Origin of the sequence: Tissierella sp., assembly GCF_031460495.1 — a bacterium.
Classification (GTDB): domain Bacteria; phylum Bacillota; class Clostridia; order Tissierellales; family Tissierellaceae; genus JAVKTS01.
This window is the reverse complement of record NZ_JAVKTS010000001.1, coordinates 57,672-115,342: the sequence shown is the minus strand read 5'-3', so window position 1 is coordinate 115,342 and position 57,671 is coordinate 57,672. Positions and strand designations below refer to the sequence as shown.

The window sequence follows — 57,671 nt, the reverse complement described above, 5'->3', positions numbered from 1 at the left end:
TGGTGTATATACCTTAAAAACCCTTCAAGATGCATGGGATATAATGGATATGCTCAAAAATCATAATGATATATTAATTATAGGTGGAGGAATACAGGGTCTAGAAACTGCTTGGGTATTATCTCAAATGGATAAGAATGTTACTCTCCTACATCATTCTCCTAGGCTAATGCGTAAACAATTAGATGAGAAATCTTCTAAGATATTAGAAAATGCTATTAATAAATCTGGAGTGAAAATTCTTCTTGATACTGAAGTGTATGAAGTATTAGGCGAAGATAAAGTTGAAGGATTCAAGACAAAAAATGGCGAAAAATACGAATTTGATGCTATAGTTTATTCCATTGGAACAAGACCGAATATAGATTTCTTGAAGGATACTCCAATAAATACTAACAGAGGTATTATAGTAAATGAAAGAATGGAAACAAATATTGAAGGGATATTTGCAGCTGGTGATGTTGCAGAATACAATAATACAATCTTTGGACTATGGAACATCGCCATAGGTCAAGGAAAGGTCGCAGGGTATAATATTACAGGTAAGGATGTTAAATATACTTATATTACCCCTGTTACAACATTGAATGCATTTGGACTTTCTCTATTTTCAATGGGTATAGTTGATGAAAGTAATGCAACGGATATTATATTAGAAGATAAATCTGATGAAAATATATATAATAAAATATTTATTGATAATAATAGAATCATAGGTGCCATAGTTGTTGGAAATGTTAGATCGTCCCCTGCCTTAAAATCTGCCATTGAAAAAGGAACTAGTCTTGAAGGTGTAGATTATAAAAATATATCTGTAGATGATTTAATACCAATAATAAAAAATATATAATTATAAAACAAGGAGTGATAGGTATGACGAAAATTCAATTTTGCGAAAATAATTTTTCATACGGAACAGAGGAAATAGTTAATAAATTAAGAGATGAAGATTTTGATGTGGAAGTGGAATCTTGCTTAGGATATTGTGGTGATTGTGCAGTTGGTCCCTTTGCATTAGTAGATGATGAACTGATTCAGGCTGATACGGCTGATGAGCTATATGAGATGATCAAAGAGGAAATATAACAAAGTTAGAGGCAGAGGCTCTGGTTTAAACAGAGCCTTTCCTATTAAAACATAGTAAAGCAAATAGGCTTTTCATCTGAAGCAAATATATTGTTCACTGTTTTTAGATAAGATTCATCTGAAATAAATGCTTTTCCATATTTGTACAAGCTATTAAAACTAACTGCACAAGTGATTAGAGACGAAAAATCAGCTATGTCCAATCTTATTTCAACATCATATTCCTTATCACTTTCAATCGTTGCAAATCCATTATTAAAATGAACTACTATACTACCATTATTATCATCTACAAAATTATCCTTTATTGTAATCTTCACTCTACAGCTCTCATTGTTAAAATTGTGATTCTTTAGCTCACTTAAAACTAATTTTGTATTAATTACTCTATACATTATTCCTGTTCCTTGTGTGCTACATTCATGATAAACTGGTGTTAAAATATTATTTGAATCATTCCTAGGGTCTTCCAAAGCATATCTAAAATCTTCATCCTGTATATTGAAAATAATCTGTCGTATCTGGTCACTTTGACTGTTTAGAAATGTCATTAGCTCCATAAATGATTCTTGGTCTTCAAATAATAATTGATTAACCACTATATCATTTGTAAAAATATTATTTTCATCACTGGATTTAAATTCATAAACCGTATATCCCTTGATTTCATTATCTTTCTCATATACAGCTACTTTAGACTTAGGATTATTAAATATTAGTTGGAATTCTCTTTCATATTTTTCAATAAGACCATTAGTCTTTTCATAAATCCTAGCATAACAATCCACTAACTTACTAGCATCTTCCTTATTTATATGACTTATATTTGATTTGGAGTTACCCTTTGGGAGATTATTTGGTTTTACTTTGTATTGGCTCATACTTGTTCCAAATCCAAAACCCATTTTCTTATAAAATTCAGGGTTAAATGGATAAAGCATAACCATGGATACTCCTAAGTTTCTGTAATGTTCTATAAAATTAGTTAATATGGTTTTTGCAACCTTTTCCTTTTTATGCAATAAATCTACTGCAATTAGTCCTATACCTGCAACCTTTATTTTTGTTGATAATAAATTCATATTAAAATCATGATATCTCATGCCAGCAAGGATTTTATCTTCATCAAATACCCCATATAAGGTAACAAAAGGATTTTCTTTGTGAGCCTTCATAAAATTCTCTACGGATCTTTTCTTTTGTTCCTCTGTCTCAATGTTAAACCCTGGATAAGCATTGCTTACTATCTCTACAAAAGTAGTGAAATCTAATTCACTTGATAATTCTCTAATTGATCTCATCTCATCCCTCTCCCATATTTAAATCTACTAAATAGTCAAATACATTTCATATTGAGATATTTTATCTCTTTGAAACTTCATACTTTTTACAAAACCTTCTATTCTAGCATTATTTGGAAAACTTATACTTAAATTATTTAATTTAAGATCATCAACAGCCTTGGTTATAAGACTTCGTGCAATTCCTCTATGGCGAAATTGTGACTCAGTCCAGAGGAAGAAGATCTTACCATTTGAAGTTATACTTAAAGCTCCTATTAATCTGGAGCCTTCATAGACTCCATAATGTACCAGCCCTTCAAGCTTTTTTAAATAATCAAAATCATTTTGCCAATTTACATGAATATCCTTAATTTCTACTGATAAATTCACAACCCTGTCGAAAGCTATTTCTTCAATATCTATAGAGTTATCTATCTCCTCATGTAGGCTATGTGGGTCTTTATGAGAATAATATTTTATGTCATAAATCTTTTCATACCCTAAGTTTCTATAAAAGTTTATTGCCCTATCATTGCCCACAATAACTTCTAAAAACATTTGCTTACATTCATTGTCTAGCGCAACTTTTTTATGTAGATCAAAGAGATTTTTGCTTATCCCTTTCCCCCGATAATCAGGATGTATACAAAGAGTTCCACAACGAATTGTTTTCACCCCTTCATACTCCTTTATGCCTCCTAATATTACACCAACAGGTTTTCCTTCATCTAGTGCTATAAATGAATGCTCTAATCTATTGCCTTCTGGTCCAAAAAAACGTTTTAAGAAATCCTCCTTAGATAGCTCTAATTTTATCATGTAGTCTGAAAATCCTATCTGAAATGCTTCATGCACCTTCTCAAACTCAACATTATTACAGTAATCATATATAATCATTTTAATCCCCTTTATCAATCTTTCTTAATATCATATCTATATAGTTTTCAACTATATCATGAGTCAAACCAATGCCCATGACAGAATTAACAAATCCAATACCATCCATTGTAGATAAAATAATATAAACCATTGATGCTATATCAATATCTTCTTTAAATTCTCCACTCTCAACTCCTTGCTGCAAAATCTCAGCTAAATCATCATAAAATAATTTATATCTTTCTTTTGCTTTATCTGACATGCTGGGATTTCTAGCAAGTACAGACCAGAATTCAAATGTAAAACGAGACATCTTTTGAATTTTCTCTTCAAAAAAACCTGTCAGGGTCCAATTAATGTAATTGATTATCTTTTCCCTATTTGACATTGTATTATTTGATTCTTTAGTTAGACTATTTCTTTGCCTTAATCGCTCCCTTGCAATTTCTAAAAATATTTCTTCTTTGCTATGGAAATAATAATAGATTCCTCCTTTACTTATGCGTGATGCCTTTACGATATCATCTATAGATGTATCTGAATATCCCTTCTCAGCAAATAGGTCAAAGGCATGTTGAATGATTATTTCTTTTTTAGTAATAGATTTTTCACTATCTTTATTAGACATAGTACACCCCTACAAACCGACTAGTCGGTTTTTTTATTTTTATTATATATTAATTAGATTTGAAATGCAATAGGAATATAGAATTTCTATTATTAATTTATTACAATACCCACTTCCATAATCTTATCATTGCACTTATAACTTTTATGTTATATAATTCTTTTTTGTGTAGTATTTTTTTAATTATTAATTACAATAGTATATTTTTAATATAGAAAGGAAGTATTTAATGAAACTTGGAATCGTAGGTTTACCAAATGTAGGAAAAAGTACACTTTTTAACGCAATAACTCAAGCTGGGGCAGAATCTGCTAACTATCCATTTTGCACTATAGAGCCAAATGTAGGAGTAGTTGCAGTACCAGATGATAGATTAGAAAAATTGGCAGAAATTTATACTTCAAAGAGAATTCTACCAACAGCTATTGAATTTTATGATATAGCTGGGCTTGTAAGAGGAGCTAGTAATGGAGAAGGTCTCGGAAATAAGTTTTTATCTCATATTCGTGAAGTAGAGGCTATTGTTCATGTGGTTAGATGCTTTGAAGATGTGGATGTTGTCCATGTAGATGGAAGTATTGATCCATTAAGGGATATTGAGACCATTAATCTTGAACTAATGTTTTCAGATATGGAGCAACTAGAAAAGAGATTACAAAAATCACAAAAAATGGCTAAATCTGATAAATCAATGGCAACAGAAGTGGAAATAATTCAAAGAATTATTAAGTCATTAGAAGAAGGGAAATCCATTAGAACTTTAGATTTAAATCAAGAAGAAATGGAATTAGTAAAGACATTTAATTTATTAAGCTCTAAACCAGTTATATATGCTACAAATGTTTCTGAAGAAGATTTAGCTAATGGCGGAGCTGATAACCCTTATGTGGCTAAAGTTAAAGAACATGCAGCTTCTGAAAATGCAGAAGTTGTAGTGGTAAGTGCTCAAATAGAAGCAGAAATCTCTCTTTTAGATAATGAAGAAAAAATAGAATTTTTAAATGAATTAGGAGTTGAAAAATCTGGCTTAGACAAGCTAATTCAAGCTTGTTATAAGCTACTTGGATTAATTAGCTTCTTAACTGCTGGACCAATGGAATCTAGGGCTTGGACTATAAAAAAAGATACCTTAGCCCCTCAAGCTGCTGGTAAAATTCACTCTGATATGGAAAGAGGATTTATTAGAGCAGAAGTAATTGCCTTTAATGATTTAATGGCTCATGGAGGAAATATGACCTCTGCTAAAGAAAAAGGCCTTGTAAGGGTTGAAGGAAAAGAATATGTAATGAAAGATGGAGATGTAGTATTATTTAGATTTAATGTGTAAATGATCCACTAAAAAATATGCGACATGGAATCCCATGTCGCATATTCTTATTTATAGTTATTCTTTTTAGCTATTGCTTCATCTCTGATTTCTTCTCTCATTCCGCTTAAGGCATCTTCTCTTCTTTCATTTTTCTCCTGTAGCTCTTTCTTCATTTTTTCATCATCTGTTTTTGCAATCATTTCTTCTGCTAAGTTATAATTTTTAATAGTATTGTCAATATTAAATTGGATCTTATCTACATTATCTCTTCTATCATCTGGCTTTGGCTTGTTTTTCATATGTTCTATCTCCTTATTTTAATATAATTTATACTTTAATAAGTATATAACCACATTTTTATTATGTCTTCATATGAATTTATTATTCCATTACCATAAGATAAAATTATTATTATATTTCCTTCTTGTATATTCTATAAGTCTTGTATCTTACACCGCCATATTTTTCTATATCTATTATCATAGGATCATTGTATTCCCAAATTGTGGAACCCTCTACAAATTTATATCCTTTATCCAAAGCTGCTATATATGATTTTAAGTAAATAGCAGATGATACACCTTTTAATCTATATTCCGGTACTACAAATAAAACAAAAAATCTAATTGCATCTATTTTTCTTTTATAATATAAAAACTTAAAAATTCCAAATGGCAATAATTTGCCCTTCAATTTACTTAGGACTTGGTTGTAATCAGGGATAGATATATTAAATCCTATTGGCTCTCCTTCTTCTGTCCTAGCTATATAGATAAGATCTGGATCAGCCAAGGGCACAATTTGCTTTTTTATCAACTCTAACTCTTCATCATTTGGAGGAATAAAATCATCCCATTCTGCAGGCATAGCTCTTTCTATTATAGACTTTACATCTTTTATTTCCTTATCAATATTCTTCAAGTCAATTCTGTCTACTCTATATTTATGTTTTTTCATTGCATAAGGAACTAGTTTCTCATATCTAGATATATTATCATTATGTATATCACTTTTATATGCATAACAATCAAGATATTTTTCAAATCCATATTCTTCGAAATAATCATTATAATACTTCTTATTATATGTATTCATGACAGATGTGGCATCTGTAAAATTGTCTATAATAAAACCCCTGCAATCGTCTCCACCTGGTAGAGAAAGTGGTCCTTTTATCAAAGTCATTCCTCTCTCAGATAGCCAAGACTCAGCAAAATCCAACATTAAAAACGCTACTTCCTTGTCTTTTATACATTCAAACAACGATATATATCCTTCTTTGAAGCCCTTTGCATGATTTATATGCTCATTTATACCAACTAAAAGTCTTCCAACCACCTTATCATTATCATAAGCTAAAATCCTAGTGTTAGGGCCAGATTGATTCAAATAATTTCCTACACCAATAATATACTTCTTAAAATCACTAGTTATAGGTGGTACCCAAGGCTCATCTTTGCTATACAATCTAAATGGAAGATTAACAAACTCCTTGATATCAATGTCATTAGCCACTTCTTTAACTATTATTTTTGATACTGATATTGCTCCCATGCATCTTCCCCCCTATTTCATCGTGAATCCTCGATATATTTAATACAATTATAACATTATTATTAGAATTATTACATAATTTTGTAATCATTTTATTGGTCAAGATAGAGACTATATTTGTGGTCCAGAATAGAACAAGGTAGAGTAATCTTTACTCTACCTTGTTCTGTGCATGACTATATCCCCAATTTATATATAAATATTTAATCCTCTAATCCTACAGTATGCTCATCATGTAATCCCATGAGTTTACAAATAATTGTAAAGGTTTCTCCTCTAGTAATATTATTTTTAGGTTTGTAAGTATTATCTGGATATCCTACTATTACTTCTTTTTCATATCCTGCTTTTACATTTTCCTCTGCCCATTTACTAATTTCATTTTTATCTTTGAAAGGAAGTTCTAAATTAGTATTTTCTAATTTAATTTTATAAGCCCTTGTTAAAACAGCTATCATTTCTTCCCTGGTAATATTGTTGTTTGCCTTGAATAGTCTAAAAGGATAGCCTTTGAATACATTAGCCTCTGTTGTAGCTATTATATATCCTCTAGCCCATTTTGGAATATGGTCTATATAGCCTGTTATTAATGCTTTCCCTTCTTGCAGTCCTAATGCACGGCCTATTAATACGGCAGCCTCTGCTCTAGTAACATATTCATCAGGCCTTACCGCCTCATTAACATATCTAACAGGACTTACAATACCATTCCTATAGTTTTCTATTGTCATGTCTTCATGTGGATATCCGTAAATAATGCCATGATTTAACAGTGTTATGATGCAATCATGAGCCCAGTGAGGTGGATCTGTTTGTATTGGCTCATCAACTAAAACTACTTCATCATCATTATGATAATCATTGCCACCACCATTATTATCGTCCCCACCATCTATGATATGATTTTCATAAAGATTTATGTAAATTGGCATATTTGCAGTTACTGACTGAAGTTCATTTCCTGTTTCCTTATCCATCATCAAAGTATATTTTAAATCTACTGTACTACCCCTAGCTATACTAAATCTATTTTCAGGTTCGAGTACAAATCCTTTATATTCATCATTCCCAGCATACAAAACATCCTTAAGACTAGTATAGTTAATTATAGTTTTATCAAAAGAAAACAGAACTCCCTTTTGTATTTTTACCTTTACATTGTTTAAAAAAGAGTTAAGGACTATATCCTTTGGATAACTATTTCCAATTTGTAGCTCACCTATTAATCCCAGACCTAAATTGTTAACATCTATTTTCTTATATTGATTGTTAATTCGGATTACTCCACTAATGCTACCTATTCCTTTCTCTCCATCTTCTATGGTGCTTGGATATAATAATTCCTCTCCAAATAGACTCCCACTTTGAGATATGCTCCCATTTTCATTGATACTTATTAAGACATTAGGATTTTTATCTGTATTAGTTGCAAAGGTAGATTGAACTATTCCTGTAGCAAAATAACCCACTATTACAAGAACTAATATTTGCAATACAATCTTAAATAATTTATTCTTCCATATCAATTTATTCACCCCATTATCCTCAAATACTTATTCTTTACATTATATCTATTTACTAATATTTTCACACCATCACTAGGATTACTTTTATTTGCTACTTTTTAATGGTTTAAATAATACTAAAGAAGTATCCATATATGTAAGTATAAATTAAATCAAAAAGTAGAGTTACTTAACTCTACTTTTGATTATTAAGATTCTATTTTAATTTCTTCTTTGCCAATGTAGTCATCTATTAATAAAATATATACTTCATCCTCATTAATTACATAAAATCTGTCTATATCCCTATAATCTATACTATACTTATACATAATAGGCTTACATAGTTCATCTGCAATTCTGACTAGATCATCTATGGATTTAACTTGATTTATATAATTACTATTGATGAATGGTTCTTTGCTTAATGCAACAAATCTATCACCATGCTTTTTAAAAATTAGTTTTAATTTCTTTTGTAATGGGTCTTTGATGATTAGTACAGATTTTGTGAAGAATATTAGATAAGTCAATGCTATAAGAAAAAATCCTAGAATTATTATAAAAAATATTACTTGGTTTTTATTAATTGGTAATTGGACTTTGTTTGTTTCTTCTATGGCTCCAGGCTTTACAACATTAGTATTTCCACCTATTTGGAACATTGATGTATTTAGAGGTATGATCATTGTAGGAGTAATTACTTCCTCTATAGTACCGTTATTGGTTTTAGCCTGAAGATTAATTGTCATAACTACATTTAGATTAACGCTTGTATTTATTTTTGAAGCCTCTATGACTGCCTTAGCGAACTCATTGTACTCATCTAGTTTCAATGATATGTTTTCTTGTATTTTTGCTGTATTGCCTTTGTTTGAGAAGGATTTTTTTGGTAATATTCGAAAGTCCTTTTCCCATATGATAATATCACTTTTATCTTCTCCTTTAATAAACCCTGTAGCACTAGCAATAATATTATAATCGCCCTGGATATCAGCTACATTATTTCCGCTAAATTCATAGCCAAATGTGGTATTTATAAAGTCTACAAATTCAGTTATGTAAATTTCACCTTCTCCTAGGCTTTTACTGGGATATAGGATATTTGGCTTTAAAAACACTTCATAGTTAGCAGTAGCTTTATTATCGTAGTTGAATAAAGAAATTTTTTGTTCCTCACAGCTAGGATACTTGAATTCTCTATACAGTAAAAAAGAACTTATTGATATTAAAATTACTAAAATTGCTATTAATACCCTCTTTAGTTTTTTGTTTATATTTTTCTTCATGATAAACACCCCTCTTACTGTATATATTCTGTATAAAATTCATATTTCCTTTATTTTTATTTCGACAAATTGAGTCATAGTAACACTGACTTAAGATTAGAAATTGAACCTGTTGAATTTAAATAAGCAGAGATGAACTCTGCTTATTAGTATATAGATTAGTTAATCTTATTGATTGAATTGTTTGAAGTTAAATTTTATACTAAATTCTTGACCTGATAAATCTTGTATTTCATTTCCTGCGGATAGTGGCATATGGAAGAATAGACAGTTAGTTGTATCAGCAGTATATCCTGGAATAACCTTAGCAATTTCATCTCTAATGTTTATAGTATCATCTTCGCCTTGTGGAAGGTCAAACACTATATAGTCACCTATTTTTATTTCCCATCCTGCCATTCCATTATTTAAAGTTGTTTGTAATTCATTTAAAGGTACATCAACTAAAAATAATCTATTTATTGATAATATTCTACCTTCTCTTCTATGAAGTATTGATCCACTAACTCTTATTGTTTCATCAAACAAGTCATCTGTATTACTTAAATCTACAACTACATTATCTACAGTTGCTGGTATTGTACCTATATTGTTTGCTCTTAACTCATAGTTAAATGTAGATCCAGGATACATATCATTTATTGTAACTGTAACTAAATCATTTGCTTCATCTTGTTCAAGACTACACTGGCCAAAATAATCACGTTGCAAAATCTTATTATCGAAGGTCATTCCAAAAGGATAAAAATAGTTATCTACAAACTCCATATTTAATTCACCAGTTGTTATATTGCCATTGATAGTTAATGTTTCTTGCCATGCTGCATAGCCAACTCCCATTAGCACAACTACTATAATTAAAGTCAACCCTATTAATCTTGGTTTTTTCATTTTATCCACTCCCATTTATGAAATAATTATTTATAATTAAAGTATTTGTATCAAATTAATTATTCCATTGCTCATAAACTGGAGTTAATATGAATGTAGCAGTGCTATCTTCTTCAACACCATCACCTACTACCATTGTAACTACTATATTTCCAGTTCCATTAACATCTAATTGTGATGGACATACATCAGTCACTGTTAACCATAGTGGAACACCACTTGGAGTCGTTGATAAGTATTTTACAGGAATAGTACTATTGTTTATTACAGGAATATTAGCTACTACTTTTGCACCTGGATAAAGGTTAGTTAATGTTATAGTTGCTTCTTGCTCACTACCAACTACTGTTGCAATACGATTTAATCCATCTACTGCAGTTGCATTTTCCTTAGGATATACAGCTACATTACCATTTGCTAAATCTACATCTACATTACCTGTTGATACATTGTGATTAATAGTTAATGTTTCTTGCCATGCAGCATAACCTGCACCCATCATCATTATTGCCACTACAAGTGTTAATGCTAGTAATTTTGTTTTTTTCATTTAAATCTCTCCTTTTCCCGTTTAAATTTTATTTGAACTATTGCTTAGTTCTTATATATAAGATTATAGGCTGTTGTATGTTATATTACTTCATGCCATAGTATACTTTTAGTTTGTAATTTAGTAGTAATAACATTAGCACAAACTTACTACTCACCTAGTACTTTAGTACCAATTTGTTCCTTTTCACATATAATTCTCTACAAAAAAACAGGGTCTTAGCCCTGTATATATCAATATCAATAAACTATATCATCTAAATCTATATCTTTATCACTCTTTATGAGTAGTGTTAACCATCCTATTTTAGGGACTGTACTTACTATTACCCCTTTTATATTCTCTGGTCTTACTAGTTCCATATCAGGACTTGAATTATTATCTCCCTTGGTTCTAAATCTAATGCCTTCTTTCTCATCATTATTTATATCTATGATCCTATGTGATACTAGAATACTATCTTTCCTAAACTGTATTACATCATCAACTTTCAAACTGTTTAACCCTTTTATGTCTACTATCTTCTTTACCAATATAACATCTCCTGGTTTAATGCTAGGTTCCATGCTACCAGTTGCTATAACAGATGGATACACCGGAAATACCCCTACAGCAAACCATATTATTCCTATGGATATTATGCTTGTTATTATCCAGGATATAGGACTATCTTCATCCTTATCTTTATCTCTTAACTTAATTTCCTTTGATGATTCTAGATAAATTGTTTGCATAGATATCATGAAAAACATTGGACACAGTACTCCAATAAATCCTGTAGTTATCCATTTTAAATCTGGCAATATTGGTGATAACCAATGGAATCCTTGTATTAATCCAAGGTATATAATAGAAATCAATGGTCCTCCTAAGAATACCAAGTAACAAGCAAACAAGTTTTGTGCAAATTCTGGAGCAATATATTGAGCTATAAGTTTGACGATTTCTTGAAAGCTCTGTACATCTATAAATCTTTTAGATGAGATGCTAGTAATGGCCATAAGCATTGCTATTAGCAGGAATACTAAGTAGTTCTCTTCCTTAGTATAGTTATTTACAAGGTAGGACCTAACAAATTCTCTTCCGACCAATGTTGAACCTACAAAAATAATATTCATCAATATTCCTTTTAATGAATGATTATATGGGCTTCTACCTAATGCATCCACAACCCCTGCTAAAATAGAAATAATTATATACATAATAGCAAAATTCAATGCCCAAAAGTATAGAAATCGTCTTTGTTTTAACTTCCCTTTAGCCTTAATATGTGGAAATTTCCATACGATATAGGTTAAGCCAATCCATAGGATTGGCATTATTACAAAGTTTAGTTTAAAACTATCTATATATTTAGTAATAGGAGAATTTCCCAATAGGTAAATGGATAAGATTAAAACAATAAGTATAAAGCATCTCATTCTTGTATTTCTTGTAGGCAGTAATTCCCCTCTGATATGCATACTTCTCCCCCATTTAATAAAATTAATCAAGTTGATATAATTATTATTGATGCTCCCCTAGATCTTCAGGTTCTTCAATAATTATGGAATCCAGCTCCACTATTGGCATTGGCTCAGGATCTATAATTATGATTTCTTTTTTACTCTCATCAGATGTATCAATTTCTATTTCAATATCTTCCTTATCATTACTATTATCTTTTTCTTTTTCTTCTACACTTTCTTCTAAATCTTTCGTATTATCTTCTTGTTCTTCTAATAACTTTTGCTCTTCTAACAATCTCTGTTCTTCCAATAATCTTTGCTCTTCCAATAACCTTTGTTCTTCTAATAATCTCTGTTCTTCTAATAATCTCTGTTCTTCTAATAACCTTTGTTCTTCTAATAACCTTTGTTCTTCTAATAACCTTTGTTCTTCCAACAATTTTTGCTGTTCAGATAGTCTTTCCACCTGTTTTTGCCTTTCTTCTATGGCTAATTCTAGTTCTCGTACAACTAAGGGGTCTGGTATAACATTAATATCTCCTTTAATCATCAATTCTTTTTGCCATTTTCCATATCCGTTGGTTAGGATAATTGATGCTGACATAATACTTAATGAGATTATGATTATCTTCTTTCTCATATTGATACCTCCAAATAATTAGCAAATTTATATTCCTTGTTCAAATTGGAGCTCATAGGTAAAATTATGATGTTCAACTCTATTGATTCTGTCTAGCTCTTCTTGAAGACTACTAATCTCTTCTTCTACTCTATTAACTTCTGATTCTATGGTATTAATTTTCATCTCTATATCAGAAAGTCCATCTTCAATGTCATATACTATATCAATACTTGCTGAACTGTCTGTGGGTATTCCCTTATAATCGTTTTTCGGCTCTAAGTTTAAAAGAAATGAATTTATTATAGTATCTGCATCCTTATAAAATCCATCAAATCTATTTACTATACCAATTTCCTCTAATTCAGCAATTGAATTATAACTTGTTATATCAACATTATATAAAGCAACAGGTACACTTCCTCTATCTATGATGTCCAATGGAATATTATCCCTAAAGCTTGGATATATATCCCCATATACATAAAGTGTTTTATTATCTTGGGATAATTCTATACTTATTTGATCATTGCTATAATTACCTAGGATATTAGGATCTATATTCCCTGTAGCAACTGACATATCCATATTCAAATTATCGCTCCACACTCCATATCCAATACCAATAAAACTCAAGATCATTATCATGCCTATATAGATAATGGATTTTTTGCTACTCCCTCTTTGCTTCCTCCTTCTACTCAAATAAATCGCCCTCCAAATTAAAAATTAGCTGTATTATTTACTAGCAATGCTACTTGTGTTCTATGGCTCAATTCTAGTTTTGATAAGATATTGCTAACATGTTTTTTTACTGTATTTTCAGATATGAAAAGCTCTTTTGCTATCTCATAGTTACTTAATCCCCTGCCCAATTCTATAAGTACATCACTTTCTCTAGGTGTTAGTTCATTAAAACCATTGGTTTCAATCGAGGCTTTAGATTGATAATTAATTACTTCTGGAGCAATAAACTGTTTACCCCTTAGTACTACATGAATTGCATATAGGATATCCTCTGCAAAAGCATCCTTTAGTATATATCCATCTACTCCTACTTCCATTGCTCTATTAAAATCTTCTTTTCTTATAGAAGAAGTAAGAATAATAAACTTTGTTGCTACTCCTTTGTTTCTAGACTTAGCAATTATTTCTAGCCCATTTCTGTTACCAAGATTTAGGTCTACTATAGCTAATGTAGGTATTTCTCTCATTATTACATTTAGGGCTTCTTCAATATTGGACGCCTCAAGAATTACATCAATGTCCTTTTCAAAGGATAAGGTAGATACTATCCCTTTTCTGACTAAGGGATGGTCATCAACTATAAGAATTTTCATAGGCTAATTCCTCCTTTTTCATTACCATTACATTATTAGGTATTCTAATGTCTATTTTAGTGCCACTCTCTATGCTACTATCAATCCTTATCTCTCCATGGAGTGATTCCGTTAATTGATATAGATTTTGCATACCTAGACCATTTTTATTAGGCTCCATAGCTTTAACTAAGTCAAATCCTGTTCCATCATCTACTATAAGTAGTAATGTATCCGATGACTTTATATTTAAATTTACTTCAATATTTTTTGCTTCCCCATGACGAACTGCATTTCCAATTCCTTCACATATGATTCTATATAATGCTTTTTTCTGCTTACATGATAATAATTCCTCACTTCCTATAATAGAAAATGGGATATTTATATTATTATATTTCTTTATATCATCTATATATTTCTTAATATCAGTAGTAAAACTATTACTTCCAGATTTTTTCCAGCTAAGACCATATATCTTGGCTCTCAACTCCTTCATTACAGTATCTGTTGTATTTCTAATTATATTTAGTTCCTCTTCCATATCTGCTGTTGTATACTTCTCAAGGTTTTTCATTAATGCAAATATTCCACATGACATGCTAAAAAGTCTTTGTAGTACGCTATCATGTAAGTCGTTTGCTATTCTATTTTGCTCTTCAGTGATTAATAATCTCTCATTTATTTCCTCTAGATACAATCTCTCAAAGGCTATAGATACCAGTTCCGATAGAAATTGAAGTTGATATATATTATTTTTATATGTAATGCTTTCTTTTTGGTTCATAGTTTCTAATCCAAATATACCAAACTTACCATAAATGGACTTCACTGTTAATAACACAAATCTAGTATCTGAAATGCAGATTTCCATTGGCTTATTACATTTCAGCATATTATCTAAATCTTTAGTAATGTTATCTTTTAAATCTTCTAATAGATCATTATCCCCTTCCCATATGATTTTATTTGAATCTTCTAATATATCATAATAGAATAGGGTCTTAGTTTTTGTGATTTTCTTTATGTGCTCAAATAATAACTTTATTAATCCTTCCTTATTTCCTTGATTGCTCAATATATTAACGGATTGATATAGTGCTGTTATATGATTCATTGAATCTATAATCCTTTCATTTGCAGATTCCAATTGCTTGTTTAGTTCTTCAAGTCTAATACTTTTTTCTTTTGTCTTTTTCACAAATATAGACCATACCTGAACAGCTACAATTATCATTATAAAGCTTAGTATAAGATTAGACTCTTCCTTTATGAACTTTAATACATTTAAGTCATAATTAACTCCAAATGAAGCCAATATACTAATAATTAATATATATGAGAAAAGATTAATCCAAAAATATCTGGCTTTTAAAAATATTGAGCTTATTAATATAGTGTTGAGAGTGTACCAAATAAATGGACTATTAATTCCACCTGATGGGATCAATAATATAGAATTTCCTACGGTCTCTATTAGTAGCAAAATCATAATATTTTTCTTTGAATCCTCATAGATTAGATAGAGATAAGATAGTATTATAGCTGATATAGTTAGACAGATTAGTATGAATATCGTCTTACCGATTAAGTGTTCAGAGTGATTCATAAAATAAAATATGGAAGTTATAAACAATGATATATATCTATAAATAAATAAAATTCGCGACTCTTCTAGCCTTTCTCCTAAGAAGGAAACCTCATTTGTTACAATATCAGATAACAATTCCATCCCTCCCCATATTATATGCATTTATCATTTATCTAATCCAATATATTCCACATTTGTAGTATATTGATAAAATATAACTAATTTCCAATAATTATTTCCATATTACAAAAATAAAAACCTAATCTATAAATATCTTATACAGATTAGGTCGGTTGCGCCAATAACTCATCATATGTCAGGCGCCCAGAATTAACATATGAATCTCAGTTTCCCTTTAGATTAATATTATATTATTTTGATTTGTTAACAATTATAACAGTTCTCCCTGTCACTATTTGTTTAATTCAGTTGTCGATATAAATTTATTTAATACTTTTATTTCCAAGTTCATTAAAGTATAGACAAATAATTGTATAATAAAACATTTAACACCATGCAAAATATGTAATTTGTTAAAATGTTTTTCAAAAAAACAAAAACCCCTAATCTCATTTTTCTTGAGATTAGGGGGTAATAGACTAAATCCCTACTCTATCGAGTTCTAGTAAATTATATCGATTAATTATATTCATAAGTTTACTAGAATATAGCGGATCTGTTGCATATCCAGCTCTTTTTACTGCCCATGTAGCTTGAGCAGGATCATGCATTACTTGCTTCACCGGTTCGTATCTTTCTCTAGTTAGGAGGAATTCCTTATGGTCTGCCCAGCTTTCACTTGGACTTTTATAGGCTCTAAAGTCTGCATCCACCCTATATGTCACTCCATTATATACTTCCCATGTATTAGATGTAACAGATCCAGCAGTTCCACTTCCCTTTATGCCAAATAGATTGTAAGATAAAACTCCTGTATATTTATCTACTGGTACACTTTGTCCCCAACCTGTCTCTAAAATAGCTTGGGCTGTTTGAAATGCTGCAGACATTCCAGTTTTCTCCCTAGCTGTCTTAGCTAGACCAGAAGCTAATCCTAAAAACTTATCCTTCTCAATAATTGGTTTAGGACCATAGGTTTCACCTAAAAATACTCTAAATGAAATTGATTCACTTAATATTTTCTTTCCTTGGTATATCCCTTCAGCTTGAATAGCTACATTCCCTATTTCATCCTTAGTAGGAGTATATTTAAATTCAATTAATGGGTCAATATTAGCTCCCAATACCTTTTTTACTCCAGTTTTAGAATTTAATAAAGTGTAATTTACGCCTTCTAATTTTACATTGCTGATTATATTTATCTTAGTTTGACCTGTGACTACTTGCTTTGGTCCAACTCCCTTTAACAATACCTTAGGAGTACCATCTATTGTAACTTGGACTGGGTTACTCTCTAAAACCTTTCCACTAGTATCCTTTACTCGAACAATTAATTCCTTTTGTCCTGAATATTCTACTCCTGGAAACCATTCATAGCTTCCATATGGTCTTTTATCAAGAGTAGTCATCACTCCTGTAACTGAATCTCTCATTAAATACTCTGTTTCATTTGCATTGAAATTCCTTGAAGCTATTAATGAAACAGGCTTGTCTATTTTATTTCCAGAAGGTATCCCTGCTAAAGATAATTTCTGATTTAAAGCTACTTGAACATTTACAGCTTCACTTGGATATGGATTAGAATTCTTATCATAGGCAATAGCCTTTATAGAATAACTACCGTTATCCTCATATTTTAAATCCCATTTATATGGTCCAAATGGATCTTGTTCTTCTGTTATAGTAGTTGTTCCTTTGCTTAAATTTGTAATCTCATACTTTACATGAGCTGCTACAAAATTTACATCAGGATTGATTTCAATATTATTGTTGATTATTTGACCTTCTGATATACCGTTTATAGCAATCTTTGGAAGCACATTAACATTAACTCCTATAGTATCTCCTGCTATGAACTTTCCATTTTTATCATAAATAGCTGCTACTAATACTTTTTTTCCATTCTCTTCTATCTTTGGTAGCCATGTATAACTTCCATTGATTTGTTCTCCTCTAGCTATTACAAAACCCTTTGCTGTACTAGGGTCCAATAAAAGAAATCTTATTTCATTTCCATCTTTTTCATATTGGCTAGATGCTAATATCCGAAGTGTTGTCTTTCCATTTACTGTTTGTCCTTCATTGTGAGATATTATATTTACATCAAAAAATGGAGTAACCTCTGATTTGAAGCTTGAGTCAACATATGCATATTTTTTTACAGGATCCCAATCAATACCCACTTCAAGGGCATTACCTACTAATCTCAAAGGAACAAAAGTAATTCCATTGATAATCTTTGGTGCCACATCAGATAATTCATAGGATTCTCCATTATTATATTCTACTAAATGACTGTCGATCCTCAAGAAAATTGATTTATTTCCTTTTGTTACCAAAACAGTTCGATTATCATTATCCCATTCTACAGTAGCCCCTAGTTCTTCTGAGATTAATCGAATCGGTACTAAAGTCCTACTATTCTCTATAACTGGACTAACCGAAGATGTCATATCTTTTCCATCTACTACAAGCCTAATGGAACTGGCAGCATATGACCTATCAACAAAGTTTCCACTGAATATAAAAACTACAGCCATTGCCAATGCAATAATCTTATAATTATTATTTGATTTTCCCATATAATTTCTCCTTTAATTGCAATTAGTATAAGTATCTATATTGTACCATAGATTACTAGGCCTTAAAATTACAATTTGTTTACAAAAATATAAAGACTAAGTTCTTTTAGTCTTTATTCTGAAAATGAAATAATAATATTTAAAGATTACCACTGATATTATAAATACTTTAATATAAATACTATCTAAAATTATTAAAGGAAATGCTAACATAAAATCTGAAAGCATCATTAAGCCTACCTTTCTCTTTAAAGTCATGGATCTGTCTTTGATAAAATCCTCTGCATAAGCTTTATATAGTTTTGTGCTCTTAAGCCATATATCAAATTTCTCAGAACCCTTTACGAAAAACATGGATGCTAATATTAGAAATGGTGTAGTTGGTAATACGGGTATGACAACTCCAATAGCGCCAATTCCAGTAAAAACTACTCCTAATGAGATAAATAATAATTTATATAGTTTCATCTGATCTCTCCTTGTGTATTTATGCTATGGTATGATTATACCCAATAATAATCATACAAAATATCAAATTAACTTTTAACCTTCTTAATTTTTCAGTATAATTATCTACTTTTGTTGACAATTCTTGACATTGACAGCTAATAAGATTAGAATTATTATAGGAGTCTTATATTATAATATGAATTCTATATTATTGTACGGTTTGTAATTTATCCATATATAGTTGACTTATTAATTAATATTATACTATTCATATAGGGGGATGAGTTTGTGAACAAGGAAAAAACAAAAAAAATGGGAGTTGGCTGGTTTAAATCTGCAAACAATGATCAGAGTCAGCAGGATAGTGCAGATCAACAGTTTGAAATTGGCAACACAATGAACGGAGAACAACCACCAAATCCAAATGAAATGGAGCAAGCTGACGCACAAAACAATAATCCATTATTTTCAAAAGAAAACCAAGACAAGGTAGTATTAGATGCTATTGTTTCTCTTGAAAACATGCTAAAAGATCGCCAACTAATACTCTATAAAAACAATGGACTTGTAGATAAGCTAGAGGTTGCTAATGAAACAATTAATCGTATTAAGCAAGATTTAATGAAAAAAGAGCAACTTTTGCAGGAGAAAATCAAAGAAATTCATGGGTTAGAAAGTAGTTTAACAAGTAAACAAATGAGCTATGATCAGCTACTTGAAGATTATAAAGAGTACCAAAATAACTCAAATGTAGAGTATGAAACAATTTCCAACCAACTAGATACGGAGATTAACAAATACAATAAACTTAATGAAGAGTCTATGAATGCTCAATACCAGAGCATGATAAAGATAAGTAATCTTGAAGAAGTCATTAGAAGTCTAGAAACAGAGAATCAACAATATGTGCAACAGTATCAAAAAATCCTTGATGAAAAATCTGAATTAATGAAAACTATCAATGATTTTACAGAAAGAATGTCTTTTTCTTTCTCAACAAGGACAAGCTCTTCTAGTTCATCTGATTCAAAATAAAGAACTACTTCAGTTAATATACAATTAAGGAAGGAGGCTTCCTATGTTAGCCTACCACGGAAAGCTACTTGAATTAAAAGGGATTGAGATTAAATCTGACAAATACTATCTCCATACTATGTTCTCTTTCGAAGAAGATATTGAATTGTTTTGCGAAATTGACGAATATACTGCAAATCAACTAACTTCTATTATTCAATTAGATAATAAATATAAATATAGATTATCATTTAATCATTCTTTCGATAAACTACAGGAGCAAAATATTGCTACATTAACTCAGACATATCTTGAATATAGTGACAAGATATCTTTTTCATGCTCGGAAAATTTTGTAGATATGCTAACTACTATAAAAAACATCCAAGATATTCATGAGTTGGACAATCTAAATTTTATATCTAGAACCTTAGAAGAAATCAATGAAGAACCTGTTGCGAAAGAAATACATACAATATCTGAAATACTTGAGAAAAGCAAAATCAAATTTACTCCTATGCTTATTATTGCCTCTAGTATAGTATTGATAATATTATTTAGTTATTTCAACCAAGGTTATATAAATAAAGCTAGAACTAATGAAGGGGTCCTTGCTCAATCTATAAATTCCGGTATTACTGTGGACTTACACGAAGAAAAGTCTATTACCGAGATTGATTTATCGGATAAAGAAGATTTATCAACTGAGGGTCCATTAATTGAGGAAATAAACAAACCTACTCCGCATTCTGTTACTCTTGATAATGATGAGATGATATACAAGGTTCCACATGGAAAGGTCGCCCTTACCTTTGATGATGGTCCTTCACAATACTCAATTGATATCATGAATGTATTAAATGAATATGAGGTAGGAGGTACATTCTTCTTTACTGGAATTAGTGCAAAGAAATATCCTGATTATATTAAGTCTATTCAATCTAAAGGCTATTCAATTGGAAGTCATTCGATGAATCATGTTGATATGAAAACCCTTTCTTATGAAAATCAGAAAAATGAAATTATACAGTCTATAGAATTACTTGAAGAAATAATAGATGATGAAGTAGTTCTTTTTAGACCTCCCTATGGATCTATAAATAAACAGGTTAAAGATTTAGTATATGGTCATGAATACAAATTAGTCCTTTGGAATAATGACCCTGAAGATTGGAAAACTCGTGATGCAGATAAGATCTTTAATTCTATTAAAAACTCAGATATATCTGGTTCTATTATCCTCCTCCATGAATCTCAAGCTGTCATTGATGCCCTACCAAGGATAATAGAATACTTGCAAGAATTGGATTTGAAAATCGTAAATTTAGAATAACGCTAATTTCATTTTTTCATAGATCTCCTTATCCTTATAAAAGGTCTTATTATAATTCAAATATTATAATAAGACCTTTTATGTTGGAGCAAATTTTCTATATTCTAGTTCTACTGCTCCAGTATTCAAAAAGAAGCATTCATGGTAAATGCTATTATAAGAGCCAATATCATCATCTTCATTAAAACCAATGAATAGAAATGTTTGCTTTGATTCTATCACCTCTTACTTTAAATTACATAATATATATTGAAGGAGGTGCATGATATGGAAGATTTTCAATTGGAAGGAATTAAAGAAGAAGATTTTATTGTAGTTAATTCACTAATACCTGTAGGCCCAGCTGAACAGCTTTTTATAGCAGGGGTTTCTGTATTTGAGATAACTGAGTTTACTCCGCCTATTCAACGAGTTACAATCTTAGGTATCAACCTGCCTAGACCAAGTATTTTTGGCCCATATGATATATATGTGGCTGTTCTTACAGCAACAGGTTCATCAGATCCTTTAGCAACATTAACTTTAATACCGACTGAAGATGAAAGAAACTGGGTTGCTACAACTTTCTTAGACTTCGGTGGCACATTGCCCAATATAAATGTCTCCGTTAGACCTGAATCATTCTCTAATCATATAGGGAATCCAATACTTGAAGGACCAGTATTTGATTAATAAAATTATGCCACCTTATTGAGGTGGTATTTTTCTGATATTATAGATAATGTGAAATTTTTTAAACATTCTATTAACATTTTACAGAATATAGTTGAAAAATCTCATGTTTTAATATACTATTAACTTTAAGTATCTATAATTATGTACAGGGGCATAGATACATCTATAAAGAAAAGGAGTGGGGACTTTGAGAAAAAAAATAGTTAGAAGGAATATCAAGATTGCAGCATCAGTAATACTATCAATAATTGTCATAGAAAGAGCTTATAACAGTAGAGCTGTATTTCAGACAAAGGCAGAAAATACATCTAATTATGGGATAATAGATGCGAGATTTTCAAACAAGGAAAAGCTGAAGGATTTCGAGTACATATATCAAACTTTAGAGGAGCAATATGCTTTCTTTGAAGTGAATAAAAGACAAGACAAGATGGATTGGTTAGATAATAAAGCTAGATATAAAAGAATTATTAGAAATACAGATAATGATACAGAATTTATTGCAGCCATAAACAACATATTAAAAGAATTAAATGATGATAATACATATATTTTAACAGGGGATATGTACAGACGATATTATAAGCATTATTATCCTGAAAGACGGGAAATTTTCCATTATGAAAGATCATTGGCTAGATATGATTTTGACTGGACTTTTGACTTGGATCCCAGTAATGACTTCATATTCCACAATGGGCCTGTTTTAGATACAGAAGTGCTAGTTGAGAATGAACTAGCATATATGAAACTTAAAGCAATGTCCCATTACCATGTAGAGGAAGACTACCCTAAGATTAAAAGCTTTTTAGAGGAAGTAAAGGACTTTGATAAGCTCATTATCGACATTAGGGGAAATAGTGGTGGCTTTGATGACTACTGGATGAATATTGTAAAATTGCTCATAAATGATGTACATAGTGCAGAGTATTATTCTTTCTTTAAAAATACTGCTAGAACAATACATGATCCTTTCAAAGTTCCAGGTATTGCTTCTGTCAGGGATTTAGATGAGAAAATCCTTGAACAATTTCCACCAGAGGTAAAAGCTGATTTCAAATATTATAAGGCTAACTCAATTGAAATAATTCCTGAGGAAAGTGTAGGTTTTAAGGGTAAGGTATATTTATTAGTAGATGAAGAGGTATCATCTGCTGCTGAGAAGTTTGCAGCCTTTGCCAAAGATACAGGCTTCGCTACATTAATTGGAGAGACCACAGGTGGAGGAATGAACTTTGCAGATATCCCAATGGATAATGCTCCCTATGGTGGATACATATTTACCTATAGTAGAGAGCTGGTCTTTAACTCTGATGCTACAATAAACAAAGAAACAAAGACTACTCCACATATTGCAGTAGAGCACCCTAGCCCTAATGAAGACCATCTAAAAGACAGTTGCATTCAAGCTGTTATGGAAGATAATTAATTCTAGTAATCTAGCCTTAGTAAAGGGAACAGTATTAAAGCTGTTCCCTTTTTATTCATTGTCTAATTATCCATTCTAATGGTTACCTTCTTTGTTGTTCCATCCCAGTCTACCTTACAGTCAAGATTTTCCGTGATGAATCTTAGAGGCAACATTGTTCTACCGCTATCTGAAATATACGGTGCCACATCACTTTCCATATATGAGCCATTAACTACTACGGTTTTCTCACCAATCCATAGTTGAATGTTTTTATTCCTTAAATATATACTAACCTTTTTTGCTGATTGATCCCATTCTACTGTTCCACCCATAGATTCAATAACTGCTCTTATAGGAAGGAAGGTTCTACCATTTTTTATGACCATTTTAGTTCCGTTGCCAGGATCTATCTCTTTCCTTTGTCCATTGACAACCATATACTTGCTTCCTACTTCCAGTACAATATTCCTATTATATAAATTAGATTTAATAGCAACCTCATTGGATAACTCTCCAAGAGTATTATCCCTATAAACAGCCCTTAAAGTATAATAATAAGTGATATTATTATCAATATTCCTATCAATATAAGATGTTCCTTCTATAGGAAAATCTGTAATAGGTATATTCGATTGCTTTCCTGAAGCAGTTCCTCTATAAAGATTATATCCTATAATGTTTTTTGTATTAGTTGGTTTCGTCCAGTATAGGCCAATACCATCTTCTTCTATTCTTGCGCTTAATGTTGTTGCTGATTTCAACAATACTGATACTTCATTAGAAGCAACTCCTAATGTTTTATCTTTATATACTACCTTTAATACATAATAATATGTTACTCCACTATTTAAGTTATTATCAGTATAAGATGTGCTCTCTATAGGGAAATCTGTCACAGGTGTAGATGATTGCTTCCCTGGAGAAGTTCCTCTATAAAGATTATATCCTATAATGTTTTTTGTATTAGCTGGTTTGGTCCATGTAAATGTAACATTCTTGTCGTTAGATACTGCTGTTAAATTACATTTATCAGAGTTAATGTCTTGAATTTTTATCAATTCAAAGGTTTCCCATTCCCCTATAGTCTCTCTATCTCCGACTACTTTTCCTCCACCACCATCTTCTGCGCAGAGATATGTCTTGTTTTGGATTCTAAAAGCTACTTTACTATCCACTTTTAATAATTGAAATATTTGTCTCTTATCTATTCTGCTACTATCTACATAAACATCTTTGCCATCATTGGAGACACTTACATATTTACCATTATTCCCCTTCAATGCGATATATCCTTTTCCAAGATCAATCATTTCAAAGGTTTCCCATTCACCTATGTTCTCCCTATCAGCTACTAATTGCCCATCGCCTCCATTTTCAGCACATAGATATAATCCATTAAATGTTTTGATGGCAACCATGTTTTTCGCATTATTTCGCCCATAAGCTGAATCTGGAAAAACAACTAGTGATGATAACAAGATTAATGCCAATACATAAGACATAACTATTCTATACTTCTCTCTTTTTTTCATTCTAACACTCTCCTTTTTTTCTAAAGATAGATAAACACTGAATCAAATACATTAAAACATAACATGTTTTTCCATTCCTGTAATATTATTAGTACTTCAATACTCATAATATTCACATTCCATAAAACTGTAACGAAATTGTGATATTTGTAATCATACTGTAACCAAAATAGCTATTGAGTTGCTTGGAATAAAATTAAAGGATATCACTTTATAAAAAGTGATATCCTTTTTTTATATTATTTATCAAATCACAATATTTTCCTCGAGAAAAGGTGTTTTCTTTCCTGAATAGTATATAGATAAAACATGAAGAGCTCTAGTGCAGGCAGTATAGAATAGCAACCTTTCCTCTTCACAGCAATAATTCTCATTTCCTGCATTATAAATAAGCACAGCATCAAATTCTAAACCTTTAGCAAGATATGCTGGTATTAACAAGGTATCATTAACATATTCATCATCATCCTTCATTATGGCCTTAATTTGAACTTTATCTTTTAGAAAACTATACACCTCATCTGCTTCCCTCATAGTTCTTGTTATTATTCCAATAGATTTATATCCTCTCTCTTTGTATATGTTTATATCCTGAAGAAGTCTTTCTTTTATAGCTGCTTCATTTGGGAGTTCAATGACCAAAGGCTTATCTCCACTTCTCTGTATACCTTCATCAATGAATTCATCATTAAGTAGCTTTCTAGAAAACTCGGTAATTTCTTTTGTAGATCTGTAGCTCTTGCTTAGATTTATTACACAAGTATTATTTTGAGAGAATATATTAATGATATTTTTATAATCACCTACATTCATAAATGGATTAATGGATTGGTTTAAATCCCCTAGTATAGTCATATTTGCAGATTCAAATAGTTGATAAAATATTTCATACTGAAGTGGTGTATAGTCCTGAGCCTCATCAATAATTACATATTTAATTTCAGAGGTTTTTGAAATATCTCCTAGCACAATTTTTAAATATAAAATTATAATTTGATCCTCATAATTAAGATTTTGAGCCTCTAGGTTTTCTAAAGAATGACTTTTTATTTTCTTTATTATCTCCTCATTGTATGGAATGTTTAAGCGTCTATGAAAAAGCTCTAATTTCTCAAAAAGCTCTTTATAAATATTCACTAGATTAAATTCTGTCATTATATTGATTTCATGGTATAACGCCTTCATTTCTTCCTTTACAATAACCATACTATCCTGAAATATTTCTATTTTATCTATATAAGAGCCTTTCTTCTCCAATTCAGCAACAACTTCATCTATCCTCTCTTTTTTATATGGATCTAAAAGAAACAATACTCTTTCCTTTATCTTTCTCAACCTCTTTCTTAGAGGAAGTCTAATATACTCTTTAAAAAACAGTTCTTGCAAATCTTTAGATGTAACTATTAGCTGGTCTCTAAAAAAGACATCCTTGAAATCTCTATCCTTTTCTTCAACAAAGGTGACATAATATTTTAAAATATTTACAAATTCCATAGTAGATTTATATCTTATATTATTAATTCTATTTTCATAGCCTGCTTGATTTTTTGAAGTGAGAATATACTCCATCATTTCACAGTAATCTTCCTTTAAAAAATCTCTACCTAAGGCCTTATGCATATACTCCTTAAATGTTGTCTGATACATATTATCTTCTCCAAGTTCTGGTAGTACATTAGAGATATACTCATTGAAAATTTCATTAGGTGAAAATATTACTATATTCTCAGGTGTTATTTTTTCTCTATGTTTATATAGGAGATATGCTATTCTATGCAGGGCAACAGAGGTTTTTCCACTTCCTGCAGGGCCTTGGACAATCAGAGTCTTATATTCTTCATTACGGATTACTTTATTCTGTTCTCTTTGAATTGTTGTTACTATGGCTTTCATCTTACTATCGGTACTTTTACTCAAAATATCTTGAAGCATTTCATCATCTATCTTAAGATTACTATCAAACATGTATTGAATTTCCCCATTATTAATCTTATACTGTCTTTTTAGCAAAAGTTTCCCTTCTATAACTCCTTCAGGACATTCGTAATTAGCATCCCCCATTTCACAATCATAAAACATGCTAGAAATCGGTGCTCTCCAATCATATATTAGGAAATCAAGCTTATCATTAATGAGGTTTGAAACACCAATATAACATTTCTCGGCTTCTAGCTCTCCATTTTCAAGAAAATCCATCCTTGCAAAATAAGGTGATACAAGCATTTTCTCATATTTGTCTTGAAGTTTTCTTGTTGACTCATGGCTTATTTTTTGCATTTTCATAAAACTGATATATTGCATAAAGTCTGCAACCTGATCTAGTCCATTTGCTATAGAGACTGATCCTATTTCATCCCACAGCTCCTTTTGTGTTCTAATAGCTTCATCTTTAATTTTTTCTTTAAAATTTATGTTTTTATCAAGCTGTTTCCTAGTCTCTTTAAGCACTTCTTGCAACCATTCATCTTCAAGTTTCCAGATAAAATCATCTTTCTTCACGATATTCCTCCTTAAAATAGATAATTTTTTAAGATATATTAAAAATATTTACAAAACCTATTGACATTGCCTTTTTAAAGTTATATAATATAATTGGAGATATATATTGTTCTGTAATGAAAATGGCAATATAGATTTATATTACCACTTTAACTTTGTCATGTCAATAAAAAAGACATTTGTCGTAAACAAATGTCTTTTTCTTATTTAAGTGATTATTAATTAAACATATAAAAATTATCTATTATCTATATTTTCTGGATTCATATCATGAAAGAACATTCTCTTTTCAGCTACATCCTTCCACTTCGTTCCTTCTTTTCCATAATTACAATATGGGTCAATGGAAATCCCACCCCTTGGAGTGAACTTTCCCCAAACTTCAATATACTTTGGATCTAAAATCTTTATTAAATCCTTCATTATAATATTCATACAGTCTTCATGGAAATCACCATGATTTCTAAAACTAAATAAATAAAGCTTTAAAGACTTGCTCTCTACCATAAGTCTTTCTGGAACATAAGATATATATATTGTTGCAAAATCAGGTTGTCCTGTCATTGGGCAAAGACTTGTAAACTCTGGACAATTAAATTTTACAAAATAATCATTCCCTTTATGTTTGTTCTCAAATGTTTCCAAAACAGATGGATCATAATCATAATTATACTTTGTTCCCTGATTTCCCAATAATGTTACTCCTTCTAATTCCTTTTCATTTCTCCCAAACATATTAAATTCTCCATTTCTAATAAATTTATATTCTATTTCTTAATTGTTTAACAAGAATAACTCCTACTATTCCTGGAATAATTTGTCCAATACATAAGCTAGTTGCCAATACTTTATAAGGTATGTTCAATATTACTGAAAGCCATATAGGAACTATTAATCCAGGTCCGAAAATTATTGGAATAGCTACAAGCCAATCATTCAACTTAAATTTTTTCACCAAACAAATTGCTCCAGCTGTAACAATGCCTACTATGAATCCTCCTAATATATCAAAAATCCCTAATCCTCCCATAAGTATATTGCTTAGCATATTTCCTACAGCCAGAGGGATAGTTAAAAAGGGGTAGATAGCACTTAATGCATAGAATGATGTTGCTATTCTTATCTGATATTGTCCAAAAGCAAATCCTTGAGTTATATACATTAATATAACATAGAGCCCTACTGTGACTCCTGATATTGCAAGCTTCCTTGTGGTTGACATAGTTTCTTCACCTAATGCTGTCCTTCTAATATTCATTTTCTCTCTCCTTAATTTAGGTAAATTCTAAATAAGAAAAGTTCTTTTATCCCATAAACAATAGGCTAAGAAATGCTATAATGTTTTACACAACAAAAAAAGGCACAAGGTGCCTTATAAAAAACAAAATATTTTTTATCTATAGACCCTTAGTTTTGTTTATAGACAGGATGGTTACGAACTGTCTTATTTAGTTATAGTTTCTTAATATAGTATAATGCTTGTCAGTGGGCATGTCAAATACAGCACCATATATTTAGTCCATATATTATTACCTAAAATTTTGATTTATCATAATTGTATGGAATGCTTGTACCAACTACAACATCATCAATTTTTTCGATAATCAGCCAATCATCCATATTTCCTTGGTGGTCAAAATCCAAAGCGGGAACTTCCTGAACATTTTCAAACTCAACTAGACACAAGCATTTTTTATGCCAACGATCTTTTTGCTTGTCAGATAAATTTAACTTAGATTGATTTTCTCCTAAAACTTTTAAAATTTCTTCTTCTGATAATTTAACATGGTTTTCTACATTCTTTACAATCCCTTTAGCAGTAATCTTAGCAGTTCCTTTTTCCATAAAATAAAGAGTTTCTCCCACAAATACTCTGCTATGGGGTATTTTTCTACCTGCTGCTCCTCGGACAATCATCGTTTTTGTTCCTGCCAAAATCTTTTCAAGAACTTTCTCACCCTTTTTCCCTATGTTATCGCAATAAACTAAATGTACCATTCCTTATTCCTCCTCAGTAATTGGTATCCATATTTGACTTAAATAGTCTTTATCATAAGAATTGCCTACACTATACCATTCCAACTCTGGACAAGAGGCGTGTTTAAATGGATATTTTATTAGCCATTCTTCATTAAGATATTTCCATCCATTTTGAATTGACTGAGGAACAGCACCTTTGCAATGAAAAACAGCCCATGTAGTTTCTGGAATAATGATTTCCTGAAATTCTTCTGATATCTCAAGGTTTGAATTTACCATAATTGAATATTCAATTTCATTAGCTATTTCATCATAGTTTCCAAACAAACCAAACATTCCATTAGGAGTACTTGTATCCATAGAAATCAATTTAGAAAAAACACCATTTCTTTGACATTCATTCCAAAATTCAGGTATCTTTATGTAATGTAGTCCATCTTCACATGAAACTTTAATGCTCTTCCCAATTAAACGCAATGATGATTTGTATTCGATCTTCCATGAATATCTCTGCTTTTTTGAAACTTGCATTTTAGGAAAAACTTGTAATTCAACTGTTTTATTTCGTGCTTCTTTTGGAGGAACACCATGAAATTGTTGAAATGCCTTCGTAAATGATGTAGGAGAATCATACCCATATTTATAGCTTAGATCAACTACTTTAATATCAGTACTCTTTAGATCATATCCTGCTAAAGTCAATTTCCTAAATCGGATATATTCAGCAAAGCTTATTCCGTTCATATATGAAAATACTTTTTGGAAAAAATTATAGGAACAACCTGCAATTTCAATGATTTCCTCAATGACAATCGGTTCTTCTTTTCTTTGTAAATGATTCTCCACATAATCAATAATTTTTTGTAGTTTTTCATTCCACTCCATATTACTATTCCTTTCCCTAGAGATATTTATATCTTATCATTTACCAAATTTAATTTCATCTCATTTTATGTACTAGGTGGATAGTAGCTTTAATTTATCAATTCAATATAACTTCATATGCAAAATATATACTTAGATCTATTAATATCCCTCTTAATTGCTTATTTAGATTAGGTTTTATTGTGACCTATAAATTATAACTTCTTAACAAATTCAGATTTTAGTTTCATAGCTCCGAAACCGTCAATTTTACAATCAATATCATGACCATCACTGGATCCATGTATGAGTTTTATATTCTTCACCTTTGTACCCAATTTTATTGCTGATGAGCTTCCTTTTACTTTTAGATCTTTAATAACGGTTACAGAGTCTCCATCATTTAAAATGTTTCCATTTGCATCTTTTATAATATTTTCTTCACCACTATTTTCATCTTCCATTTTAGAAGTCCATTCGTGGGCACATTCTGGGCAAATAAAAAGACTTCCATCTTCATAAGTATACTCTGAGTTACATTTTGGACAATTTGGTAGATTAGACATAATCTTTTCCTCCCCTTCTTATTATCAATTTTGATATATTTATTTTATCTTGCTTCATTATTTTAAAGCATGTACGCCTATAGTATCATAATCCGACTAGAATCACAAATTTAGCTCCTTGCAAAAAAATAGGATGCTAAAATACTATAGCATCCCCTTTTTATAATTTTATTATTTTTATTCAAGTACTATATCATTATCTATACTTTCATTATCCGTATCATCGTTTCCAGATAAAGTATTATATAACCTTGCCCATGTAGCCTCTTTATAGGGATTTGCAAATATGCCTCCTATTCCAAATAAAAGCGAACCTAACATATACCAACCTATGAAGGATAGGTCTAGTACAAACATATCCATTTTATGCCCTTCTGTCATATTTCTACTTCTAGTTATTGCTTCATTTGATGGTAGATTAGGTTCTTCTGATAAGATATATGGAACCATACTATATTCATAGTATTTTATTATTCCTGGTATTATTAATAATAAAAACCATAGTAAATTATAAAGACCTCTTAAAAACTGTGTTCTAACGATTCCAAAGTATTCCCTTGAATTAAAAGTTGAAAATAAATTTCCTATACTAACATCATCTTTAAATCCTCTAAGAAAAAACCTAGTTTTGCCTACCTCTATTGCATAACCTACGGTTATTAAAAGGACTACAAAAATCAAAACCATAATTGGGATCACTCCCCTAGCTAAAAAGAATAGTGGTAATTGATGAATGCCAACATTATTATCCTATTCATTTTGAGATATTAAAGCCATTATTTTCAAAAGCCAGATATACCATATTGGGAGATATCAATCAAACTATTGAAAAAAGGGAAGATATTTCTTTTTATAGAGATATACAAAACATCTTGCAAAAAGAGAAATCTATCATAATATCTATGAATAAAAGCTTTCGATGTACAAATGAGATTATATCCTTTAGTTCACAATTTATTGATGAGGATTATATAATAGAAAACTTTAATAGGAAGGGAGAAGTTCCTAAGGTTCTTGGGGTTGAAAATGAAGATATCCTTGAAAACACCATTGCTGACGAAGTAATGGAATACAAAAATCAAGGCTATAACTCAATAGGAATCCTATGTAAAAGTGGAAAAAAAGCAAAATTTTTGTATGAAAGACTAAATAACAAGATAGAACTTAAATTAATTGATGAAAATAGCCAAGACGGAATAGATGGAGTATTTATTATTCCAATTTACATGGCTAAAGGCATGGAGTTCGATGGTGTAGATGATGAATATGTATCTAGCTTTCAAAATATTGGAGATCTGGCCTTATACATTGAAGAAGTATTAGATAGCTATTAACTTGTCTTGAACCCTCCCCCACTTAGAGCAAAGCTCTTGAAGTGAGGGGTTCTTTTTAATGTAAATTTATTAATAGTTAAAATATTTGTCCAACCCGTCTACTATTCCATCTACTATCTTATCTTGATATTCATCAGTCAATAATAAGTTTGCCTCATTAGTATTTGATAAAAAGCCACATTCCACTATTATGGCAGGCATATTAGTTTGGTTAAGTACTAATAAATCTTCCCTCGCTACTATACCTTTGTTGTCTACTCCAGTATTTAATAGCATCTTTTCTAATACATTTTGGGCTAATATTTCATTTTGTGGATCATCAATATTGCTTTCCCTATAAGGATAATACAATACTTGAATTCCATTGGTAGAATTACTGTTTTCTAAAGAATTACAGTGAATACTAAGAAATATCCTAGCTGCTTTTTTATTTGCTAGATTTGCCCTTTCTTTATTATCAACATACTCATCTGTGTCTCTAGTTAAAATCACCTTATATCCTATTAACCTTAATCTTTCATATAATTTTTTAGATATATCTAGGTTTATATCCTTTTCATATCTCTCATTTATACTAACTGCTCCAGAATCTATTCCACCATGTCCAGGATCTATAACAATTACCTTGTTTCTTCCAAAAATACCCCCTATGAAAAAAGTTCCATTAAATACTTGTAAAAGTAAAAATACTATGATAACAAATAAAAAAGCAGCTCTTATCCTTCTAAATATCATCTGATGTCCCCCGTTCACTACCATTTTCTAAATTTCTTACCTCTACAAAATTATATAAAAACATACAATTTTATTCCTGTTTTATTATGCTTTGACTTGTCCCAATTGATTTATGTTAATTATATCATTATCAACAATGTTTTTTACTTATTTATATTAATATTTAAATGCCATAGACTATTCTCTATCTCAGCAAAGTAGGATAAGGAATTCATCCATAAATATGTTAACATATTATTACCGTACGGAAATTAATTCTTTAAAGGAGGGGTGCTTTGGACTATATAGATTTAATCCAAAATACCATAGATTATATTGACGATAATATTGGTGAAAAGATAACAGTTGATAAACTAGCAGAAATTGCAGGTTTCTCTACTTATCACTATTATAGGGTATTCCATAGCTTTGTCAGGATTCCCGTTATGGAGTATGTAACAAGGAGAAAACTTCAATATGCTCTTTCTGAACTTAGTGGTAATAATAAAATATTTGATATTGCTTTAGATTTGGGATTTGAAACCCATGCTGGATTTACAAAAGCTTTCAAAAAATGTTTTGGATATACACCAAGCTTTTACAGACTGCACGCGCCAATAGGTTTCCCACAAAAAGTAGATTTAAAGAAAATTAAAACAAATAAAATTGGAGGTATCATAATGCAACCTAAAATAATAAATAGAGATTCTTTTAGGATAGTAGGATATGAGTTTAAAACTACCCTGAGAAATAATGCTCACTCTAGGGATATTCCTGCCTTTTGGGATCAATGTAATATAGAAGGCAAGGAAGCACATTTATATAGGACACAAAGCTCTCCTAGACACGGAGAGTACGGAATTTGTATAAATACTAGTATGGAAACCGATGAATTTTCTTATATACTAGGCATAGAAGTTACTAATTTTGATCAAGCAACTGATGAAATGTGGACACTTGAAGTACCAACAGCAACCTATGCTGTTTTTACCACTCCAACTGTAGCTTCAAATGATGATAGCTTTGTAAGTTCAATCAAAGGAACTTGGAAGTATATATTTGAAGAATGGTTTCCAAACTCTGGCTATGAAATTGATGACTCTAAGCTAGATTTTGAATTCTACGATGAGCGTTGTCACCCTTGGGAATATGAAAAAATCTGTATGGATATTTATATTCCAATAAAAAAGAGATAAATCAACCTACAGTGGAATTTTCTATTTAAATTCCACTGTAGGTTGATTTTAAAATTTTATTCCAAAAGCCGTAGTTATTTATTCCTTATGGCAATTTTTATGTTTAAAGACTACAAGATGTTATTATTTAGTAATGGGAATCCATATTTCACAAGCATAATCGTCAGAGCTTGTGTCACTTGGAGGATAGACCTCAATTTCATAATTAGCCGCTCGTTTATATTCACATGTTGGAAACCATTCAATTGTTATTCTTGCCCACATTGCATCAATTGGATGCTCTTTACCGCTTAAGCTACCTCTTACGGTAAATATTACCCATTTATTCTCTGGAATAGTATAAGTCTGCAAGTCAGTTAAATCATTTGTATTTGTATCTGCTTCTGCACCAATTGCAAGTAAAGCTTCTCCAGTCTCCAGTGTTTTTGTGAAACCCATCTGCCACATCGGTGCGTGATAAAGCTCACTAATTTTCTCATTGAGACCACCGTTTAAAAACTCTTCCCAAGTATCCCAAACTTCACCCGCAGCTTCTTTCCAATCATTTTCCATAGTATTTTGCTGATTGTCTCTTGATATACTTAACCACTCCAACTAGATTTATACTTTCTTTTTCTTCAATACGATATTCCATCTCAACATCTCCTTTAATTGAAATATGAAAAGTGATGCGTGGATAGGCTTTAAGTTTTACTCCCAAGGTACGCGCCGCCTTAGGAGTTACACCATGCATTCCAGAATATAAAAAATATATAATCCATTATAATTTAATCCTCAATTTTTCTTGAATACATTTCTGCCCATGCAGGAAAAAAGCCAGCACTTATAGCAATATTCTTAGAGATTATATGAGATACTGCTGTTCCATAAAAAGGTATCTTTCCACGGTTTAAGAGTTCCTGTTTTATTAATGCAACTAGATTTATACCAATACCTCTTCCGTTATATTCAGGTAGGACATTAATACCAATTTGATATAAAGTTTTACTGTCTGCACTAGCCCCTGCCATCCCCATTATAATATCACCATCAAAAGCGGCAACTCCTAAAACATCTGGATAATTGTCATTAAACATAAAAGCTTCATCAAACCTGTCGTCTCCTTGAAATTGTAATATATCTTCCATTTCAAACCATTTTATTTTAGTAATTGGCTTTGTTTCACAATTAACAGAATTAGGTAGATAGAAGTGAGGCATCTGATCAATCTCATGGCCAAATTCTCTTAATTTATTATCTATTGCCCTAAGTTTATCATAGTCAAACAACCAACAGGCATCTCGTTTTAAAATCTTTTCCTCAATCCAAGGTCTTATTTTATCATCAGCACAGATTATTGCCCTGCCACCTATAGTAATTATCTTTAGGAAGCAACCATCACTTTCATAGATTCGCCTGCCATCTAAAAGCTTATTTTCAGTAATTGTATTTCCATCCTTTTCAAAGTCTAGTAGTTGACAATTATAATCAAGAGCAAATTGTTGTTTCGCTATATTAAGTATTTCAGTTTTTGTATACATCTTTTCCACTTCCAATCTTGAAGTATCATTTCCATAGTAATTATATTTATATAAATAAAACATTGGACAATCTATATCATTGTCTTACATCCTCCAGTTAATTTACTTCTTTTTGTCTTTATTTTCTGCTGACCATATACCTTAAAACTGTTTTCAGTTTTTCAGGTTCAACTTTTCTTGCATCTGAAAGATAAATCTCTCTATGTCTTAGTGTTTTTATTTCAAGATTATTTTCTTCTATGAAATCTTTCATTTTTTGAAAACTTTGTGGCTCATTATCGTAAGAACCCATATGGAGAATCTGAACAGATAAACCATCTTCAATAGTATTAAATGATACTTCATCTAGTAATGGATTAGGTTTCTTTTTTCTTGTGCTTTCAAATGCTCTATCTACTACTTCTTTTGTTACAAAATCAGGTTGCCTAATCATAATAGTATATAATAATTCATCTTTATCTAGTGTGTCTAGTTTTCTTCCCTCTTCCGTTAAATCCCATAGCCCTTCTAATGGATATACTGTATATTCAAAATAACCTTCTGGGGTATATCCCTGCTTGGGCATCATTCTGATAGCATAAGCCAATGAATATAGGACTTCTATTCTTTTTAAAAAATCTTCACTATTTGGATCTCCTTTTCCCTCTATCATAAAAAATTTTTGTTCCGGAATAGACACAAGTTCCGGCTTTTGCTTTGGTATGTATAATTTCTTTTCATCTTTTCTCCACTCATGTTTCATTTGTATCACCCCTATTCCAAATTTTTCTATTATCCTTTATATAATATATTGTAACATAAACTACTAATCTAAAATAACTAATTTGATTTTATCCTTATCCTAGACTAGATGAAAAAGAGAACCTTTATTATATAAAGATTCTCCTTCTTTTCCATTTATGAATTACTTATGTTAGATTGCTAAAAAGAATATTTAACAAATGCAACACCATTGTATTCACCAGTTTCTACCATGCCATTTTTTTGATAGAAGCTTATTGTTTTTTCCGTATTATCTGTCATTAAAACAATTTGGCGAATTGTTTTATATTCTTCTAAAATTAGCTTTAACAAATGACTTCCAATGCCTTTCCCTTGATAACTCTCCAAGACTAATATATCTTGTATATAAATAATTGTATAACCGTCACCTACTACACGAATCAAACCAACTAATTTATCATCATCCCATGCAGTTAATAGCTTTAGTGAATTGCTGGCGGCATTGTATAGTCTTGTTTTATCCTTAGTATAGGCAAGCCATTCAACATCATTGTACAAATCCATTAATTGATCAATTTCAGGTATTACATCCTTCTTTATTATTACTTTATCCATATTTATCCTCCTCAAATTATAATCTCAATTTTGAAGAAGAATTCTTAATCTACCCACTTCATTCACTCCTTTAAAAATATTACCTAGAAATATTATTATTTTCGCAAAATCTTATCCATGACTTTTCCCTTTGCTAATTCATCTATCAGTTTATCCAAATAACGAATTTCCTGCATAGTTGCTTCTTCTATATCTTCCACTCTTACACCGCAGACCACACCCTTAATCAAAGCCCGTGAAGGATTCAGTTGGGGAGCTTCTGCAAAGAAAGTCTCAAAGTCTGTCTGTTTTTCTAGATGCACTTCTAGCTCTTCCTGGCTATATCCTGTCAACCACCGGATAATTTCATCAACTTCTACTTTCATTCGGCCTTTTTTCTCGGCTTTAGCAATATAATGGGGATAGACACTTGCGAAACTCATTGTATAGATTTTATGTTTAGTCATGATTATCCTCCCTTATATGATTTTCTTTATTGTATCACGAAACATAGGCATGTTCAAAGAAAAGATTCCTTTGTTCTTTATTTTCATATTATAGCAAACAAGAGGACTTTTCTCCAAACAATAATAAGCTTCTAACATTCTAAAACATAGACTGAATCAAAATAAAAAAACTAGTATAAAACTGTTGACATTGACGCAGCGTAAAGGTATATAGTATCTTTATAGGGAGGTGAATGATATGGAATATACAGTGCAGAAACTAGCTAACTTAGCAGGCATTAGTAGTAGAACACTAAGATATTATGATGAAATAGAAATTCTTAAACCTGCAAAAATTAATTCCTCTGGCTATCGAATTTATGGCAAGAAAGAAGTTGATAAATTGCAGCAAATATTATTCTATCGGGAGCTAGGTATGGATTTAGACAGCATAAAAACTATAATAACATCAAGTTCTTTTAATGAAATAACTGCACTTATGGAACATCGAAAGAAACTCCTTGCTGAGAAAGAGAAAATAAATATATTAATTGCCAATATAGATAATACTTTGGCTTCTAAAGAAGGGAGAATTATAATGAGTGATAAAGAGAAATTTGAAGGCTTTAAGCAAACAATGATTGACGATAATGAGGAGAAATATGGAAAAGAAGCTAGGGAAAGATACGGAGATGAAGTAGTAGAAAAATCAAATAAAAAGTTTAAAAATATGACCGAGGATCAGTATGAAGAACTACAAAAACTTAGCTCCAGTGTAATTGACACATTAAAATTGGCATTTGATACTAAAGATCCAGCTGGAGAAATAGCTCAAAAAGCTGCAGACTTACATCGCCAATGGTTAAGCTATTATTGGGATTCCTATAGCAGAGAAGCACATGCAAATCTTACTCAAATGTATGTTGATGATGAAAGATTCAAAGCATATTATGATAAGGAACAAGCTGGATTGGCAGAGTTCTTAAGAGATGCCATTGCTATCTATGCTAATAGTGAAGATTAATATTTTGCTGCTGCAGATTTTGCAGTAGCTTTGTTTTTATACCAAACAAGAGGACATTTTAAAGGCCAACAGCAATAAACTGTAGGCCTTCAAAAACTAACTATATGAAGTAATACTTATTTTACATTGTACATGCCATGGCTTTGCATGTAATTAAAAATTTCTTCTCCATGCTTTTGCTCTTCTTTTTGAATGTGGTTAAGTGCGTCTCGTAATTTGGTATCTCTACACTCAAATATAGCTGTATCATATGCACCAGATACAAATTTTTCTGTCATAAGTAAGTCACTACATAGTGCAGCATCATTACTGTTAACCATGCCAACATTTCCTTGTGCTTGCATATTGTTTTGCTTATTTTGCTGGTTTTGCTGTTGACCTTGTTGGTTCATATTTGGAACAGTTCCAGATAAAATTTGATTAATTGTATCGTAATGATGTTGTTCTTGTTGTGCATGGGTTGTAAATAACTGCTTTAATGCTGGGTCTTGTGTCTGATTAGCATAGTTAGTGTACTTTTGAATACATATCTCTTCATGGCTTTTTTGGTCTTCTAGTAACATTCTTTCTTTTTGTGATAGATTTATAGTTGTCATTGTCAACACCTCCTACAGGTAGAATTCCAATTTTAACTAATATTATTCAAGTATTTTAGCTTTCTTCAAGTAAAATTCTTAAAAATATGATGAAGATTAATATTTTAGCTACTGCAGATTTTGCAGTAGCCCTTACACAAGATTTTTAAAAATATAAGTCCAGCTTTCTTGGTCCTGCTAGTATATCTTTGCCTATATATAGCAATCCTTTTTCATTGACTTTTACACTCCATTTAATTAGCATAATATTTCCTTCTACAATTTCTATTCCTGTTATGCATCTTGGATGGACGCAGCTTCCATCGTTAAAATAAGGAAGATCACCTACTTCAGGAAAATATGGCCTATGATTGTGTCCAGCTATTAGGATATGTTTATTGCTTTTGACCCATTGGATAAGCTTTGTTGCTAGCTTATGTCTCTTCTTATAATTATTTGCAGTCCTAGTTACATCATTGATACCATAAAGTTCAAGTGGTCTCCATATGTGTCTTACCAAGAGTCTTGCAATGGGCCAAATATCATAATTTAGGAATTCTACTTGATGCCCATGTACTAGAAAAATTTTACTTTTATAATCTTTATAATTCAGTATTAGGCCTTCATGGACTTGTATGTCTTTAAATAAAGAAATGTCTTTATGAATTCTTTCATTATAATAATATAGGTTCTCTTCTATGAATCTTTTATCCTTCTTAACAATATCATGATTTCCAAATAACATATAGAATCTCTTGTCTTCATAGAACTTAGACATCAGCCAAAATACATCATTATGGTTTCTTATTATTTCTTTAAAATCAGGTAATTCCCAAAGCTCATCTCCATCTCCTAGTTCTATATAGGTATAATTCTTCTGGTAATAATGGTTTAGGGCAGCAAAAAATACATTCTGATTTCTAGCAAAAGAATCTGACCAATTGCCATCTCCCCTATGAACATCACTCATAATAATGATTTTGGAATTATCATCTATATTGATTTCTTTGGAGTTATTAAAAATTTTAGTTAACCGGTTCAATATTCTCATACATATCCCACCCAATATGTTTATTCTACTAGACTATTCATAAAAGTGAAGTTGCTTACATTTTGAAAATATCTTTTGTCTTCTTACCCATTAATAGTAAGTTTTGTAGCATATCAGGATTAATATCTTTTAATGCAATTATCTTATCTAGTGCATTGTCATAATCCCTTGTTAATTCATTATAACTATGACACAATAGTTTGTTTTTCTTCTGGGTTATTTCATCAAATTCATTAATTCTTGTAAAAGGCTGAGGAGTCTTTGGTTCTGCAAAAGTAACAAAAACTGTTTTACCCTCAACTAACATCTCTCCCCTTCTATATCCAGCTCTTTTCAATCCTTCTATAAATGAATTTCGCATATTAAGATCCTTAAGAGTAATAGATATCTTTGCTTGAAGTTCCCAAGGTTCCGAGAATTCTCCTAGCTTGAATCCTGTTAGCCACCAATGTATTCCCCTTCTATTCATTATAATTTTATTATTTTTAGTTAGTGTAAATCCCATTTTAAGCATATTGTTATCATCAGCACAATCATAGAAATTCCAGTTAAAATATTCATTTGACAAGTCAAGTCCATCTGTGTGATATACGCCTATTTCAAAGCCAGTTGTCATACCATATTGACCCTTCCAAAATTCTATCATCCATCTTTTATTATCATATTCAAAATAAATAGGTTCACAGTCTATTATCATAGATGATGGTGCTGCTGCCTCATCATAAAGCCTTGTATATCCCATTTCCCGTTGCCATGCATCAATTACTGTATAAAATATATCCTGATGAAAGTCATATGCATAACCATAAGGTCTTATAAAGTCATTAAGAGATTCAACATCTTTAATCTTTTCGATTTCTTTTTTTATCTTAGATTTAAATCTTTTAAATATAAAAATAAAAATTACAATTAATACTGCAATTATGAAAAATATCAAATGATAATTATCCAATATATATTCAAACATAAAAATCACTCCAAGTTATCATTGTTATTACATGATATTCCTGAAGTGATTGTTTTGTTATTGCTTAATGCTTCTATGCTGGGAATCTACAAATCATTTCTAAATGTATATGCAATTCCAAGCTCATCATCATAAACATCTTCTACATCTAAGTGTTTCTTAAAATCATTTCCCACAGTACTCTTTAATACTGATTCCCAAAATATATGTGATATTGGATTATTAGGATGAACCGTTAATTCCCATTTTCCTGGATGCATCTCAAACACTTTCTTAGCTGCATATTTTCCTATTCCACCTCTGCGATATTTCTTCATAACAAAGAACTCACTCATAAAAAGCGTATCTTCATCTTTAGATATATAACAATAATCACATACCATAACAAATCCTGCAAGTTTATTATTAACCTTAATAAAATATGGAAATCTTCGCTTTTCAGTCCAATAATAATCTAAATATCCATACCCATATAAGCCAAGAAAATTTACATCCCTATCTTCATACTCTGAAAAGTCATATTCATACAACTCGATTAATCGGGCTAATATTTCTCTTTCCTCTTCAGCTACCTTTACAATTTCTATATCCATAATACACTTTCCCCTTTTAAGTAGATAAAATTAAATTACTTAATATATTTGTTTTATAATTTAAAATGAGCCTTTATTATTTCAGCAACATTTTTTGCAGGAACAGTAGAATTATCTATTCTCAAATAGTTTTCAAACTGTATTTCTCCATCATTACTAACACAGCGATACTTCTCATCACCATTTATAAGCCTTTGGTTTGAAGCTTCTATATCTTGTTTTGAGGCTTTGTTTCTTAACCTATTTTCAGTAATATTCCTTTGTAATCTAATTTCTTGTGGAGCAACAAGTTCTACATAATAAATATCAGCGTTATTATTTTTGAATATCTCCGTTACATGTTCAACATAATCCCAGTCAGATTTATGGTCGAAGGCCCACATATATGTAAATATTAATCCATAATTATCTGATTTAGCAAACTCTTCAAATATGATTTCTCTAATTCTACTTATTGGTCTACTATGATAATATCCAAATACTTCTATTACCGGTTCAATTGTCATATGATTATGGAACAATCTTAAATCAGTAATTTTCATAAGTTCCTGCCCTACTGTCATCTTACCAACAGATGTATTTCCTATTAAAAATACCAATTTCATAAATTACCCTCCTAATAACAAATCTATAGATAATTTTTTGTTTAATATGAAGGTCATTATAAACTTAATAAATTATCAGAGATAATATGTCTATGTGTTTCTGCAATATTCAAATCCTTTAATTCTTCGAGGCTAAAGTATTTAAGTTGTTTTGATTCCTCACTACATATTAATTCATGTTTATTACTTATTTCAATTTGATATACAGCAGTTATTATTCTTAATATATTCCCATCAGGATACTCCGCTATGCGTGTAGGATCAGAATAAACCTTTAGAAAACATAATGATTGTTCTTGAATTTCGAGCCCAGTTTCCTCTTTTATCTCTCTTACAATACATTTTTCAAGACTTTCATCTATATTGAGCCCACCACCTATTAAAGCCCAACGATTACTATCGGTTCTTTTTTCTAATAACACTTTACCATTATATCGAATAATTACACAAGCTCCTATATGAATAGGTTTATTCGGTTTTGGTGCATTCTTATCTTTATAATAAAACCTTGCTTCTCCCAAATTAGCCTCCCCCTTAATATTTATTACACATAAATCGACCGTTGCGACACTGAAGATAAAGAATGCGAACTAAATGTTCTTTTTCATATAATATCTCTTATGCCCTTGCGGACAATCATCTAAAACTCCATGTATCTCATATCCATGTTTGATATAAAAGTCTTTCGCTTGAAAATCAAAGGTATCTAAGTGTACAATGTGGCAATCATATTCTTTTGCAGTTTCCTCTATTTCAGCTAATAATTGAGAACCTATCTTTGTATTTCTATATTCTTCTTTAACCCATAATGCATCTACATATATACATTTCCAAGAGTAATATATACAATTTATCCCTGCTATAATATTGCCATTATCATCTTGTATGTGTCTATTAAGTTTTGACGATGGAATAGATATTTCAAATGGTACATTTAATTCATTATATTCACAAATTTTATCATCAATAAAGTCAATTTCTTTTTTTGTACTTTCTAAACTTTTATAAATATTCATCTATTAACTCCCCTTTTATGTATGTAAGTTACGACATCAAATACTACCATTATGACATAGTTTATAAATGCTACGAAGCATTATTTTCCTATAACTGTATATATACTTAATTCACCACTACACTATTTAACAAGAATTATCAAATCACTAAGTGTTTTAAATCCATTTTTTTCATAGAATTTCTGCGATGGGTAGTTTTTTTCTGTGTTTAATATCATTGCATTCATTCCTTGTTCTTCAATATCTTCTTCTATTGCCTTTATAAACCAGCTCCCAATAGCTCTCCCCTGCATTTCATAACTAACGCAAAACTCATCAATATAATATTCAAAACCTTCAATCCACGGTTTTTTCATACCAATACTCAAGGCTACTAGCTTATCATCTAACAGAGCTGCATAACCTACAAAGTAGTTATTGTTAAAGTGATTATTCATAAACTTCACTACTTGTTCTCTTGATTCATAAACATCATTCCATGGTTCTTTAGTGAATGTTCCAATAAACAAATCCACACAATCATTAATCATATGCTTATTAATTTTTGCTAAAACTAGTTCTTCCATTCTTCTCCTCCCATCTAGCAGACATCAAATGTTCTTTTGCTATGTCTGATTTACCATAGTGCATCTCCTTAATTTTATTATTTCAATCCACTGGACAAATTAAAATTTATTCAGCTCTGTGAATATACATTCTAGATAGTTCCTTTTCACCATCTCCTTGAGCCATACATAGAAATTCCCATCCATAACGCTCATAAAGAGAAATATGATCCGTAATCAAATATAAGGTGTCAATATTTTTTTCTTTCATATCTTCACATACATAATCCAACATTTTACCAGCAATGCCTTGCCTACGGTAATTCTCTTCCACATAAACAGCACACACATTAGGTGATAAATCTTTCCTGTTATGAAAATCGTTTTTTATTACGCCAACACCACCAACAATCTCATCTTCCAACATCACTATATACCATTGCGGAATAGTATTTCTACCATTCAGACATTCATCCATACTTTCAAGATATGCTTCTACTGGAATATTCCACTTTTGATGGAACCAGTCAGCAGCATATGTTTTCAATTCTGGACTGTCCACTATTCTCTTAATTTGATAATTGCTCATTTATATTTTCTCCTCTAATCATATCTAATCTATTTCAACTCTCTTACTTTCTTTAACATACTATTTAAAAAAATCTTATTAACCATATTAGAAATTTTCTCTGGCAGTTCTTCTAATATTTCTTGTACAATTTCAGCTAGTATTTTTGCACCAACTGGTAAAATAGTATTCTTGCTTACTTAATGTTTCATCAATATTTTCTATATCTGATATATTAAAGTCATAACTTAATGAATTGCTGCTCTTTACATCTATAAATATACTCCTTTTGCATCCAACTATAAAAATTGAGTATATCTATTATACTTCATTTAAAATACCTCCAGATAAACTAAATAGAATTTATTGCTTGTGCAAACTTGTGGATATTATCCTGTGATATATTGGATTTATTTGAAGTTACTTTAGATACCTTTTTTACTATAAACTTTTCTATAAAGGTCATCTTATCAAAGGTAAATTCCCCACCAAAACATTCCTTAGCATCTGCAATTTCGATTAAAGCTGGATTAAAATTTTGATTTAATTGGGTATTGATTGTATCACCTTCTTGCATACCACAAATAAACAACCCAATTCGTTTTTTCTTTAACTCTTCTAAGCTTTTTGAGCAAAATTCCGTTACTTCTTTTTGTATTCTACCAATGTATATTGACCCACCAATAATAATCTTTTCATATCTTGAAATATCAATATCCCTTACTTTCTTTAAGTTCATTATTTCTATTTCACCATAAAGTTTTTTAGACAACAATTCTACACATTTTTCTGTACACCCGTATTTACTTGCATAAACTATCAAGGTACTCATTCAATTCCCTCCTTCTTAATTATTAAATGCATTCTCTATTGACTTAAGGTAAGCTTTAGATGTCACTGTAGCTTGTGATACTGCATCTACTTTAGTATTTTGTGCCTCAATAACTCTATGGAATAACTCATCACTTACACCAGGCTTTGCAAAAGTAACATCATCTACTATATTTATTTTTGTTATCTTATGACCCTTAACTGTAACATTAACCTGATTTGACCATCTTCCAGCATTATACTTTCCATTGTATATCCCATCATTTAGCTCTAATATATTTATTCCGTTTACTTCAATGTTGCTTCCTTCATTAAGTCCTCGAGATAGATAAAATGCTCCGATTGTAAAAACCAATATAAATACAAATACTATTGTGATTATTATTTTAAATATCGCCTTCAAACCCCCCCCTCCTTCCTAGTTCAATATATTGCCATTAGCTATTCTTAATACTATTTCATTTGAATAAAAGCTAATCAAATTTTCTCTTTGTTCATCACCAATGTCTTTTTCTATTATAATCTTGAAAATAAGACCTAAGGTTGATACTGCAATCATTTGTGCAGTTAGTTCGACTGTTTTATCATCTACATCTTTATCCTTATACATCTCTCGTAAGCATTGGTACAGTGCAGACAAAGCGGGTTTTTCTTTTGAAGCACCTTCAAATAACGAAGAAGTATGTTTTAATGCCAATTTTGATTGGCTTAACTGTGCAGCCATAAATTCTTCTGGCATATTTAATGCTGCTTTTATATATTTTTTGGTCATTTGCATTAATTTTTCTTCAGGAGAGTAACCTTCTATTTTTATTGAAGATACTGCTGATACTATTTCTTTATATCCTCTTTGCATTAAAATATTTAATATTTCTTCTTTATTATCGAAATAATGATAAATGATAGATGGAGAGTATTCAATTTTTTTAGCAATTTTTCTAATAGACAGTTTATCAAATCCCTCAGAAGCCATGATATCACTTGCCGCTAAAAGGATAAGTTCCCTCATTTCTTCTATTTCCCTTTCTCTTCTTTTTTCTATTGTCATAATTTCACTCCTTGTTCTATTTAACGCCATTAGATAATTGAACGCTGTTCAATTTCTATAATATAACACTCAGTCGAATAATTGTCAACATATAAAATAAATCTCAATTATTAAAATATCTAGAAAGACTTCAACTTTCACAATCAGCATTAAAAAAAGACCCAAGGGTCTTTTCTAAATTAGGATGTTGTATTTAATATAAAAGATGCGTCATAAAAACCTCCTACCAGATAGAAATAAGTTTTTAAATAAGACTCGACATTGGAAAATTTATTCGAATATGCCTAGATGAAAGTGACGCATAAATTTACTTACATGACATAGTTGCTTTTCCATTATTGTGATTAGGTTCATCATTTTACTTTAACTTTGGTTTTCTATCTATAAAGTTTGATTGGAGAGAAACTCTAGTATTTGTTCTCAATAATTCAAGGCTTTCATAATTCCTATTCTCTTTTATAGATATGTATTTTTTTATCTTTCCATTATTCCTTTATATATTATGGTGCCTTGATTTGTTAGAGGGGAGTATAGGTATATAAATATCTGCTACTAGTTCTCCTTGAGAATAATAGTAATATTCTATATCATTCAATCCTGCATGTTCATACTCTGATTCACTAAGCCATACTGTATAAATATAATCTATTGTTTTTTGCACACTTTCTGTTAAAGGCCCAATTGTCTTAAAGACTGCATAAAGTGATGGCTTTATTCTATGCGCAGTCATATCCTTTGGAATATTATTTACACTTGTAACTTCATGTCCAACCATATACTGAAAAGTATCTCCCTCTTCAAATATACATATTCCCATGCATTTATCATCATATTTTCTTTCCTCTATATATGTCCATTCTCTGCTATTATTCCATTGCTGCCATAGAAGTGGTATTTCTTGATAACTACTCTTGTCCACTTGAATGTCATATTTTTTACCTACTACCAAAAATTCTGGTAACTTCTGTAAGACTGGCTGCATACCATATTTTTGTCGATTATATTCAAACATCATATAATCAAAAGTCATAGGCTCCCTAATATGATAAAATAGTCCCTCATGTTTTACCTCTAAAGGATTTCTTCCATAAACCTTTTCAAAGGCCCTGCTAAAGGCCTCCCTAGATTGATATCCGTACTTTATTGCTATGTCAATAGTTGGCTTATTTGAAGAGACCAACTCCTTTGCTGCTTCAGTAATTCTTCTTTTTCTAATATATTCTTTTATAGAATCACCTACTACGCCTTTAAAGATACGATGAAAATGATATAAAGAATATCCAGCCTCCTTAGCAATAATAGATAAATCTATATCATCATTTAAATGATTTTCTATATAAATTAGCGCCTTCTCCATGGCATTAACATATGCCATACTAATCCCACCTATTCAAACATATTTATAACTTCACCTAAATCCTTAGGTACCCTTATTTCATCATTTTGCTGGACAAAAGTGTATAGAGTCTCTATGTCATCATCTACATTTAAATCATACCTCGATAATTGGTCCATAATCAAAAAATCATTCTCTAACCATTCCGATACTGGTAGCTTTTTATATCCTTCCCATAAGTCCCAAGGCTGCATTGGTATCTTAAGTAGTGAGTTAACATCAAGAATTAAATTGGTCTTTAAGTAATCATATCCCCAATATTGTAAGATCCCAAATAAATCTGGGTTTAACTCTCCCTCTCTACACATCAGCCAAGCTCTTGGAGCAGTTATAAAATATTTATCATTAACATCTAGAGTATTAAAAGATATATCTAGTCTTTTTCGTTGAAAGTCATCAAGCTGTGGATCTACTAATACCCATCGTCTTTCATCTTCATTCCAATATTCAAGAACCCAATGATCAATATATTTACCACGATCAAAGTATGTGGCAAATCCACATCTGGCTCTAGCAGGAATACCCGCTTCTATACAAAAAGCTGCTGCCATTACTGAAAAATCTCGGCAAATTCCAAGTATTTTATCCTCTATCCTTTTTTTATCTAATACATGATTATATCCTCGATTATTTAAAAATATCAGTTTCTCTTCAACACTTCTAATCCAAGGCTCTTCATTTCTTTTGTCCGTCAACTCTACTCCATACCTCTCAGCCCAGTGTTGGTGTAACATAATATTTTGAACAATTGATACAATACTTGAAATATTTTTTGGTATATCTGCAACCATATGCTTCATTGTTTCTATATTTGTCATTATACCATGTTCACTATAAAATTTAAGTATGTCCTCCACAATAATCCCTCCATTTTCTTTACCTAGTATTGATATCTATAAATAAACTTAATATCTAAGTTCACCATAAGTATATCAGCCTAATAAAGTTCATGAGTGATATTTTGTGCGTATTTATGAAAAGTCTATGTTGTTTATGATAAGGTATTCTATATCAATATAGCTGAGTTTTTCTATCCTTTGGACCAAACCTTTGGGTAATCTATCCACTCCGGTAGCCTTGTATTAGAGTCTCCCTTTGCAGCATTAACTTGAGATTGTGTAATAAATAAGCTCTCTGTAAGATTTGCACCTCTTATATCAGCATCCCGTAAGTCAGCTCCAATTAGGCTTGTACCACTCAAATCATTTCCTCTTAAGTCTGCTGCAATAAGAAATGCTCCTCGTAAATCCATCCCCATAAGATTAGATTTTCTTAAATCAGAACCAATTAAATCCAGTCTTCCAGCAATTGTTTTTTTACATTTTAAATCCATTTTTTGATTCCTAGAAACTTGATTCCCAACAATTTCACTAATATTTTTGAGGATAGGGTTAATCTTATCTCTATGTGAATCTATGTCTAATTTCATCAGGGAAATGTCATCTAAATATGTAAGTTCTTCCGTTTCATTTATGAAATGCTTCAGATTATCTTTTATATCAGTATTTATTTTCAAGAAAAGTGCTACTGTAAGATACCATAGTATTTCATGGAGTTGTCTCATAATGGAAAATACTTCAAACATTGGTTGCGCTGATTCTGGAACTTTACGCCAATCCTGTCCATTATATGTAACTTGAGCAACTTTTTGTCCGGCACCAAAACAGTCATAAGCAGTGCACCCTTTTAAACCTTTACCTATAAGACTACTATGAATACCGCAGCTAAAATCATTCTGTAAATTTAAACAAGGCTTACCAGCTTCTTTGTCAATTGGAAAGCCTTCTAAAGCTGAAAAATATAAGGCAACGCAACAAAATCCAAAACATTTCTGGCAATCATTTTTTAGACTATTGAATAATCTTGCATTAAGGTTCTCTCTATTATCGTATATCACATTCATTCACCTATACCATTTAGTATTATATTGCTGTTCAAAAATCTCATACCACACCTTCGATTAAAACTCAAAGGATTCTCCAATATTTAATATAACAGTATCACAGATTTTGTTCTTTTCCTTAAATTCATTAGGATCTGCTTCTATAACTTGGAATGTATTATAGTGCATTGGAATTACAAGTTTTGGTTTTATAAATTCTGTTGCAATGACTGCATCATATATATCCATAGTATAATTACCACCAATTGGAATAAGAGCTACATCTATATTTTCCCACTCTAATAACTTCATATCCATAGTTAAGCCAGTATCACCTGCATGATAAATCTTCTTATTATTTACTTCAACTACAAAACCACATGGATTTCCTCCATATATCATACCTTCTTCAGTACTGATTCCAGAGCCATGAAGAGCTGGAGTAAGTTTTACTGTCCCAAAATCAAATCTATATCTTCCACCTATATGCATAGCATGTGTCTTTACACCTTTACTTGAAAGATAATCTGATATTTCAGCATTGCTAATGACAAGGGCATCATTAGCCTTGGCAAGTTCTATACTATCTCCTATATGATCACCATGTCCATGTGTGATAAATACATGTGTAATTCCCTGAATTTCACCTAATTCAATGGTTGATAATGGATTCCCAGAAATAAAGGGATCAATTATAGCTTTAAAACCTTTATCCTCTAGAATAAAAGCAGAATGCCCAAGATTTGTAAGTTTCATTATATTCACAACTCCTTCTCTATAAAAATAAGCTGATTAAATAACATTTCGCATATCCCTAGAATAAATCCTTAATCTCTTTTCCTCATCTGTAAATTTATCAGTTTTATGAAAACCTGCTTTTTTATAAATATTAATAGCAATAATGTTTTCATCATAGCATAATAGTTTTATTGAGGCAGCTTCGCCTAATGGTTTAGACTCAATATACTTTAGCACTTGATAGAGTGCCTGTTTACCATAACCTTCACCTTGGTGATTACTATCAATCATTATTGCATCAATCAGGTAGGTATCTTCTAAGAAATGATATGGTTCCTCACATTTAGGGACATATACTATTTTTGTAAATCCAACAGGCTGAGATTGGTTGTATAATGCAAAACACACATCAGGGTACTTAAATTTCAAATTTACATAAGCCTGAGCCATAAAAATAGCATTTGATGGTAATAAATGACTTTGGGATTCACTTGATTTGAGATTTATGATTTGCCAGAAATTCTCCCATGTTATTTCTTTCAATTCTATCATGATTGCATAATCTTCCATGTAGTGTTGTCCTTCGAGTCTACTAATTCGATGTCACTTTCTAAAAGAACATTTCGTATTTCATCTGCTCTAGCCCAATTCTTTTCTTCTCTTGCTCTATTCCTCTCTAAAATAAGTTTCTGAATATATTCTTCATCAACATTCTCAATATTAATTATTCCTTCATCTAAAGTAAGATTTAGGGAAAATACTTTATCGAAATCCTCTATCAAATAAATCTTTTCTGTGTTATTTAACATATTATCCTTTATAACTTCAGATAACACAGTAAAGGCATTCGCTATATTCAAGTCATCTCTTATTTGCGCTGCAAATTTATCTTGATATTCTTTTATGTTCGTCTTATTAATTTTTTCCCCTTTTACTTTGCCATCAACTATATTTTTAATTCTGCTCTTTAGTTTCTTAAAGGCTTTCTGAGATTCTGTTAAACTTTCAAAGCTAAATAAAAGCTGTTTTCTATATCTAGACTGTAGGCAGAAATGCCTATAATCTAAAGGATTGTAGCCTTCTTCAATAAGCCTAGAAAGAGTTAAAAAATCTCCCTTTGATTTTGACATTTTCCCATTATCAAGTACTAAGAACTCTCCATGCATCCAGTAGCTTACCCACTTGTGTCCTATAGCACTTTCTGATTGAGCTATCTCATTTGTATGATGCACAGGGATATGATCTACTCCTCCACAGTGTATATCTATTCTATCTCCTAAATACTTCATTGACATGGCAGAACACTCAATATGCCACCCTGGAAAACCTATTCCCCAAGGTGATTCCCACTGCATTATTTGATTGGAAAACTTTGAGTTTGTAAACCATAGTACAAAATCAAGGGGATTTTTCTTAAATGGGTCTACATCAACCCTACTCCCTGCCTCAAGCTCTTCCAGACTTAGATTAGCAAACTTAGCATAGTCTGGGTACTTTTCTATTGAAAAGTATACATTACCATTGGCAATATAGGTAAAGCCTTTCTTTTCCAGTATTTGAATAAAGTTAATCATATCCTCAACATGTTCTGTAGCCCTACATACAATTGTAGGCTCTGTTATATTAAGAAGTTGACAGTCCTTAAAAAAGGCCACTTCATAAAATTTTGCTATTTCCCAAGGGGTTTTCTTTTCTCTGATGGCTCCTAAAGCCATTTTATCTTCTCCTGTATCTGAATCGGATTCTAAATGTCCTACATCTGTTATATTCATAACATGCTTGACTTCTAAGCCTATGTACTCCATTGACTTCTTTAGGACATCTTCAAAAACATAGGTTCTCAGGTTACCTATATGGGCATAATTGTATACTGTGGGCCCACATGTGTACAATTTTATCCTGCCTTCCTCTACAGGTATTACCTCTTCTTTTACTCCTGTTAAAGTGTTATACACTGAAAACTTCATCTCATATCCTCCCTTATCCAACAAAAATAAAACTGCAGATATTAAATCTGCAGTTGCTAGTTCTGATATTGTTATTATCATATCTCTAAACGCAGACTTGTTGTTATTATCAAATAATATAATATTATTTGATAAATAACAACAAGATATCATCTTAAAAAATCTCCTGAAAGGAAAATTAATTCTTGATATACTATCAATTCAATACTCCCCATTCTTTCAGTACATGTATACTTTACTTTCCCTTCCCTTAAACGCTTTAATTACCCGAAAGCACATATTTGGTCTTTCCCATTTTGCTTTGCCTTATAAAGTCTCATATCTGCAAGGTGAAACAAATCATTAAAAGACAATATAGAACCATTTAAATTATCTGCAACACCCATACTAACGTTTATTGGGATAGTTTTTTCGCTCTTTTTAATGTTTAGGTTTAGTAATTTATGTTTTAGTCTTTTAGCTATTTCATACCCATCTTCTAAAGATGATCGTCTTAATACAATAACAAACTCATCTCCTCCATAGCGACCTATCAAATCATGGTCACTAATTATACTAGAACAAGATTTGCTTATTTGTTTTATTACATCATCGCCTAAAAGATGGCCATACTTATCATTTATTCCTTTAAAATTATCTATATCAAATACAATGCATGCTATACTTTCCTTTTCTACAGATGCTTCCTTTAACCAATCAGTTGTAGCTGCTTCTAAGTAGCTGCGATTATATAAGCCAGTTAAGTAATCAGTATTAGCTTTCCTCTCTATAGCAGCAATATTATGTTTGATATCAAGTTTTAGAGCTGTTATTGCTAGTTTCTTTTCATTGATTAAGTTGAGAAGTTCTATATACTCTCTTTGGACTAAATATCCTTGTGGGATATCGTTCATTAGCTCACACATTTTGCATCTTTTCTCTTGGATCTCCTTTAATAGATATAAATCATCATAACTTTCTACTAACTCCTTTGCATAAGTTAACGATTTAAATGCTTCCATGTATAGGTTTTGATTGGAATACCATTCACCTTGTAATATATGACACTGAACCTTCTCTCTTATGAATGAATCTAAGATTGGATCATTTATTATTTGTTCTAATAATTGTCCAGAAACATCAAAGTTTTTAAGCCCAATCTGAGCTAATATAATATTTAATTGAACTCTAATTTTTAAAATCATACTTGCTGGTTTATGTAACTTGGCCATCTCTAGCCCTATCTTACCCATTTCCAATGCTTCTTTATAGTTTAATTCATTAATCAATATATGGCTGTAGTTGCTATATGCATTGCTTACTATATTATACTTCTCCAGCTTCTTCCCTAAATCAATACTTTTTATAAGTGTTTCTTTTGCTTTATAATAATCATTATTATACTCATAAAGCACAAATAAGGTATTGTATAAATTCAATTTATCTGAATCATCACCATATTTACTACAAACCCTATCATATGAATCAATACTTTTAAATGCCTCTTCCAAATCACCAATACAATAATATGATGCTGCATTATTAATATGTGCAGTTAAAATAGATTTATAGTCATTCGATTCAATTCCACACTTAAGAAGATAATAACAAGATTCAATTGTTTCTTTATACTTTCCTTCACTCCTTAGTAGAGTTACTCTTTGCTGTAACAATCTTAAATTTTCCTTATTCATGTTTACACTTCATCCCCCAAATATGCTCCTTCAATTAATTTATGATAAATAATAAAATGCAATAGTACCTACACATTGAGTACTTTAAGAATATTATAACATCAGACTTCAATTTTCTCTACTTATGATATGGTTCACCTTTTCACTACAACTTTGGTTTTCATTAATTGCCATTTTACTCCCCCAGTCAGCAAGTCCTCTAAGAGCTGGAATAAGATTTTCTCCATTATCAGTCAGAGAATACTCAACCCTAGGTGGTACTTCCATAAACTGCTCTCGTTTTATGATTCCATATGATTCTAATTCTTTTAGTGATTGAGTCAGCATCATATTTGTAATCCCATCGATACATCTTTTTAATTCATTATATCTCATAGTTCCATTTTTATTTAATAACCAAATTATAGGTAGTCTCCATTTTCCACTGATAAGATTTAAAGCAAAAGTTAATGGACAGTTATTAAGTCTACTCTTATATATTGTTTTGTTGCTCATAATATCACTCCAATGCTCAGTTTTTACTTCCTTAGGCAGAAAATCCTTCGTACTTGTAATAATAATTCTTTCTGGTATAATCATATCAAATCCTGTAGGTTTATTATACATAATTTAAAATTTTTCTAGAAAGGAAGATTAATATGAGCATATATTATGAAATTATTTCTGATGATAAAATTCATTGTATAGAAAATCTATGCAATGAATTAATGGCTTATCAAAAATCTAAATCATCTATCCATCCCGAGTGGTTTGATAATATGTCTTTTGAAACCCGAATGATTCCTTCTTTCAATAGCGCTAAAGCTAACTTTATAATAGTAGCTAAAGATGATAATGAAATTGTTGGATATGCATATAGTAACATTTGTCCTAAGCATACATATTCTGGTGGATTTGCTACTCTGGAATCTGTTGATTTCTTCGACTTTGATTCTGTTAAGCATGATGATGTAGGTTGTATTTCTCAATTTTATATAAAGGAAGATTATCGTAACTTAGGCATTGGTACAATTTTGTTCACAAATAGTATGGATTGGCTAAACTCATTTAAATCAATTAATGATATATTCATCTTTGTGTCTAACGGGAACAATAATGCATTAAAATTCTATCTAGATAAAGGCTTTAAAATAAGCCATCAAATACTAGATGGCTTTATTACAGTATTAAGAAGTATATAAATTTAATTTTATATTTAAAGAAATCTTATTTACTTATGGTACGGTTCACTATTGTTTACTGAATGCATTACTATCAGTTGTACTAGTTATCTTTAAAATAATTATCTTCCCAATTAATTATTTGTATTTCTTCTTTACCTTCTACATTATTTACAATATCTAATAGAAATTTATCACCTGGGTGTTCATGTAATGCTTTTAGAACCATTTTATAATAGATATCCATATCGTTTTCTTTAATCGATAGATTTGCAATTTCTAATAAAAGGCATACTTCTAAAATTCCCGGTACTTTAATTTGATTATTTTTCCTTCTCCTCTTTTCATACTTTTCATATATCTTTAAAGTAGTGTCAAAAGTCCATGGAAATTCATTTCCCGTCAACAAGTGGTAAATTACATTTTCTATACACGGAACTTCTAATACTGTCTCATATTTTTCTGCAAATTTATCAAAACCAGAACATCTTATATCATTTTTTAGTGGAAGGTTATATAAAATATACAAAACTACAAATGGCACCTTCTGTTCATCTTTTGCTAAACCTTTTATTATAGATTCAATTTTATTACAGATAGAAAATAAATTTATGTAATCTTTATTGTCACTTTTTATAAAATCCACATAATAATTCAAAAAACCCTCTAAGTACCTCCAAACAGTCTTTAAGTTAAAATTGTCTACCTTGTGAAGCCAATATTCTGGTGCTAAGTTTACCTCAATTGAATTAGGAAGTTGAGCAAAATAATTTACTTTTTCTTTTTCAATTTGTTCTTGTCTTCTAATGAATTCTAAAATTATATGTCTTGTAAATCTTATTAAACCTGGAAAAGTAAAATATATGTTCTTCCCATTATTATAAATTTCACTTTCTCCCCCTGTTTTTATTATCTTTGGTATTTCATTTAATGTATGTACATATTTTGAACGCAAATCATATGAGTTTCGTATGGCTTCAAGCAACTGTGATTCCTTACAAGGATTACCTATATCAATTGCTTCATCTCTATAATAAGACTCTGTGATGTGATATAACGCAAAACCTCGATATCTACTAGACAATTGAACATGTATTTCATTAATAATGGCTTTTTTAATTTCATTAACTGTATTTTCTTCCATTTCTTTATATATATTTTCTAAAGGTACTGTTAGACTTTTCGGGCAATCTTCCCATTTCGTTTTATAATTATCAAATTTTTGTGCAAGTGATTCAATAGAAGCGACGAACATTGTATATGATAGTTCTAGGTTATAGTTAATAGTAGTCAAGGCATCAAAAAATTGTCTTATAACTTTAATTGTAAGTAAATAAGTTTCCCTTGGTAGTCCTATCAGACTTGCAATAAACTCATTAAACATGTCAATTTCTTTCTTTGAAACTTTTATATTTTCTTTAAAAATAGATGGAACAATTTTTCTCGGTAAATGACTTTCATAAATCCTTTCTTCCTTAGTTCTTATTAAAGATTTAATAACATTCTTTTCGGTAGAAAATAATCCTTTAAACCAAAAAGAAAGACAAGACAAATAATCCCCTATAATTTGATTATCACCAATAGCAATTAATTGAAAACCAGTACTCCTCTGTTTCTCAATAACATTATCATACTTTAATAAATATGTAGTAATACCTTCATTATCTATTTCTAATGGTTCCATAGATGCAATCGGGGATTGGATTATGCTTTCAGAATTAATATTTGAGTAAATTTTAATTTCCCTTTCTGTAACAAAAAAGTCCTCCGATTCAAAAAATTTCTTAGAAATTACTTGCAACATAATATTTTCCTCCAATCATTTATCTAAATAAGTACTTTCAAAATAAAAAAGGCTTCTTTATCATAGCATTACAAAACTTATTAATTTTTCATTTATGATAAGTTTTACCTGAAATAATAGTAAATGCTCGATAAATTTGTTCATAGAGAACAATGGGTAATATATCCATTCCTATTTCCATTGGAGAAATAGCAAGAGAAAAATCGGAAGAGATGTCTAAAGAGATATTCAGGAGAAAAACAATGTGGCTTTGTCCATGGGTTGTTATATAATCCATTTTTTGTGCTAATTCCTCGGAAGTTATATTTTTTCCCTTGGTATTAATTTGAATAACATAAGTATTATTTGGGATATCTTTCGTTGGATTTTTCGATACTATATATTCTATCTTTGTAAAAGCACTCAAACGCTTTGAATATTCACTTATGGCTTCCTTGGTATATTTACTGTTTACTTTTTCTGTTGATATAATGGTTATTTTCATTCGTATCTCACTTTCTTTAAAATTATTTCTAAAAATATCTGAAAAATGTTCAAATTTTTTTAAATGTTTATAGTTGTCTTACCCATTATTGAAATTGTCTTACCCATTTTCACTTATATCTTACCCATTTTGAAAATTTCTTTAAATAATTTGAAATTCCTCTACATTTTTACTCTTTTTTGAAAACCTCAATTGATTATACTATAATTGATTATACTATATTTTTATTATAAAGTGAAA

At 30.6% G+C, this 57,671-nt stretch carries 65 protein-coding genes and 1 riboswitch (1 of these 66 only partly in view); of the genes, 11 read left to right on the top strand and 54 right to left on the bottom strand.

Annotation, left to right across the window (positions count from 1 at the left end; translation table 11 throughout):
- Both RIN63_RS00610 and RIN63_RS00605 read left to right on the top strand, forming a co-directional pair.
- Positions 1-850, top strand: the 3' portion of a protein-coding gene (locus RIN63_RS00610) for an FAD-dependent oxidoreductase (protein ID WP_310442705.1). Its footprint begins 365 nt before the window's first position; only the last 850 of its 1,215 coding nucleotides appear in the window; the start codon falls outside the window, past its left edge; it ends in the stop codon at positions 848-850.
- 23 nt (positions 851-873) lie between these two features.
- Positions 874-1,086, top strand: coding sequence for a DUF1450 domain-containing protein (locus RIN63_RS00605; protein ID WP_310442704.1), 213 nt, complete (start codon positions 874-876; stop codon positions 1,084-1,086).
- 44 nt (positions 1,087-1,130) lie between these two features.
- Here the strand turns inward: RIN63_RS00605 and eis are convergent, their stop codons facing one another.
- Genes eis through RIN63_RS00590 form a run of 3 tightly spaced genes read right to left on the bottom strand, consistent with a single transcriptional unit; the run spans position 1,131 to position 3,876 of the window.
- Positions 1,131-2,387, bottom strand: coding sequence for a GNAT family N-acetyltransferase (gene eis, locus RIN63_RS00600; protein ID WP_310442703.1), 1,257 nt, complete (start codon positions 2,385-2,387; stop codon positions 1,131-1,133).
- Between the two features lie 27 nt (positions 2,388-2,414).
- The gene (locus tag RIN63_RS00595; RefSeq protein WP_310442702.1) at positions 2,415-3,266 is read right to left on the bottom strand and encodes a GNAT family N-acetyltransferase; all 852 of its coding nucleotides are present in this window, start codon (positions 3,264-3,266) and stop codon (positions 2,415-2,417) included.
- Position 3,267: 1 nt separating this feature from the next.
- Positions 3,268-3,876, bottom strand: a complete 609-nt coding sequence (locus RIN63_RS00590) for a TetR/AcrR family transcriptional regulator (protein WP_310442701.1) — start codon at positions 3,874-3,876, stop codon at positions 3,268-3,270.
- Positions 3,877-4,105: 229 nt separating this feature from the next.
- Between RIN63_RS00590 and ychF the strand changes: the two genes are divergently transcribed.
- Positions 4,106-5,203, top strand: a complete 1,098-nt coding sequence (gene ychF, locus RIN63_RS00585; RefSeq protein WP_310442700.1) for a redox-regulated ATPase YchF — start codon at positions 4,106-4,108, stop codon at positions 5,201-5,203.
- Between the two features lie 47 nt (positions 5,204-5,250).
- On the opposite strand, the gene tlp is transcribed toward ychF, so the two are convergent.
- The 13 genes from tlp to RIN63_RS00520 all read right to left on the bottom strand — a co-directional run bounded on the left by tlp (position 5,251) and on the right by RIN63_RS00520 (position 19,121).
- Complete coding sequence (gene tlp / locus RIN63_RS00580; RefSeq protein WP_310442699.1) at positions 5,251-5,484, bottom strand: small acid-soluble spore protein Tlp; 234 nt, start codon at positions 5,482-5,484, stop codon at positions 5,251-5,253.
- A 112-nt stretch (positions 5,485-5,596) separates the two neighbouring features.
- The gene (locus tag RIN63_RS00575) at positions 5,597-6,739 is read right to left on the bottom strand and encodes a GNAT family N-acetyltransferase (RefSeq protein WP_310442698.1); all 1,143 of its coding nucleotides are present in this window, start codon (positions 6,737-6,739) and stop codon (positions 5,597-5,599) included.
- Between the two features lie 203 nt (positions 6,740-6,942).
- Positions 6,943-8,265, bottom strand: coding sequence for an S-layer homology domain-containing protein (locus tag RIN63_RS00570; protein ID WP_310442697.1), 1,323 nt, complete (start codon positions 8,263-8,265; stop codon positions 6,943-6,945).
- Between the two features lie 188 nt (positions 8,266-8,453).
- On the bottom strand, positions 8,454-9,533 hold the full coding sequence (locus tag RIN63_RS00565; protein WP_310442696.1) for a DUF5305 domain-containing protein: 1,080 nt from the start codon (positions 9,531-9,533) through the stop codon (positions 8,454-8,456).
- A 168-nt stretch (positions 9,534-9,701) separates the two neighbouring features.
- Positions 9,702-10,424, bottom strand: a complete 723-nt coding sequence (locus RIN63_RS00560) for a hypothetical protein (RefSeq protein WP_310442695.1) — start codon at positions 10,422-10,424, stop codon at positions 9,702-9,704.
- 55 nt (positions 10,425-10,479) lie between these two features.
- Entirely contained in the window at positions 10,480-10,974 is a 495-nt protein-coding gene (locus tag RIN63_RS00555; RefSeq protein WP_310442694.1) for a hypothetical protein, read from the bottom strand.
- 239 nt (positions 10,975-11,213) lie between these two features.
- On the bottom strand, positions 11,214-12,437 hold the full coding sequence (locus RIN63_RS00550) for a signal peptidase I (protein WP_310442693.1): 1,224 nt from the start codon (positions 12,435-12,437) through the stop codon (positions 11,214-11,216).
- Between the two features lie 43 nt (positions 12,438-12,480).
- Entirely contained in the window at positions 12,481-13,062 is a 582-nt protein-coding gene (locus RIN63_RS00545) for a hypothetical protein (protein WP_310442692.1), read from the bottom strand.
- A 27-nt stretch (positions 13,063-13,089) separates the two neighbouring features.
- Positions 13,090-13,746, bottom strand: coding sequence for a hypothetical protein (locus tag RIN63_RS00540; RefSeq protein WP_310442691.1), 657 nt, complete (start codon positions 13,744-13,746; stop codon positions 13,090-13,092).
- A gap of 17 nt (positions 13,747-13,763) precedes the next feature.
- Entirely contained in the window at positions 13,764-14,381 is a 618-nt protein-coding gene (locus tag RIN63_RS00535) for a response regulator transcription factor (RefSeq protein WP_310442690.1), read from the bottom strand.
- Positions 14,362-16,086 (bottom strand): histidine kinase, encoded by a 1,725-nt coding sequence (locus RIN63_RS00530; protein ID WP_310442689.1) that lies wholly within the window; start codon positions 16,084-16,086, stop codon positions 14,362-14,364. The genes RIN63_RS00535 and RIN63_RS00530 overlap by 20 nt, the downstream gene beginning before the upstream one ends.
- A 143-nt stretch (positions 16,087-16,229) precedes the next feature.
- Positions 16,230-16,313, bottom strand: a riboswitch (cyclic di-GMP riboswitch).
- Positions 16,314-16,550: 237 nt separating this feature from the next.
- Positions 16,551-18,653: a glucosaminidase domain-containing protein gene (locus tag RIN63_RS00525; protein ID WP_310442688.1), complete on the bottom strand. Its 2,103-nt coding sequence runs from the start codon at positions 18,651-18,653 to the stop codon at positions 16,551-16,553.
- Positions 18,654-18,749: 96 nt separating this feature from the next.
- Entirely contained in the window at positions 18,750-19,121 is a 372-nt protein-coding gene (locus RIN63_RS00520; RefSeq protein ID WP_310442687.1) for a YbaN family protein, read from the bottom strand.
- 294 nt (positions 19,122-19,415) lie between these two features.
- On the opposite strand from RIN63_RS00520, the gene RIN63_RS00515 reads away from it, so the two are divergent.
- Both RIN63_RS00515 and RIN63_RS00510 read left to right on the top strand, forming a co-directional pair.
- Complete coding sequence (locus tag RIN63_RS00515) at positions 19,416-20,138, top strand: hypothetical protein (protein ID WP_310442686.1); 723 nt, start codon at positions 19,416-19,418, stop codon at positions 20,136-20,138.
- 43 nt (positions 20,139-20,181) lie between these two features.
- The gene (locus RIN63_RS00510; protein WP_310442685.1) at positions 20,182-21,450 is read left to right on the top strand and encodes a polysaccharide deacetylase family protein; all 1,269 of its coding nucleotides are present in this window, start codon (positions 20,182-20,184) and stop codon (positions 21,448-21,450) included.
- Between the two features lie 78 nt (positions 21,451-21,528).
- On the opposite strand, the gene RIN63_RS00505 is transcribed toward RIN63_RS00510, so the two are convergent.
- Positions 21,529-21,672: a hypothetical protein gene (locus RIN63_RS00505; protein ID WP_310442684.1), complete on the bottom strand. Its 144-nt coding sequence runs from the start codon at positions 21,670-21,672 to the stop codon at positions 21,529-21,531.
- Between the two features lie 45 nt (positions 21,673-21,717).
- On the opposite strand from RIN63_RS00505, the gene RIN63_RS00500 reads away from it, so the two are divergent.
- Positions 21,718-22,122 (top strand): hypothetical protein, encoded by a 405-nt coding sequence (locus tag RIN63_RS00500; RefSeq protein WP_310442683.1) that lies wholly within the window; start codon positions 21,718-21,720, stop codon positions 22,120-22,122.
- 190 nt (positions 22,123-22,312) lie between these two features.
- Positions 22,313-23,554, top strand: coding sequence for a S41 family peptidase (locus RIN63_RS00495; protein WP_310442682.1), 1,242 nt, complete (start codon positions 22,313-22,315; stop codon positions 23,552-23,554).
- Between the two features lie 62 nt (positions 23,555-23,616).
- Here RIN63_RS00495 and RIN63_RS00490 read toward each other — a convergent pair whose 3' ends face one another.
- The 8 genes from RIN63_RS00490 to RIN63_RS00455 all read right to left on the bottom strand — a co-directional run bounded on the left by RIN63_RS00490 (position 23,617) and on the right by RIN63_RS00455 (position 31,664).
- Positions 23,617-25,068, bottom strand: a complete 1,452-nt coding sequence (locus tag RIN63_RS00490) for a stalk domain-containing protein (RefSeq protein ID WP_310442681.1) — start codon at positions 25,066-25,068, stop codon at positions 23,617-23,619.
- Between the two features lie 246 nt (positions 25,069-25,314).
- Positions 25,315-27,567, bottom strand: coding sequence for an RNA polymerase recycling motor HelD (helD, locus tag RIN63_RS00485; RefSeq protein ID WP_310442680.1), 2,253 nt, complete (start codon positions 27,565-27,567; stop codon positions 25,315-25,317).
- Between the two features lie 237 nt (positions 27,568-27,804).
- Positions 27,805-28,302: a preQ(1) synthase gene (gene queF / locus RIN63_RS00480; RefSeq protein ID WP_310442679.1), complete on the bottom strand. Its 498-nt coding sequence runs from the start codon at positions 28,300-28,302 to the stop codon at positions 27,805-27,807.
- A gap of 25 nt (positions 28,303-28,327) precedes the next feature.
- The gene (locus RIN63_RS00475; protein ID WP_310442678.1) at positions 28,328-28,825 is read right to left on the bottom strand and encodes a QueT transporter family protein; all 498 of its coding nucleotides are present in this window, start codon (positions 28,823-28,825) and stop codon (positions 28,328-28,330) included.
- Between the two features lie 275 nt (positions 28,826-29,100).
- Complete coding sequence (locus RIN63_RS00470; RefSeq protein ID WP_310442677.1) at positions 29,101-29,565, bottom strand: hypothetical protein; 465 nt, start codon at positions 29,563-29,565, stop codon at positions 29,101-29,103.
- 3 nt (positions 29,566-29,568) lie between these two features.
- Entirely contained in the window at positions 29,569-30,432 is an 864-nt protein-coding gene (locus RIN63_RS00465) for an effector binding domain-containing protein (protein ID WP_310442676.1), read from the bottom strand.
- A 194-nt stretch (positions 30,433-30,626) separates the two neighbouring features.
- The gene (locus RIN63_RS00460) at positions 30,627-30,977 is read right to left on the bottom strand and encodes a zinc ribbon domain-containing protein YjdM (protein ID WP_310442675.1); all 351 of its coding nucleotides are present in this window, start codon (positions 30,975-30,977) and stop codon (positions 30,627-30,629) included.
- A 177-nt stretch (positions 30,978-31,154) separates the two neighbouring features.
- Complete coding sequence (locus tag RIN63_RS00455) at positions 31,155-31,664, bottom strand: DUF975 family protein (RefSeq protein ID WP_310442674.1); 510 nt, start codon at positions 31,662-31,664, stop codon at positions 31,155-31,157.
- Positions 31,665-31,696: 32 nt separating this feature from the next.
- On the opposite strand from RIN63_RS00455, the gene RIN63_RS00450 reads away from it, so the two are divergent.
- Positions 31,697-32,311 (top strand): hypothetical protein, encoded by a 615-nt coding sequence (locus RIN63_RS00450; RefSeq protein ID WP_310442673.1) that lies wholly within the window; start codon positions 31,697-31,699, stop codon positions 32,309-32,311.
- A 69-nt stretch (positions 32,312-32,380) separates the two neighbouring features.
- On the opposite strand, the gene RIN63_RS00445 is transcribed toward RIN63_RS00450, so the two are convergent.
- The gene (locus RIN63_RS00445) at positions 32,381-33,046 is read right to left on the bottom strand and encodes an N-acetylmuramoyl-L-alanine amidase (protein ID WP_310442672.1); all 666 of its coding nucleotides are present in this window, start codon (positions 33,044-33,046) and stop codon (positions 32,381-32,383) included.
- A gap of 275 nt (positions 33,047-33,321) precedes the next feature.
- On the opposite strand from RIN63_RS00445, the gene RIN63_RS00440 reads away from it, so the two are divergent.
- Positions 33,322-34,221, top strand: a complete 900-nt coding sequence (locus tag RIN63_RS00440; protein ID WP_310442671.1) for an AraC family transcriptional regulator — start codon at positions 33,322-33,324, stop codon at positions 34,219-34,221.
- A 123-nt stretch (positions 34,222-34,344) separates the two neighbouring features.
- Here the strand turns inward: RIN63_RS00440 and RIN63_RS00435 are convergent, their stop codons facing one another.
- The 6 genes from RIN63_RS00435 to RIN63_RS00410 form a co-directional block, all read right to left on the bottom strand.
- Positions 34,345-34,773: a GyrI-like domain-containing protein gene (locus RIN63_RS00435; RefSeq protein WP_310442670.1), complete on the bottom strand. Its 429-nt coding sequence runs from the start codon at positions 34,771-34,773 to the stop codon at positions 34,345-34,347.
- The gene (locus RIN63_RS00430) at positions 34,763-34,954 is read right to left on the bottom strand and encodes a hypothetical protein (RefSeq protein WP_310442669.1); all 192 of its coding nucleotides are present in this window, start codon (positions 34,952-34,954) and stop codon (positions 34,763-34,765) included. Before RIN63_RS00430 ends, RIN63_RS00435 begins: the two co-directional genes overlap by 11 nt.
- A 34-nt stretch (positions 34,955-34,988) precedes the next feature.
- Complete coding sequence (locus RIN63_RS00425) at positions 34,989-35,804, bottom strand: GNAT family N-acetyltransferase (RefSeq protein WP_310442668.1); 816 nt, start codon at positions 35,802-35,804, stop codon at positions 34,989-34,991.
- Between the two features lie 55 nt (positions 35,805-35,859).
- Positions 35,860-36,483, bottom strand: a complete 624-nt coding sequence (locus RIN63_RS00420) for a GyrI-like domain-containing protein (protein ID WP_310442667.1) — start codon at positions 36,481-36,483, stop codon at positions 35,860-35,862.
- Between the two features lie 179 nt (positions 36,484-36,662).
- Complete coding sequence (locus RIN63_RS00415; protein WP_310442666.1) at positions 36,663-37,079, bottom strand: GNAT family N-acetyltransferase; 417 nt, start codon at positions 37,077-37,079, stop codon at positions 36,663-36,665.
- A gap of 95 nt (positions 37,080-37,174) precedes the next feature.
- The gene (locus tag RIN63_RS00410; protein ID WP_310442665.1) at positions 37,175-37,525 is read right to left on the bottom strand and encodes a DUF2200 domain-containing protein; all 351 of its coding nucleotides are present in this window, start codon (positions 37,523-37,525) and stop codon (positions 37,175-37,177) included.
- Between the two features lie 238 nt (positions 37,526-37,763).
- Between RIN63_RS00410 and RIN63_RS00405 the strand changes: the two genes are divergently transcribed.
- The gene (locus tag RIN63_RS00405; RefSeq protein ID WP_310442664.1) at positions 37,764-38,528 is read left to right on the top strand and encodes a MerR family transcriptional regulator; all 765 of its coding nucleotides are present in this window, start codon (positions 37,764-37,766) and stop codon (positions 38,526-38,528) included.
- 116 nt (positions 38,529-38,644) lie between these two features.
- Here RIN63_RS00405 and RIN63_RS00400 read toward each other — a convergent pair whose 3' ends face one another.
- The 20 genes from RIN63_RS00400 to RIN63_RS00305 all read right to left on the bottom strand — a co-directional run bounded on the left by RIN63_RS00400 (position 38,645) and on the right by RIN63_RS00305 (position 54,589).
- Positions 38,645-39,124 (bottom strand): spore coat protein, encoded by a 480-nt coding sequence (locus RIN63_RS00400; RefSeq protein ID WP_310443329.1) that lies wholly within the window; start codon positions 39,122-39,124, stop codon positions 38,645-38,647.
- Positions 39,125-39,269: 145 nt separating this feature from the next.
- Positions 39,270-40,154, bottom strand: coding sequence for a metallophosphoesterase (locus RIN63_RS00395; RefSeq protein ID WP_310442663.1), 885 nt, complete (start codon positions 40,152-40,154; stop codon positions 39,270-39,272).
- A gap of 55 nt (positions 40,155-40,209) precedes the next feature.
- On the bottom strand, positions 40,210-41,121 hold the full coding sequence (locus RIN63_RS00390; protein WP_310442662.1) for a DUF4474 domain-containing protein: 912 nt from the start codon (positions 41,119-41,121) through the stop codon (positions 40,210-40,212).
- Positions 41,122-41,207: 86 nt separating this feature from the next.
- Entirely contained in the window at positions 41,208-41,714 is a 507-nt protein-coding gene (locus RIN63_RS00385; RefSeq protein WP_310442661.1) for a GNAT family N-acetyltransferase, read from the bottom strand.
- A gap of 53 nt (positions 41,715-41,767) precedes the next feature.
- On the bottom strand, positions 41,768-42,319 hold the full coding sequence (locus RIN63_RS00380; RefSeq protein WP_310442660.1) for an AAA family ATPase: 552 nt from the start codon (positions 42,317-42,319) through the stop codon (positions 41,768-41,770).
- Between the two features lie 56 nt (positions 42,320-42,375).
- On the bottom strand, positions 42,376-42,840 hold the full coding sequence (locus RIN63_RS00375; RefSeq protein ID WP_310442659.1) for an NUDIX domain-containing protein: 465 nt from the start codon (positions 42,838-42,840) through the stop codon (positions 42,376-42,378).
- A gap of 69 nt (positions 42,841-42,909) precedes the next feature.
- The gene (locus tag RIN63_RS00370) at positions 42,910-43,335 is read right to left on the bottom strand and encodes a GNAT family N-acetyltransferase (protein ID WP_310442658.1); all 426 of its coding nucleotides are present in this window, start codon (positions 43,333-43,335) and stop codon (positions 42,910-42,912) included.
- Positions 43,336-43,457: 122 nt separating this feature from the next.
- The gene (locus RIN63_RS00365) at positions 43,458-43,901 is read right to left on the bottom strand and encodes a GNAT family N-acetyltransferase (RefSeq protein WP_310442657.1); all 444 of its coding nucleotides are present in this window, start codon (positions 43,899-43,901) and stop codon (positions 43,458-43,460) included.
- A 106-nt stretch (positions 43,902-44,007) separates the two neighbouring features.
- Entirely contained in the window at positions 44,008-44,469 is a 462-nt protein-coding gene (locus tag RIN63_RS00360; protein WP_310442656.1) for a GNAT family N-acetyltransferase, read from the bottom strand.
- A gap of 331 nt (positions 44,470-44,800) precedes the next feature.
- Positions 44,801-45,280, bottom strand: coding sequence for a flavodoxin domain-containing protein (locus RIN63_RS00355; RefSeq protein WP_310442655.1), 480 nt, complete (start codon positions 45,278-45,280; stop codon positions 44,801-44,803).
- Between the two features lie 15 nt (positions 45,281-45,295).
- Entirely contained in the window at positions 45,296-45,682 is a 387-nt protein-coding gene (locus RIN63_RS00350; protein WP_310442654.1) for an FMN-binding protein, read from the bottom strand.
- A gap of 15 nt (positions 45,683-45,697) precedes the next feature.
- A complete protein-coding gene (locus RIN63_RS00345) occupies positions 45,698-46,327 on the bottom strand; it encodes a TetR/AcrR family transcriptional regulator (protein ID WP_310442653.1) in 630 nt (209 codons plus the stop codon).
- Positions 46,328-46,820: 493 nt separating this feature from the next.
- Entirely contained in the window at positions 46,821-47,702 is an 882-nt protein-coding gene (locus tag RIN63_RS00340) for an effector binding domain-containing protein (protein WP_310442652.1), read from the bottom strand.
- A gap of 11 nt (positions 47,703-47,713) precedes the next feature.
- A complete protein-coding gene (locus tag RIN63_RS00335) occupies positions 47,714-48,580 on the bottom strand; it encodes a transglutaminase-like domain-containing protein (RefSeq protein ID WP_310442651.1) in 867 nt (288 codons plus the stop codon).
- Positions 48,581-48,753: 173 nt separating this feature from the next.
- Positions 48,754-49,626 carry a pentapeptide repeat-containing protein gene (locus RIN63_RS00330; protein WP_310442650.1) on the bottom strand — a complete coding sequence of 291 codons (873 nt, stop codon included), beginning with the start codon at positions 49,624-49,626 and terminating at the stop codon, positions 48,754-48,756.
- 57 nt (positions 49,627-49,683) lie between these two features.
- On the bottom strand, positions 49,684-50,361 hold the full coding sequence (locus tag RIN63_RS00325) for a metal-dependent hydrolase (RefSeq protein ID WP_310442649.1): 678 nt from the start codon (positions 50,359-50,361) through the stop codon (positions 49,684-49,686).
- 36 nt (positions 50,362-50,397) lie between these two features.
- On the bottom strand, positions 50,398-50,913 hold the full coding sequence (locus RIN63_RS00320) for a GNAT family N-acetyltransferase (protein ID WP_310442648.1): 516 nt from the start codon (positions 50,911-50,913) through the stop codon (positions 50,398-50,400).
- Positions 50,892-52,463 carry a cysteine--tRNA ligase gene (gene cysS / locus RIN63_RS00315; protein ID WP_310442647.1) on the bottom strand — a complete coding sequence of 524 codons (1,572 nt, stop codon included), beginning with the start codon at positions 52,461-52,463 and terminating at the stop codon, positions 50,892-50,894. Before cysS ends, RIN63_RS00320 begins: the two co-directional genes overlap by 22 nt.
- 110 nt (positions 52,464-52,573) lie before the next feature.
- On the bottom strand, positions 52,574-53,983 hold the full coding sequence (locus RIN63_RS00310) for a GGDEF domain-containing protein (protein WP_310442646.1): 1,410 nt from the start codon (positions 53,981-53,983) through the stop codon (positions 52,574-52,576).
- 108 nt (positions 53,984-54,091) lie between these two features.
- The gene (locus tag RIN63_RS00305) at positions 54,092-54,589 is read right to left on the bottom strand and encodes a helix-turn-helix domain-containing protein (RefSeq protein WP_310442645.1); all 498 of its coding nucleotides are present in this window, start codon (positions 54,587-54,589) and stop codon (positions 54,092-54,094) included.
- Between the two features lie 32 nt (positions 54,590-54,621).
- On the opposite strand from RIN63_RS00305, the gene RIN63_RS00300 reads away from it, so the two are divergent.
- Positions 54,622-55,164 (top strand): GNAT family N-acetyltransferase, encoded by a 543-nt coding sequence (locus tag RIN63_RS00300; RefSeq protein ID WP_310442644.1) that lies wholly within the window; start codon positions 54,622-54,624, stop codon positions 55,162-55,164.
- An 82-nt stretch (positions 55,165-55,246) separates the two neighbouring features.
- Here RIN63_RS00300 and RIN63_RS00295 read toward each other — a convergent pair whose 3' ends face one another.
- Both RIN63_RS00295 and RIN63_RS00290 read right to left on the bottom strand, forming a co-directional pair.
- Positions 55,247-56,947, bottom strand: a complete 1,701-nt coding sequence (locus RIN63_RS00295; protein WP_310442643.1) for a hypothetical protein — start codon at positions 56,945-56,947, stop codon at positions 55,247-55,249.
- Positions 56,948-57,035: 88 nt separating this feature from the next.
- The gene (locus tag RIN63_RS00290; protein ID WP_310442642.1) at positions 57,036-57,431 is read right to left on the bottom strand and encodes a 23S rRNA (pseudouridine(1915)-N(3))-methyltransferase RlmH; all 396 of its coding nucleotides are present in this window, start codon (positions 57,429-57,431) and stop codon (positions 57,036-57,038) included.
- Positions 57,432-57,671: the final 240 nt, after the last annotated feature.

Excerpts from the sequence above, each read along its gene's own strand:
- RIN63_RS00310 (WP_310442646.1), bottom strand. The coding sequence starts at position 53,983 with ATGAATAAGGAAAATTTAAGATTGTTACAGCAAAGAGTAACTCTACTA.
- RIN63_RS00365 (WP_310442657.1), bottom strand. The coding sequence starts at position 43,901 with ATGGAAGAACTAGTTTTAGCAAAAATTAATAAGCATATGATTAATGAT.
- RIN63_RS00360 (WP_310442656.1), bottom strand. The coding sequence starts at position 44,469 with ATGAGCAATTATCAAATTAAGAGAATAGTGGACAGTCCAGAATTGAAA.
- ychF (WP_310442700.1), top strand. The coding sequence starts at position 4,106 with ATGAAACTTGGAATCGTAGGTTTACCAAATGTAGGAAAAAGTACACTT.
- RIN63_RS00545 (WP_310442692.1), bottom strand. The coding sequence starts at position 13,062 with ATGAGAAAGAAGATAATCATAATCTCATTAAGTATTATGTCAGCATCA.
- RIN63_RS00400 (WP_310443329.1), bottom strand. The coding sequence starts at position 39,124 with ATGACAACTATAAATCTATCACAAAAAGAAAGAATGTTACTAGAAGAC.
- RIN63_RS00430 (WP_310442669.1), bottom strand. The coding sequence starts at position 34,954 with ATGCATGGTGTAACTCCTAAGGCGGCGCGTACCTTGGGAGTAAAACTT.
- RIN63_RS00305 (WP_310442645.1), bottom strand. The coding sequence starts at position 54,589 with ATGTATAATAAACCTACAGGATTTGATATGATTATACCAGAAAGAATT.
- RIN63_RS00300 (WP_310442644.1), top strand. The coding sequence starts at position 54,622 with ATGAGCATATATTATGAAATTATTTCTGATGATAAAATTCATTGTATA.
- eis (WP_310442703.1), bottom strand. The coding sequence starts at position 2,387 with ATGAGATCAATTAGAGAATTATCAAGTGAATTAGATTTCACTACTTTT.
- RIN63_RS00340 (WP_310442652.1), bottom strand. The coding sequence starts at position 47,702 with ATGGCATATGTTAATGCCATGGAGAAGGCGCTAATTTATATAGAAAAT.
- queF (WP_310442679.1), bottom strand. The coding sequence starts at position 28,302 with ATGTTTGGGAGAAATGAAAAGGAATTAGAAGGAGTAACATTATTGGGA.
- RIN63_RS00295 (WP_310442643.1), bottom strand. The coding sequence starts at position 56,947 with ATGTTGCAAGTAATTTCTAAGAAATTTTTTGAATCGGAGGACTTTTTT.
- RIN63_RS00435 (WP_310442670.1), bottom strand. The coding sequence starts at position 34,773 with ATGGAAAATGATTGGAAAGAAGCTGCGGGTGAAGTTTGGGATACTTGG.
- RIN63_RS00605 (WP_310442704.1), top strand. The coding sequence starts at position 874 with ATGACGAAAATTCAATTTTGCGAAAATAATTTTTCATACGGAACAGAG.
- RIN63_RS00355 (WP_310442655.1), bottom strand. The coding sequence starts at position 45,280 with ATGAGTACCTTGATAGTTTATGCAAGTAAATACGGGTGTACAGAAAAA.
- RIN63_RS00410 (WP_310442665.1), bottom strand. The coding sequence starts at position 37,525 with ATGACTAAACATAAAATCTATACAATGAGTTTCGCAAGTGTCTATCCC.
- RIN63_RS00390 (WP_310442662.1), bottom strand. The coding sequence starts at position 41,121 with ATGTTTGAATATATATTGGATAATTATCATTTGATATTTTTCATAATT.
- RIN63_RS00290 (WP_310442642.1), bottom strand. The coding sequence starts at position 57,431 with ATGAAAATAACCATTATATCAACAGAAAAAGTAAACAGTAAATATACC.
- RIN63_RS00500 (WP_310442683.1), top strand. The coding sequence starts at position 21,718 with ATGGAAGATTTTCAATTGGAAGGAATTAAAGAAGAAGATTTTATTGTA.
- RIN63_RS00575 (WP_310442698.1), bottom strand. The coding sequence starts at position 6,739 with ATGGGAGCAATATCAGTATCAAAAATAATAGTTAAAGAAGTGGCTAAT.
- RIN63_RS00590 (WP_310442701.1), bottom strand. The coding sequence starts at position 3,876 with ATGTCTAATAAAGATAGTGAAAAATCTATTACTAAAAAAGAAATAATC.
- cysS (WP_310442647.1), bottom strand. The coding sequence starts at position 52,463 with ATGATATCTTGTTGTTATTTATCAAATAATATTATATTATTTGATAAT.
- RIN63_RS00445 (WP_310442672.1), bottom strand. The coding sequence starts at position 33,046 with ATGATATTTAGAAGGATAAGAGCTGCTTTTTTATTTGTTATCATAGTA.
- RIN63_RS00320 (WP_310442648.1), bottom strand. The coding sequence starts at position 50,913 with ATGGAAGATTATGCAATCATGATAGAATTGAAAGAAATAACATGGGAG.
- RIN63_RS00325 (WP_310442649.1), bottom strand. The coding sequence starts at position 50,361 with ATGAAACTTACAAATCTTGGGCATTCTGCTTTTATTCTAGAGGATAAA.
- RIN63_RS00490 (WP_310442681.1), bottom strand. The coding sequence starts at position 25,068 with ATGAAAAAAAGAGAGAAGTATAGAATAGTTATGTCTTATGTATTGGCA.
- RIN63_RS00555 (WP_310442694.1), bottom strand. The coding sequence starts at position 10,974 with ATGAAAAAAACAAAATTACTAGCATTAACACTTGTAGTGGCAATAATG.
- RIN63_RS00475 (WP_310442678.1), bottom strand. The coding sequence starts at position 28,825 with ATGAATATTAGAAGGACAGCATTAGGTGAAGAAACTATGTCAACCACA.
- RIN63_RS00520 (WP_310442687.1), bottom strand. The coding sequence starts at position 19,121 with ATGAAACTATATAAATTATTATTTATCTCATTAGGAGTAGTTTTTACT.
- RIN63_RS00380 (WP_310442660.1), bottom strand. The coding sequence starts at position 42,319 with ATGAAATTGGTATTTTTAATAGGAAATACATCTGTTGGTAAGATGACA.
- RIN63_RS00465 (WP_310442676.1), bottom strand. The coding sequence starts at position 30,432 with ATGGAGTGGAATGAAAAACTACAAAAAATTATTGATTATGTGGAGAAT.
- RIN63_RS00565 (WP_310442696.1), bottom strand. The coding sequence starts at position 9,533 with ATGAAGAAAAATATAAACAAAAAACTAAAGAGGGTATTAATAGCAATT.
- tlp (WP_310442699.1), bottom strand. The coding sequence starts at position 5,484 with ATGAAAAACAAGCCAAAGCCAGATGATAGAAGAGATAATGTAGATAAG.
- RIN63_RS00425 (WP_310442668.1), bottom strand. The coding sequence starts at position 35,804 with ATGTTTTATTTATATAAATATAATTACTATGGAAATGATACTTCAAGA.
- RIN63_RS00510 (WP_310442685.1), top strand. The coding sequence starts at position 20,182 with ATGTTAGCCTACCACGGAAAGCTACTTGAATTAAAAGGGATTGAGATT.
- RIN63_RS00330 (WP_310442650.1), bottom strand. The coding sequence starts at position 49,626 with ATGAATGTGATATACGATAATAGAGAGAACCTTAATGCAAGATTATTC.
- RIN63_RS00420 (WP_310442667.1), bottom strand. The coding sequence starts at position 36,483 with ATGAAACATGAGTGGAGAAAAGATGAAAAGAAATTATACATACCAAAG.
- RIN63_RS00395 (WP_310442663.1), bottom strand. The coding sequence starts at position 40,154 with ATGAGAATATTGAACCGGTTAACTAAAATTTTTAATAACTCCAAAGAA.
- RIN63_RS00595 (WP_310442702.1), bottom strand. The coding sequence starts at position 3,266 with ATGATTATATATGATTACTGTAATAATGTTGAGTTTGAGAAGGTGCAT.
- RIN63_RS00470 (WP_310442677.1), bottom strand. The coding sequence starts at position 29,565 with ATGGTACATTTAGTTTATTGCGATAACATAGGGAAAAAGGGTGAGAAA.
- RIN63_RS00515 (WP_310442686.1), top strand. The coding sequence starts at position 19,416 with ATGGGAGTTGGCTGGTTTAAATCTGCAAACAATGATCAGAGTCAGCAG.
- RIN63_RS00385 (WP_310442661.1), bottom strand. The coding sequence starts at position 41,714 with ATGGATATAGAAATTGTAAAGGTAGCTGAAGAGGAAAGAGAAATATTA.
- RIN63_RS00560 (WP_310442695.1), bottom strand. The coding sequence starts at position 10,424 with ATGAAAAAACCAAGATTAATAGGGTTGACTTTAATTATAGTAGTTGTG.
- RIN63_RS00460 (WP_310442675.1), bottom strand. The coding sequence starts at position 30,977 with ATGTCTAATCTACCAAATTGTCCAAAATGTAACTCAGAGTATACTTAT.
- RIN63_RS00415 (WP_310442666.1), bottom strand. The coding sequence starts at position 37,079 with ATGGATAAAGTAATAATAAAGAAGGATGTAATACCTGAAATTGATCAA.
- RIN63_RS00345 (WP_310442653.1), bottom strand. The coding sequence starts at position 46,327 with ATGACAATAGAAAAAAGAAGAGAAAGGGAAATAGAAGAAATGAGGGAA.
- RIN63_RS00370 (WP_310442658.1), bottom strand. The coding sequence starts at position 43,335 with ATGAATATTTATAAAAGTTTAGAAAGTACAAAAAAAGAAATTGACTTT.
- RIN63_RS00405 (WP_310442664.1), top strand. The coding sequence starts at position 37,764 with ATGGAATATACAGTGCAGAAACTAGCTAACTTAGCAGGCATTAGTAGT.
- RIN63_RS00455 (WP_310442674.1), bottom strand. The coding sequence starts at position 31,664 with ATGGTTTTGATTTTTGTAGTCCTTTTAATAACCGTAGGTTATGCAATA.
- RIN63_RS00525 (WP_310442688.1), bottom strand. The coding sequence starts at position 18,653 with ATGGGAAAATCAAATAATAATTATAAGATTATTGCATTGGCAATGGCT.
- RIN63_RS00535 (WP_310442690.1), bottom strand. The coding sequence starts at position 14,381 with ATGAAAATTCTTATAGTTGATGACCATCCCTTAGTCAGAAAAGGGATA.
- RIN63_RS00550 (WP_310442693.1), bottom strand. The coding sequence starts at position 12,437 with ATGCATATCAGAGGGGAATTACTGCCTACAAGAAATACAAGAATGAGA.